General features: G+C 64.7%; 47 protein-coding genes, 3 tRNA genes and 1 riboswitch (2 of these 51 cut by a window edge). Of the genes, 17 read left to right on the top strand and 33 right to left on the bottom strand.

The annotated features are described in order from the left end of the window. Together HY57_RS11525 and HY57_RS11520 are read right to left on the bottom strand one after the other, a co-directional pair. Positions 1 to 14, bottom strand: partial view of a hypothetical protein gene (locus tag HY57_RS11525; RefSeq protein ID WP_019464912.1) — the beginning only. Its footprint begins 910 nt before the window's first position; only the first 14 of its 924 coding nucleotides appear in the window; its start codon is at positions 12 to 14; the stop codon falls past the left edge of the window. Between the two features lie 8 nt (positions 15 to 22). Next, positions 23 to 1,930, bottom strand: coding sequence for an ABC-F family ATP-binding cassette domain-containing protein (locus tag HY57_RS11520; protein WP_026033863.1), 1,908 nt, complete (start codon positions 1,928 to 1,930; stop codon positions 23 to 25). 250 nt (positions 1,931 to 2,180) lie between these two features. Here HY57_RS11520 and HY57_RS11515 point away from each other — a divergent pair, with 250 nt between their 5' ends. The 4 genes from HY57_RS11515 to HY57_RS11500 all read left to right on the top strand — a co-directional run bounded on the left by HY57_RS11515 (position 2,181) and on the right by HY57_RS11500 (position 6,003). Beyond that, positions 2,181 to 2,462, top strand: coding sequence for a hypothetical protein (locus tag HY57_RS11515; RefSeq protein WP_050997894.1), 282 nt, complete (start codon positions 2,181 to 2,183; stop codon positions 2,460 to 2,462). Positions 2,463 to 2,609: 147 nt separating this feature from the next. After that, positions 2,610 to 3,644 carry an agmatine deiminase family protein gene (locus tag HY57_RS11510; protein ID WP_019464909.1) on the top strand — a complete coding sequence of 345 codons (1,035 nt, stop codon included), beginning with the start codon at positions 2,610 to 2,612 and terminating at the stop codon, positions 3,642 to 3,644. Between the two features lie 151 nt (positions 3,645 to 3,795). Then, positions 3,796 to 4,686, top strand: coding sequence for a carbon-nitrogen hydrolase (locus HY57_RS11505; RefSeq protein ID WP_019464908.1), 891 nt, complete (start codon positions 3,796 to 3,798; stop codon positions 4,684 to 4,686). 78 nt (positions 4,687 to 4,764) lie between these two features. Beyond that, positions 4,765 to 6,003: a TraB/GumN family protein gene (locus HY57_RS11500; RefSeq protein WP_019464907.1), complete on the top strand. Its 1,239-nt coding sequence runs from the start codon at positions 4,765 to 4,767 to the stop codon at positions 6,001 to 6,003. A gap of 179 nt (positions 6,004 to 6,182) precedes the next feature. On the opposite strand, the gene HY57_RS11495 is transcribed toward HY57_RS11500, so the two are convergent. Beyond that, on the bottom strand, positions 6,183 to 7,343 hold the full coding sequence (locus HY57_RS11495; RefSeq protein WP_038579718.1) for a glycoside hydrolase family 18 protein: 1,161 nt from the start codon (positions 7,341 to 7,343) through the stop codon (positions 6,183 to 6,185). 180 nt (positions 7,344 to 7,523) lie between these two features. Between HY57_RS11495 and HY57_RS11490 the strand changes: the two genes are divergently transcribed. Continuing rightward, the gene (locus tag HY57_RS11490; protein ID WP_026033861.1) at positions 7,524 to 7,847 is read left to right on the top strand and encodes a c-type cytochrome; all 324 of its coding nucleotides are present in this window, start codon (positions 7,524 to 7,526) and stop codon (positions 7,845 to 7,847) included. Positions 7,848 to 7,865: 18 nt separating this feature from the next. Continuing rightward, positions 7,866 to 8,222, top strand: coding sequence for a c-type cytochrome (locus tag HY57_RS11485; RefSeq protein WP_019464904.1), 357 nt, complete (start codon positions 7,866 to 7,868; stop codon positions 8,220 to 8,222). 70 nt (positions 8,223 to 8,292) lie between these two features. Here the strand turns inward: HY57_RS11485 and HY57_RS11480 are convergent, their stop codons facing one another. Continuing rightward, positions 8,293 to 8,901, bottom strand: coding sequence for an NfuA family Fe-S biogenesis protein (locus HY57_RS11480; protein WP_019464903.1), 609 nt, complete (start codon positions 8,899 to 8,901; stop codon positions 8,293 to 8,295). Between the two features lie 139 nt (positions 8,902 to 9,040). On the opposite strand from HY57_RS11480, the gene HY57_RS11475 reads away from it, so the two are divergent. After that, a complete protein-coding gene (locus tag HY57_RS11475; RefSeq protein ID WP_019464902.1) occupies positions 9,041 to 9,382 on the top strand; it encodes a 4a-hydroxytetrahydrobiopterin dehydratase in 342 nt (113 codons plus the stop codon). Next, the gene (locus HY57_RS11470; RefSeq protein WP_019464901.1) at positions 9,379 to 10,914 is read left to right on the top strand and encodes a CPBP family intramembrane glutamic endopeptidase; all 1,536 of its coding nucleotides are present in this window, start codon (positions 9,379 to 9,381) and stop codon (positions 10,912 to 10,914) included. Before HY57_RS11475 ends, HY57_RS11470 begins: the two co-directional genes overlap by 4 nt. Here HY57_RS11470 and HY57_RS11465 read toward each other — a convergent pair. Beyond that, positions 10,882 to 11,895, bottom strand: a complete 1,014-nt coding sequence (locus HY57_RS11465; RefSeq protein ID WP_026033860.1) for an RluA family pseudouridine synthase — start codon at positions 11,893 to 11,895, stop codon at positions 10,882 to 10,884. The two genes, HY57_RS11470 and HY57_RS11465, sit on opposite strands and share 33 nt — an antisense overlap. 343 nt (positions 11,896 to 12,238) lie before the next feature. Here HY57_RS11465 and HY57_RS11460 point away from each other — a divergent pair, with 343 nt between their 5' ends. After that, positions 12,239 to 15,388: an Rne/Rng family ribonuclease gene (locus HY57_RS11460; RefSeq protein WP_038579715.1), complete on the top strand. Its 3,150-nt coding sequence runs from the start codon at positions 12,239 to 12,241 to the stop codon at positions 15,386 to 15,388. Between the two features lie 120 nt (positions 15,389 to 15,508). On the opposite strand, the gene HY57_RS11455 is transcribed toward HY57_RS11460, so the two are convergent. The 5 genes from HY57_RS11455 to HY57_RS11435 all read right to left on the bottom strand — a co-directional run bounded on the left by HY57_RS11455 (position 15,509) and on the right by HY57_RS11435 (position 17,033). Then, positions 15,509 to 16,174 (bottom strand): response regulator, encoded by a 666-nt coding sequence (locus tag HY57_RS11455; RefSeq protein WP_019467004.1) that lies wholly within the window; start codon positions 16,172 to 16,174, stop codon positions 15,509 to 15,511. A gap of 150 nt (positions 16,175 to 16,324) precedes the next feature. Then, on the bottom strand, positions 16,325 to 16,570 hold the full coding sequence (locus tag HY57_RS11450) for a hypothetical protein (RefSeq protein ID WP_019467003.1): 246 nt from the start codon (positions 16,568 to 16,570) through the stop codon (positions 16,325 to 16,327). A 43-nt stretch (positions 16,571 to 16,613) separates the two neighbouring features. Next, positions 16,614 to 16,700, bottom strand: a tRNA-Leu gene (locus HY57_RS11445). Between the two features lie 99 nt (positions 16,701 to 16,799). Continuing rightward, positions 16,800 to 16,873: transfer RNA gene (locus HY57_RS11440), tRNA-Cys, on the bottom strand. Positions 16,874 to 16,957: 84 nt separating this feature from the next. Continuing rightward, a tRNA-Gly gene (locus HY57_RS11435) sits at positions 16,958 to 17,033 on the bottom strand. Positions 17,034 to 17,293: 260 nt separating this feature from the next. On the opposite strand from HY57_RS11435, the gene HY57_RS11430 reads away from it, so the two are divergent. Continuing rightward, positions 17,294 to 17,995 (top strand): pirin family protein, encoded by a 702-nt coding sequence (locus HY57_RS11430; protein WP_019467002.1) that lies wholly within the window; start codon positions 17,294 to 17,296, stop codon positions 17,993 to 17,995. 106 nt (positions 17,996 to 18,101) lie between these two features. Beyond that, positions 18,102 to 19,049, top strand: coding sequence for an MBL fold metallo-hydrolase (locus tag HY57_RS11425; protein ID WP_019467001.1), 948 nt, complete (start codon positions 18,102 to 18,104; stop codon positions 19,047 to 19,049). 8 nt (positions 19,050 to 19,057) lie between these two features. Here HY57_RS11425 and HY57_RS11420 read toward each other — a convergent pair whose 3' ends face one another. Beyond that, the gene (locus tag HY57_RS11420; protein WP_019467000.1) at positions 19,058 to 19,672 is read right to left on the bottom strand and encodes a TetR/AcrR family transcriptional regulator; all 615 of its coding nucleotides are present in this window, start codon (positions 19,670 to 19,672) and stop codon (positions 19,058 to 19,060) included. Positions 19,673 to 19,742: 70 nt separating this feature from the next. On the opposite strand from HY57_RS11420, the gene HY57_RS11415 reads away from it, so the two are divergent. Then, entirely contained in the window at positions 19,743 to 21,017 is a 1,275-nt protein-coding gene (locus HY57_RS11415; protein WP_019466999.1) for an MFS transporter, read from the top strand. On the opposite strand, the gene HY57_RS11410 is transcribed toward HY57_RS11415, so the two are convergent. The 12 genes from HY57_RS11410 to cmk all read right to left on the bottom strand — a co-directional run bounded on the left by HY57_RS11410 (position 21,018) and on the right by cmk (position 39,994). Further along, a complete protein-coding gene (locus tag HY57_RS11410; RefSeq protein WP_019466998.1) occupies positions 21,018 to 21,374 on the bottom strand; it encodes a tRNA-binding protein in 357 nt (118 codons plus the stop codon). Then, complete coding sequence (locus HY57_RS11405) at positions 21,371 to 22,660, bottom strand: NAD(P)/FAD-dependent oxidoreductase (RefSeq protein WP_019466997.1); 1,290 nt, start codon at positions 22,658 to 22,660, stop codon at positions 21,371 to 21,373. The genes HY57_RS11410 and HY57_RS11405 overlap by 4 nt, the downstream gene beginning before the upstream one ends. 88 nt (positions 22,661 to 22,748) lie before the next feature. Continuing rightward, positions 22,749 to 25,142 (bottom strand): penicillin-binding protein 1C, encoded by a 2,394-nt coding sequence (gene pbpC / locus HY57_RS11400; protein ID WP_019466996.1) that lies wholly within the window; start codon positions 25,140 to 25,142, stop codon positions 22,749 to 22,751. 45 nt (positions 25,143 to 25,187) lie between these two features. Continuing rightward, positions 25,188 to 31,223, bottom strand: coding sequence for an alpha-2-macroglobulin family protein (locus HY57_RS11395; RefSeq protein ID WP_019466995.1), 6,036 nt, complete (start codon positions 31,221 to 31,223; stop codon positions 25,188 to 25,190). A 461-nt stretch (positions 31,224 to 31,684) separates the two neighbouring features. Beyond that, the gene (galU, locus tag HY57_RS11390) at positions 31,685 to 32,557 is read right to left on the bottom strand and encodes a UTP--glucose-1-phosphate uridylyltransferase GalU (RefSeq protein WP_019466994.1); all 873 of its coding nucleotides are present in this window, start codon (positions 32,555 to 32,557) and stop codon (positions 31,685 to 31,687) included. Continuing rightward, positions 32,558 to 34,453, bottom strand: a complete 1,896-nt coding sequence (locus HY57_RS11385) for a polysaccharide biosynthesis protein (protein WP_026034221.1) — start codon at positions 34,451 to 34,453, stop codon at positions 32,558 to 32,560. Next, positions 34,440 to 35,471 (bottom strand): MraY family glycosyltransferase, encoded by a 1,032-nt coding sequence (locus HY57_RS11380; protein ID WP_019466992.1) that lies wholly within the window; start codon positions 35,469 to 35,471, stop codon positions 34,440 to 34,442. The genes HY57_RS11385 and HY57_RS11380 overlap by 14 nt, the downstream gene beginning before the upstream one ends. 7 nt (positions 35,472 to 35,478) lie before the next feature. After that, entirely contained in the window at positions 35,479 to 36,654 is a 1,176-nt protein-coding gene (gene lapB / locus HY57_RS11375; protein WP_019466991.1) for a lipopolysaccharide assembly protein LapB, read from the bottom strand. Further along, positions 36,651 to 36,920: a lipopolysaccharide assembly protein LapA domain-containing protein gene (locus HY57_RS11370; RefSeq protein WP_019466990.1), complete on the bottom strand. Its 270-nt coding sequence runs from the start codon at positions 36,918 to 36,920 to the stop codon at positions 36,651 to 36,653. Before HY57_RS11370 ends, lapB begins: the two co-directional genes overlap by 4 nt. 196 nt (positions 36,921 to 37,116) lie before the next feature. Then, on the bottom strand, positions 37,117 to 37,404 hold the full coding sequence (locus HY57_RS11365) for an integration host factor subunit beta (protein WP_019466989.1): 288 nt from the start codon (positions 37,402 to 37,404) through the stop codon (positions 37,117 to 37,119). Between the two features lie 70 nt (positions 37,405 to 37,474). Then, a complete protein-coding gene (rpsA, locus tag HY57_RS11360) occupies positions 37,475 to 39,148 on the bottom strand; it encodes a 30S ribosomal protein S1 (protein WP_019466988.1) in 1,674 nt (557 codons plus the stop codon). A 165-nt stretch (positions 39,149 to 39,313) separates the two neighbouring features. After that, positions 39,314 to 39,994 (bottom strand): (d)CMP kinase, encoded by a 681-nt coding sequence (gene cmk, locus HY57_RS11355; protein WP_026034220.1) that lies wholly within the window; start codon positions 39,992 to 39,994, stop codon positions 39,314 to 39,316. A gap of 114 nt (positions 39,995 to 40,108) precedes the next feature. On the opposite strand from cmk, the gene HY57_RS11350 reads away from it, so the two are divergent. The 4 genes from HY57_RS11350 (at position 40,109) to ykgO (ending at position 44,143) form a co-directional block, all read left to right on the top strand. Next, the gene (locus HY57_RS11350) at positions 40,109 to 40,366 is read left to right on the top strand and encodes an acyl-CoA-binding protein (protein ID WP_019466986.1); all 258 of its coding nucleotides are present in this window, start codon (positions 40,109 to 40,111) and stop codon (positions 40,364 to 40,366) included. Positions 40,367 to 40,621: 255 nt separating this feature from the next. Further along, positions 40,622 to 42,640, top strand: coding sequence for an NADPH-dependent 2,4-dienoyl-CoA reductase (locus tag HY57_RS11345; protein ID WP_019466985.1), 2,019 nt, complete (start codon positions 40,622 to 40,624; stop codon positions 42,638 to 42,640). Positions 42,641 to 42,996: 356 nt separating this feature from the next. Beyond that, positions 42,997 to 43,893 (top strand): LysR family transcriptional regulator, encoded by an 897-nt coding sequence (locus HY57_RS11340; RefSeq protein ID WP_019466984.1) that lies wholly within the window; start codon positions 42,997 to 42,999, stop codon positions 43,891 to 43,893. A 124-nt stretch (positions 43,894 to 44,017) separates the two neighbouring features. Next, positions 44,018 to 44,143, top strand: a complete 126-nt coding sequence (gene ykgO, locus HY57_RS11335; protein WP_010342887.1) for a type B 50S ribosomal protein L36 — start codon at positions 44,018 to 44,020, stop codon at positions 44,141 to 44,143. A 336-nt stretch (positions 44,144 to 44,479) separates the two neighbouring features. Here the strand turns inward: ykgO and greA are convergent, their stop codons facing one another. The 3 genes from greA to carA are packed head-to-tail and all read right to left on the bottom strand — an operon-like array spanning position 44,480 to position 49,309. Continuing rightward, entirely contained in the window at positions 44,480 to 44,956 is a 477-nt protein-coding gene (greA, locus tag HY57_RS11330) for a transcription elongation factor GreA (protein ID WP_019466983.1), read from the bottom strand. Next, complete coding sequence (gene carB / locus HY57_RS11325; RefSeq protein ID WP_019466982.1) at positions 44,953 to 48,180, bottom strand: carbamoyl-phosphate synthase large subunit; 3,228 nt, start codon at positions 48,178 to 48,180, stop codon at positions 44,953 to 44,955. The genes greA and carB overlap by 4 nt, the downstream gene beginning before the upstream one ends. Next, a complete protein-coding gene (gene carA, locus HY57_RS11320) occupies positions 48,173 to 49,309 on the bottom strand; it encodes a glutamine-hydrolyzing carbamoyl-phosphate synthase small subunit (protein ID WP_019466981.1) in 1,137 nt (378 codons plus the stop codon). The genes carB and carA overlap by 8 nt, the downstream gene beginning before the upstream one ends. Before the next feature lie 216 nt (positions 49,310 to 49,525). On the opposite strand from carA, the gene HY57_RS11315 reads away from it, so the two are divergent. Further along, on the top strand, positions 49,526 to 50,221 hold the full coding sequence (locus tag HY57_RS11315) for a 2OG-Fe(II) oxygenase (protein WP_019466980.1): 696 nt from the start codon (positions 49,526 to 49,528) through the stop codon (positions 50,219 to 50,221). Positions 50,222 to 50,262: 41 nt separating this feature from the next. Here the strand turns inward: HY57_RS11315 and HY57_RS11310 are convergent, their stop codons facing one another. The 7 genes from HY57_RS11310 to hrcA form a co-directional block, all read right to left on the bottom strand. Beyond that, positions 50,263 to 51,270, bottom strand: a complete 1,008-nt coding sequence (locus HY57_RS11310) for a sodium:calcium antiporter (protein ID WP_019466979.1) — start codon at positions 51,268 to 51,270, stop codon at positions 50,263 to 50,265. 65 nt (positions 51,271 to 51,335) lie between these two features. Then, positions 51,336 to 51,516: riboswitch (yybP-ykoY riboswitch) on the bottom strand. A gap of 36 nt (positions 51,517 to 51,552) precedes the next feature. Then, on the bottom strand, positions 51,553 to 52,356 hold the full coding sequence (gene dapB / locus HY57_RS11305; protein WP_019466978.1) for a 4-hydroxy-tetrahydrodipicolinate reductase: 804 nt from the start codon (positions 52,354 to 52,356) through the stop codon (positions 51,553 to 51,555). Between the two features lie 87 nt (positions 52,357 to 52,443). Further along, complete coding sequence (locus tag HY57_RS21595) at positions 52,444 to 52,686, bottom strand: hypothetical protein (protein ID WP_144240814.1); 243 nt, start codon at positions 52,684 to 52,686, stop codon at positions 52,444 to 52,446. 18 nt (positions 52,687 to 52,704) lie between these two features. Continuing rightward, a complete protein-coding gene (gene dnaJ, locus HY57_RS11300) occupies positions 52,705 to 53,829 on the bottom strand; it encodes a molecular chaperone DnaJ (protein WP_026034219.1) in 1,125 nt (374 codons plus the stop codon). Between the two features lie 130 nt (positions 53,830 to 53,959). After that, entirely contained in the window at positions 53,960 to 55,888 is a 1,929-nt protein-coding gene (gene dnaK, locus HY57_RS11295; protein ID WP_019466976.1) for a molecular chaperone DnaK, read from the bottom strand. A 161-nt stretch (positions 55,889 to 56,049) separates the two neighbouring features. Further along, positions 56,050 to 56,568: a nucleotide exchange factor GrpE gene (grpE, locus tag HY57_RS11290; protein WP_019466975.1), complete on the bottom strand. Its 519-nt coding sequence runs from the start codon at positions 56,566 to 56,568 to the stop codon at positions 56,050 to 56,052. Between the two features lie 86 nt (positions 56,569 to 56,654). Further along, positions 56,655 to 57,671, bottom strand: partial view of a heat-inducible transcriptional repressor HrcA gene (gene hrcA / locus HY57_RS11285; protein WP_019466974.1) — the 3' portion only. Its footprint extends 36 nt past the window's final position; the window shows 1,017 of its 1,053 coding nt (coding positions 37-1,053); its start codon lies off the right edge, out of view — the gene reads right to left on this strand; it ends in the stop codon at positions 56,655 to 56,657.

Raw genomic sequence — 57,671 nt, 5'->3', positions numbered from 1 at the left:
GCGGGAACGTCCATGCGCGCGCTCAGGCCTCCAGCTGTTCGTAAAGTTCCAGCCACTCGCCTTCGAGTGTTTCCTTCTCGCGGCGTAGCTCCGCCTGCTTTTGTCCCAATCGCATCATCTCGGCGGTCGGGCCGTTGTAGGTCTCCGGGTCGGCAAGCTTGGCGTCGAGTGCCGTAAGCTCGCTCTCCAGCGTGGCGATGCGGGTCTCAAGCTTCTTCACGCGCTGGCGGGCGGCCTTTTCGTTCTCGCGCTCGGCGGCCATGCGCTGGCGACGCTCTTCCGGCGTTTCCACCCGTTCGACAGGCTTGGCAGCTTCCTTCTTCTTGGCTTTCTTGGCCTCCGAGCCGCGACTGCGCAACCAGCGCGCGTAGTCATCCAGGTCGCCATCGAACGGTTCCACGCTGCCATCGGCCACGCGCCAGAAGCTGTCGCTGACCATGCCAAGCAAGTGGCGATCATGCGAAACCAGCACCAGGGCGCCGTCGAACTCGGCCAGTGCATCGGCCAGCGCTTCGCGCATGTCCAGGTCGAGATGGTTGGTCGGCTCGTCGAGCAGCAACAGATTGGGCTTGTCCCAGGCGATCAGGGCCAGCGCGAGTCGTGCGCGCTCGCCACCGGAGAAGCCGTCGACCGATTCAAAGGCGCGGTCGCCGGCAAAATTCCACGACCCAAGGAAGTCGCGCAACACCTGTGCAGCCACGCCGGGCGCCTTGTCCTGCAGGTGGTCAAACGGCGACGCGCCCTCGCGCAGGCTTTCCACCGTGTGCTGGGCGAAGTAGCCGATCTTCAGGTCCTTGTGCGCCTTGCGCTCGCCGCCGAGTGGTGGGAGTTCGCCCACCAGGGTCTTGACCAGCGTCGACTTGCCCGCGCCATTGGGACCGAGCAGACCGATGCGCTCGCCCGCCTCCAGGCGGAAGCGCACGTTGTGCAGGATGGTGGCCGCCGGCTCGCCGTTCTCGCCGGGATAGCCGGCCTCGACCTCTTCCATCTGCAGCATGGAATCGGGGAGACGATCGGGCACGGCGAACTGGAAGCGGAAGGGGCGCTCCGCACGCACTGCTTCCGTGCCGGCCAGCTTCTCCAGCCGCTTGACGCGCGACTGGGCCTGCTTGGCCTTGCTGGCCTTCGCCTTGAAGCGATCAACGAAGGATTGCAGATGCGCGCGTTCAGCCTGCTCGCGCTCATGCGCGATCTGCTGCTGGCGCAGCTGCTCGGCACGCAGGCGCTCGAACGCGCTGTAGTTGCCGGTGTAGAGCTTGGCGCCGCCATCGTTCAGATGCAGGGTGTGCGTGATCACGCCATCCAGGAATTCACGGTCATGCGAGATCACCAGCAGGGTGCCCTGGTAACGGCGCAGCCATTCTTCCAGCCACAGCACGGCATCCAGGTCGAGATGGTTGGTGGGCTCGTCGAGCAACAACAGGTCCGATGGCGCCATCAGCGCGCGAGCCAGGTTCAGTCGTACGCGCCAGCCACCGGAGAACTCCCTGACCGGCGTCTCGTGCGTTTCGGGCGCAAAGCCGAGGCCGTGCAGCAGGCGCCCCGCGCGGGCCCGCGCGTCGTAGCCATGCAGTTCCTCGATGCGGTGATGGGCACGCGCCATCGCCTCGGTGTCACCGCGTGCCTGAGCGTCCAGTTCGTCGCGCAAGGCCTTGGCCAGCTCCTCGTCGCCACCCATCACGTATTCGATGGCCGGGTCCGGCAGGGCCGGGGTCTCCTGCGCCACCGAGGCCATGCGGATCTTCGCCGGCATGTCCAGGTCACCGGCATCGGCCTCCACCTGGCCCTGCAGCGCAGCAAACAGGCTGGACTTGCCGCAGCCGTTGCGCCCCACCACGCCAAGCCGCCAGCCGGTCTGGATCACCAGGTCGATATCGGAAAGCAGCAACCGGCTGCCTCGGCGGAGGGCAAAACGACGAAACGAAATCATGGGGAGCGGTTATCCGGACCGGGCGTCCAGCCGCCCTAAGCCCTCCATGATAACGGCCCGGACGCCCCAATCCTCACGATGAATGCCCACGGCGTCGCAATCGCCACAGATTCGCGTGGATTAGCCCGGACAGTTCTGCTACAACGACGCCGCAACGCCTTGCGCGGAGAGGGGAACCGTGAACACGTTCGGAATCAGCAAGTTCAGCATCAGCCTGTCCATCGCCGTGCTGGCCCTTGCCGGCCTCGGCATGCCTGCCGCCGCCAGCGCGGAGAGCCTGCTCGTCAACCGCGTGCAGCAGGAAAAAACGATGGACCTGCCCTCGCGCGGCATGAGCATGACCGAGGTGGAGAAGAAGTACGGCGCCCCTCAGCACAAGCTCACGCCCCGTGGCGGCGACAGCGCCAAGCACCCGGTGATCAACCGCTGGGACTACTCGAATTTCATCGTGTATTTCGAGAAGAGCCACGTGATCCACGCCGTGCTCAATACGCCGGCGGGCAACAACACCAATCCCGCCTCCGCCAACTGACCGGCGCTGACATCACCCCGGCGCGGCTCGTGGAAACACGGGCCGCGTTGTCTTTTTCTCCCTGTCACGTCCCATCGTTTACACTCTGCGCCCTTCGTTGCCCGCCCCGCGCCGGCAGCCGTCCCCGCCGCAAGAGACCCACCTACGATGACCGACCTTAGCCTTCGCCTTCCGGCGGAATGGGAGCCGCAATCGGCCGTGCTGATCGCCTGGCCGCATGCCGGTACCGACTGGGCCGACCGCCTCGCCGATGTGGAAACCACGTATGTGGCGCTGGCCGCCGCGGTTACGCGCTTCCAGTCGCTGATCATCGTGGTAGGGGACAACACGCTGCGCCTTCGCGTGCAGGCCCTGCTGACGGGCGAAGGCGTTGATCTGTCCAAGGTGCGTTTCGTCGAGCTGCCGTATGACGACACCTGGCTGCGCGATTCGGGTCCGATCACGCTGAAGGCCGGCGACGGCGCCTTCCAGCTCACCGATTTCCGCTTCACCGGCTGGGGCGGCAAGTTCGGTGCCGATCAGGATGACGCGCTCATCGCCGGTCTCGTGCAGCAGGGCGTGTTCGGCAAGGCCTCCCACAAGCGCATCGACTGGGCGCTGGAAGGCGGTGGCATCGAGAGCGATGGCGTGGGCACCGTGCTTACCACCTGGCGTTGCCTGGTCCAGCGCCATCCTGAGCAGTCGCGCGAGCAGATGACCGAAATCCTCAGCGACAGCCTGCACGCCCAGCGCGTGCTGTGGCTGGATTACGGTTATCTGGAAGGCGACGACACCGACGCACACATCGACACGCTGGCCCGTTTCGCGCCGGGCGACCGCATCGTCTACCAGGCCTGCGACGACACCAGCGACCCGCACTACGACGAGCTCAAGCGCATGGGCGAGGAGCTGGCCGCGCTGCGCACGCCGGAAGGCAAGCCGTACACGCTGTATCCCCTGCCCTGGGCCAAGCCGATCATCGATGAGGGGCGTCGCCTGGCGGCTTCTTACGCCAATTACCTGATCGTCAACGGCGCGGTACTGGTGCCTGCCTATGGCGATGCGGTGGACGACGAGGCGGCCCGCATCATCGGCGAGGCCCACCCCGGTCGCGAGATCGTGCAGGTGCCCTGCCGCCCGCTGATCTGGCAGAACGGCAGCCTGCACTGCATCACCATGCAGCTGCCGGCCGGCATCGTCTGACGGCAGGTCGGACTCGGCCCAGGAGCGCTGGAAACCAGCCTCCGGACGCGCCATATATGAACCATCGACCGGCCCCGAAAGGGGCCGGCTTCGTCTTATCCGCTAGACTTGGCGGCCTGCTCCCCGGCAGCCCCTACCCGAGAACCCGCCGATGACCCGCAAGACCCTCAAAGTCGCCCTGCTGCAGGAAACCGACCGCGGCAGCCGCGACGCCAATCTCGACGCCATTGAGGCGGGCCTGCGCGAAGCCGCAGCCAAGGGTGTGGAACTGGTGTTGCTGCAGGAGCTGCACAACGGGCCGTATTTCTGCCAGCGCGAGTCGGTGGACGAGTTCGATCTGGCCGAGACCATCCCGGGCCACAGCACGGCGCGCATCGGCAAGCTGGCCGAGGAGCTGAAGCTGGTCGTGGTCGCCTCGCTGTTCGAGAAGCGCGCCACGGGCCTGTATCACAACACCGCCGTGGTGTTCGACCGTTCCGCCGCCATCGCGGGCAAGTACCGCAAGATGCACATCCCGGACGATCCGGCCTTCTACGAAAAGTTCTACTTCACGCCGGGCGACCTGGGTTTCGACCCCATCGACACCTCAGTGGGCCGCCTTGGCGTGCTGGTGTGCTGGGACCAGTGGTATCCGGAAGCCGCCCGCCTGATGGCGCTGGCTGGCGCGGACCTGCTGCTCTATCCCACCGCCATCGGCTGGGATCCGCAGGACGACCAGGCCGAAAAGGACCGTCAGCGCGAGGCATGGGTCACCGTGCAGCGCGGCCACGCGGTCGCCAACGGCCTGCCGCTGCTGTCGTGCAACCGCACGGGCTTCGAGGCGGACAAGGCCGGCGTCACCAACGGCATTCAGTTCTGGGGTACCAGCTTCGTGGCAGGGCCGCAGGGTGAATTCCTGGCGCAGGCGGGTACGGACCAGCGCGAACTACTGATCGTGGATGTGGACATGGCGCGCAGCGAGCACGTCCGCCGCATCTGGCCATTCCTGCGCGACCGCCGCATCGACGCCTACAGCGACCTGCTCAAGCGCTTCCGCGACTGAACCTTTGACGCGGCACGACTTGGTTCGTGCCGTGGCCATCCCCATGCAGTTCTTGCCTACGCGACACCGACACCACGCATGAGCCAGACCGACATCGCCGACGCCCTGCCCCCCGTGCTGCGAGACCAGCCTATCGAGCGCGTCACGCGCGATGGCGTGGAATACGTGGTGCTTGGCACGGCACACGTCTCGCGCACCAGCGTCGATGCAGTGGAAGCGCTGCTCGCGCACGAAACCTTCGACGCCATCGCGGTGGAGCTTTGCGACAGCCGCGCGCAGGGCATGCGCGATCCCGATGCCTTCAAGCAGATGGACCTGTTCCAGGTGATCCGCCAGGGCAAGGCGGGCATGGTGGCGGCCAGCCTCGTGCTGTCCTCATTCCAGAAGCGGCTCGCCGAGCAATACGGCATACAGCCGGGTGCGGAAATGAAGGCCGGCATGGATGGCGCCGAGCAACGCGGGCTTCCGCTGTGGCTGGTGGACCGCGAAGTCGGCACCACGCTTCGCCGCGCCTGGCACAGCGTGGGCTTCTGGCAGCGCTTCGGCCTGATGGGCGGCCTGGTCGCCAGCGTGTTCGAGCGCCAGGACATCGAAGAGTCCGAGATCGAAAAACTGAAACAGGGCGACATGCTGGAGAGCGCCTTCAGCGAGTTCGCCACCAACTCGGCGCCGCTGTATCGCGCATTGATTGCCGAGCGCGACGCCTACATGGCGGCGCGCCTGCGCGAACAGGCGGCGCAAGCCGGATTTGGCGAAGGCCGTCGCGTGCTCGTCGTGATCGGCGCGGGTCATCTGAAGGGTCTGTGCGAACAGCTGCGCACCCAGCAGAGCGACCCCTCGGTGGAGGCCGCCACGCTCGCCGCCGCACCGCCGAAAGCACGCTGGCCCAAGTGGCTCGCCATTGGCCTGGTGCTGGCCGTGTTCGTCGCCATCGGCTTCGCCTTTCATCGCAACGCAGCCCTGGGTACCTCGGCATTGCGCGACTGGGTGCTCTACACCGGCGGCTTTTCGGCGATCGGCGCCATCATTGCCGGTGCACACCCCTTGAGCGTCATCGCCGCGTTCATCGCCGGCCCCATCAAGCCGTTCCGCCCTGGCATTCCGTCAGGCGGCATCAGCGCCATGGTGGAAGCCTGGGTGCGTCGCCCGCGCGTGGCGGACTTTGAAACGCTTCGCGACGACATCGGTCACTGGCGCGGCTGGTGGCGCAACCGCGTCGCCCGCACCCTGCTCAACTTCTTCCTGGTCTGCCTTGGCACCATCATCGGCGAGTACACCGCCGGGATTCATATCTTCAAGAGCTTGTTGGGCGGCTGAACGCCCTCGCGTCGGGCCTCCGCCCGGAAGCCGCGCCACCTACACGCTGGTCATTCCGGCGCAGGCCGGAATCCAGTTGCGTCGGTATTGGATTTTCGCAGAAGCGGGGCCAGGTCCCCGCGTCAGTCCGACCTCATCGAAACTGGATTCCGGCCTGCGCCGGAATGACGAGCAGTAACTCAGTGCGTCCGCAGCGACTGATCCAGCACGCCCAGCAACTCCTCGTTGCGATCCAGGCTGTGTTCCCAATACATCACGCCACCCAGCCCCTTCGTCTTGACGAAGGCCGCCTTGGCGCGCAGCGACTCGGGATCCTCATAGCTCACGAAGGTGTGCGTCTGCGCATTCCACAGGTACGGCGCGGCGGCTTTCGCATCCCAATGGCGCACGTAGCCGTTCTTGCCGATGTAGCTCGCCACCAGCTCGTCCCATGAGGGCGCGCCCGCGAACTTGGTGTACTTCTGCTGCAGGCCATCATGTGCGGGATCGGCGCCGGTGAACGCGCGCCCGTAGAACGCCACGCCCAGGTTGAGCTTCTTGGCCGGCACGCCTGCGGCGAGGAACTGCGCCACGGCCTTGTCTCCGGCGCGATCGTCGGCCGGGGCCAAGTCGGACAGATGCAGCCCGGCGTGATGCCCGGTGGTGGGCGTCAGGCTGTTGTGGAAGTCGTAGGTCATCAGGTTGAACCAGTCGAGCGAGTGCGATACGCGCTCCAGCTCGATGCCCGCGACGAACTCGCTGTCCGCCGCGGCGATGGTCAGCAGATAGTGCCGGCCGCCGTGCGCCGCGCCCATCTTGTCGAGGCGCGCGCGCAGTGTCTCCAGCAACAAGCTGAAGTTGCGCTTGTCCTCAGGACGATGGCTGATGCCGGGACCTGGCAACGTCGGATATTCCCAGTCGAGATCGACGCCATCCACATCGTACTTGTCGATGAAGGCGGCGACGCTGTCGGCCATGCGTTGGCGCGTGGCCTCCGTGAGCGCGACATCCGAAAAATAGTCAGCCGTCCAGCCACCGATGGAGACGATGATCTTGAGGTTCGGGTTGAGTTTGCGCAGCCCGGTGAGGGTGGCAAGCGTCTGGCCAGCGACCGGACTGGGGAACACGACGTCGCCCTTGGGCTCGAGCTTGGCGAAGGCGTAGTTGATCACGTCGAGCTTGTCGGCACTCACGTGTGGCAGCGGCTGGCTGTCGCCGACATAGCCAACGATGCGGTAATCTGCCGCAGGGGTCGCCGCCCTCGCCTCGCCCACCTGCCAGGCCACACCAAAGGCCAGCGCCACCGCCGCCGCGACCTTCAGAACACGTCGATGACCGGCCTTTTCAAGCATCTTTCGCATGCATTGCCCTTTGCGTTGGTTATGGCGCGCCAGCTGTCCGCACGCGCTCCCTCCGGGCCACTGTGACATTCCGTGCTGATGGAAATCAGTGGCTTGCGACATGTTGTCCGTTCGTGAACGCTACGACTATACTGCCGTGACATTCACCATGTACCAGCCGGAATCGTGGGGACGATCCTGATGACTCGAGTGCAACTGCTTGGCCTGACCGTGGCCGCAGCTCTCTTCGCCACTGCCAGCGTGCATGCCGAGGGTGACAAAGCTGCCGGACGCAAGTTGATCTACACGTGCAATGGTTGTCATGGCGTACCGGGGTACGCCAACGCTTACCCGAACTACCCCGTGCCGCGCATCGCTGGACAGAACGAGCAATACATCGTCAACGCCCTGCATGAGTACAAGGCTGGCGAGCGCAAGCATCCGACGATGATGGCCCAGGCGCAGAGTCTGTCCGACCAGGACATCCAGGACGTCGCCGCCTACCTCTCCAGCCTCGCCAAGTAAGCCAAGGACCCGAACCGCATGAAACGTGCACTGACCCTGCTTTCATTCGGCGCCGTCCTGGCGTTCGCCTCCACCCAGCTGCTGGCCGCCGGCAACATCGACAACGGCAAGCAGAAGGCCGCCGCCTGCTTCGCCTGCCACGGCACCGACGGCAACGCCGTCGATCCGCAGTACCCGCGCCTGGCCGGCCAGTACAACATGTACATCCAGCAGGCTCTCAACGAGTACAAGACCGGCCAGCGCGACAACGCCATCATGAAGGGCTTCGTGGCGCAGCTGTCCGACCAGGATATTCAGGACGTGGCGGCCTACTTCTCCAGCCTGCCGACCAAGCTGGACACCCTGCAGGGACATATCCAGGGCGACAAGAAGTAAGTCTTGCCGCAGGCATCAAAAAAAGCCCGCCATAGGCGGGCTTTTTTTTGGACGTTCATGCGGCGCTGGCTCAGCCAAGCGCGGACTGGCCTTCCTTCTTGCTGTAGTACGGATTGCTGCCGCCGCTGTGGTCGGTGGCGTCGCGCACTTCGGTAATTTCGGGCACGCGCTCGCGCAGCGTTTTCTCCACGCCGTGCTTGAGCGTGACATCGACCATGCCGCAACCATGGCAGCCGCCGCCAAACTGCAGGATGACCACGCCATTGGCATCCACCTCGAGCAGGCTCACCCGACCGCCGTGAGAGGCGATCTTGGGGTTAACCTCGGCCTCGAGCACGTAACGCACGCGCTCGATCAACCCGGCTCCTTCGCCCGGAATCTCACCCTTGATGCGAGGCGCCCGGATATTGAGCTGGCCGCCAGTAGCATTCGGCTCGAAATCGATGCTGGCACCTTCCAGCCACGATGCGCTGTCACCATCCACGTTGAAGTCGAAACCATCGCAGACGATGGTCCACTCTTTGCCGGTCAGTTCATCCGGCTCGGCGAACTCAAGTTCGCAATTCGCCGCGGGCGTGCCGGGCGAGGTCACGCGCAAGCGGATGCTCAGCCCTTCGATACCCTGCTGGGAGAGCAGTCGCAGGAAGTGCCTCTGTGCGCGTTCTGAAATATCGATCATGTCCACTCCAGCGGAAACTCCGGCATGGCCGGTAATACAGCACCATTTTAGTCCTATTTTGATCCGGCTGCCCGGCTTTGACTTTTCCGCGCCAAGCTTCGACGCTTCGCACCTTTCTCTCTTGCCACGGACTTTCGCCATGAGCCTCAGCCAACTCGCCAGCCAGCACTGCACGCCGCGCAAGGGGAAGGAACACGCGCTCGAGGGCGCCGCGCTGAAGGATCTGCTCGCCGCGCTACCGGGATGGAAAGTTACCGATGACGGCAAAGCCATCGTCAAGGACTTCAAGTTCCCTGACTTCCACCACACGCTCGGCTTCATCAATGCGGTGGGCTTCATGGCCAATCAAGAGGATCACCACCCGGATCTCGAGGCCGGCTACGGCCACTGCCAGGTGCTGTGGTCGACGCATGACGTGGGCGGCCTGTCGATGAACGACATCATCTGCGCGGCTCGCGTCGACGTCCTGCTCGAGCGTTGAGTACCCCGCGCCACGCCTCGCCGCTCCTTGCCGCCGCGGGCTTCCTCGCGGCGGTGGCGGTGTTGTTGTGGTGCATGGCGGGGCTGTCCCGCTGGATCACGGGTGGCCAGCTGATTCATGAGGCCGGCCAGCGGGCATCGACGCTCCGCGCGGGTGAGCCGCCCTGGCAGTGGACGCTGCGCCGCCCGTCCGACCTTGTCGCCAGCCGCGTGTTTGGCCACGCCAAACTTGGCATCACGCCCGACGGCCTGGAGATCACCAGCCTCGACGGCAGCTCGTTCGAACTCGGATTGCCATTGGCTGCCCCTGTCGACCTGGCCCACTGGCCCCTGCTGCACATCGACATGCAGGCGAGCCATGCCGGAACCATGGGGCTGCGCTACCAATCCCGGGAATCGAGCACGGCTTGCTTGGCCGACCCGGCGGCACCCATGTCGAGCGGCACAACGTCGCTGTCGATCGACCTGCAGGCCCTGGACTGGCATACGGCCCAAGGGGAGGCATGCCCGCCGCCCGGCGTGGTCGCCTACATGCTGCGACTCAGCATGACCCTGCCCCCGGGCGCCACGCTGTTGGCCCGGTCCGTCACAACCCATTCGCCGGCTGGCCGGACGGTACCGGGGGCCGTCGACCGGCAACTGGCGGACATCCGGTTATCCAGCTCCGACGGATCAGACAAATGGCTGCCCAATACGCAGCAGTTGTCGCGCTATCGGGCGCCCGTGGTGCGACTGCCGGACGGCGCCTCCGCCGAAACCATGCTGCTGCTGCGCGATCGCATCCGGCAATACTGGCCGGCGGCGATCATCGTGCCGTCCGGTCAGGCATTGCCTGACCACACGTCGACGCGCATGCCGCCCTGGCTCGACGGGGGTGTGTGCGGCCTCTATCTGGTCTGGCTGGGGTGGCTGGCCGTGCGCCAGCGGCCTGGCGTGGTGCGACCCTGGACCGAAGTTGCGGCGATTGCCACGGGTCCCTTGTGGCTGATCGCCGGACTGCGCTGGGGGCCGGAGCCCTCCCTGGCCGGGATCACCGCCTTTGTCGCCGCGTTGGTCTACGGCGGCCAGTGCGAGTGGCGGCGGCGCCCTGTGGAATGGAGCTGGTGGGGACGCGGCCGATCCGACTGGCTGTATCCACTGCTGCCGCTACCTGTCGCGGCGGCACTGACATGGGCGGACGGGCATCACCTGCTTCACCTGGACGGCCGGCATATCCTGACCTACCTCGGCTGGGCGCTCTTGCAGCAATGGGCCATGCTCGCCCTGGTGATGGGGCGGCTGGAGCGCACGGGCCTGCCCAAGGCAGCCGTCATCCTCGTGACGGCGACCCTGTTCGGCTTGCTCCACACACCGAACGGCTCGCTCATGCAACTGTGCCTGCTGGCCGAACTCTGGTGGGCATGGTGCTTCATGCGCTCACCGCGCCTGATACCCATTGCCTTCGCCCATGCGGCGAGTGCCTTGCTGGTGGAGGCCGGACTGACCGGCCACCTGCTGCGCTCACTCGAGGTCAGTGCGCGCTTCTTCCTGTAGCCTTTCCCACAAGTACCTGATTTTCTTTCCTTTAACCGCGAGAAGATCGAGGAAGTCCTTCAGGTCGTCCGGCAATGGCGCTGAGAAGCTATACGAGCGACCGTCCAGCTCGAAACTCATGTGCGAGGCATGCAGGAACAGGCGATTGAGGCCCAGGTCCTTGAACGCCTTGTTCATTTCCTTGTTGCCGTACTTCGGGTCACCCGCCAGCGGATGGCCGATATGGGCAGCATGGACGCGGATCTGGTGGGTACGGCCCGTTCCCAGCGTCGCCTGCATCAGGCGCGCGCCCGGGTAATGCTCCATCTCCTGGAAAAAAGTGAGCGATGGCTTGCCGTTATCGGACACTCTTACCATCCGCTCGCCGCCCTGGAGCACCGACTTGAGCAGCGGCGCATTGACGCTGAACTTGGCCTTCCCGGGGTGACCGTCCATCAGGCAGAGGTACTGCTTGGTCACCTGGTTGTCGCGGATCGCGGCCTGAAGGCCGGTCAGCCCGGCGCGGGTCTTGGCGAACACCAGCACGCCGCTGGTGTCCCGATCCAGGCGATGGACCAGTTCCACGTGCTCATTCGGGCGCGCCGCGCGCAGCAGCTCGATGGCACCGTGACTGACGCCGCTGCCGCCATGACTGGCGACGCCGGTCGGCTTGTCGATGGCGATGAAGTGCTTGTCTTCGAAGATGATCGACTCAACAAGCGATGAGACGGCACCGGCAGGCGGCCCCTTCTCGGCCACTTTTTCCGCCGTGCGGACGGGCGGAATACGCAGCATGTCACCGGCCGCGAGACGCGTCTCAGGCTTCGCGCGCTTGCCGTTCACACGCACCTGCCCGGTACGCAGGATGCGGTAGATCATGCTCTTCGGCACCCCCTTGAGCAGGGTCATGAGCGCATTATCGATGCGCTGACCGTCCCTTTCGGGTCCGATCTCTACTTGACGCACACCGTGAGGTGCGTCGGGGGAAGTTACCGTCTGCATTGAAAAAAACCTGACGAAATAGGATACTCGACCGGCGTTTGGTCCCGCCCTGCCGAAGTTCGGATGGAGTCGGGACGCCCATCCCGTGACGTCGGCGAGGATAGCGCCGGTCGCCTCTTGGCAGCCGGTTGCTGCTCCCTTACATCGTAACGGTTCGGGTTGTCGTTTGTCCGGTTTCCGAAGGATTCCGGAGGGCGATCGACGCGAGCCTAAGAATCATCCCGGCACCGAGAACGATGCCGTCATTTGCCGCTTAACCGCAGCGGCGCGATCCCCGGCAGGCCGCCGAAGCTACTGGCGCCACCGAGGCACGCGACGCGCGGCAAGCCGAGGAAAAATTACAATGAAACGTATGTTGATCAACGCAACTCAGCGTGAAGAGTTGCGCGTGGCCATCGTCGATGGCCAGACCCTTTACGATCTCGACATCGAAATCCCCTCCCGCGAACAGAAAAAGGCCAATATCTACAAGGGCCGGATCACCCGCGTGGAGCCTTCCCTGGAAGCCTGCTTCGTCGACTACGGCGCCGAGCGTCACGGCTTCCTCCCGCTGAAGGAAATCGCCCGCGAGTACTTCACGCCGGGCCTGGACCCCAACAAGGCCAATATCCGCGACCTCATCAAGGAAGGTCACGAGGTGGTCGTGCAGGTCGAGAAGGAAGAGCGTGGCAACAAGGGCGCCGCCCTGACCACCTTCATCAGCCTCGCCGGCCGCTACATGGTGCTGATGCCGAACAACCCGAAGGCGGGTGGCGTGTCGCGTCGCATCGAGGGCGAAGACCGCCAGGCGCTGAAGGAAGCGTTGGAGCACCTCAACGTCCCCGACGACGTCGGCCTCATCGTGCGCACCGCCGGCCTGGGCCGCGACGCCGAAGAGCTGCAGTGGGACCTGGACTACCTGCTGCAGCTGTGGAAGGCCATTTCTGGCGCCGCCCAGGCGCAGAAGGCCCCGTTCCTGATCTACCAGGAATCGAAGCTGTTCATCCGCGCCCTGCGCGACTACCTGCGCAACGACATCGGCGAGATCCTCATCGACGAGGAATCGCTCTATAACGACGCGCGCGAGTTCATGCAGCAGGTGATGCCCAACGCCCTGCGCAAGCTCAAGATGTACCGCGACGACACCCCGCTGTTCTCGCGCTACCAGATCGAGACCCAGATCGAGAGCGCGTTCGACCGCCAGGTCCGCCTGCCGTCGGGCGGCTCGATCGTGATCGACCAGACCGAAGCCCTCACCGCCATCGACATCAACTCGTCGAAGGCCACCAAGGGCAGCGACATCGAAGAAACGGCGTTCAACACCAACCTGGAAGCGGCGGTGGAAATCGCCCGCCAGCTGCGCATCCGCGATGCCGGCGGCCTGATCGTGATCGACTTCATCGACATGGACAGCCCCAAGCACCAGCGTGAGGTGGAAGAACGCCTCAAGGACGCACTGAAGCTGGACCGTGCCCGCGTGCAGATCGGCCGCATCAGCCGCTTCGGCCTGCTCGAAATGTCGCGCCAGCGCCTGCGCCCCAGCCTGGGCGAAGCCACCCAGATCGTCTGCCCGCGCTGCGAAGGCCACGGCCACGTCCGCGGCGTGGAGTCGCTGGCGCTGTCGACCCTGCGACTGATCGAAGAGCACGCCATGAAGGACAACACCGGCCAGGTGCTGGTGCAGGCCCCGCCGAGCGTGGCCAACTTCATGCTCAACGAAAAGCGCGCCAGCGTGGTCGAGATCGAACTGCGCAACAAGGTGCACGTGGTCATCGTGGCGGACGACAAGCTCGAGACGCCGCACATCGAGATCCAGCGCATCCGCGAAGCGGACATGGGCGAGCACAGCAAGCCCAGCTACGAGCGCCTGACGGCCGTCGAAGCGTCGCCGGTCCCGAAGATGGGCCAGACCCTCGGCAGCGGCGAACAGCCCGCCGTGAGCGGCATCGTGCCCTCCTCGCCGGCACCGGTCCGCGAGGAGGTCGTCGCAGCCCCCGCCCCGCAGGTCCAGGCTGCACGCCAGCCCGCGGCAGCCCCGGCGCCGAGCGGCGGCATCATCGCCCGCCTGTTCGGCTGGTTCCGCGGCACCGACGCCCCGGCCGCACCGACTCCGGCGGCACAGGCCCAGCCGGCACCGGCCGCGCGCGGCAACCAGCGCCGCGACGAGCGCGGCCGCTCTGCCCAGGGTCAGCAGCAGGGTAACCGCCAGCAGCAACAGCAGCGTCGCGAACAGCCGCAGCAGGGCCAGAAGGGCCAGCAGCAGGCCAAGGGCAACCGCCAGCAGCCGCCGCAGGGCCAGAAGGGCCCGCAGCAGGCTCAGCAGCAGCCGAAGCAGGAACAGCGTCAGCAGCAGGCCAAGGCCGAAGGCCAGCAGCCCCAGAACGAGCGCAGGCAGCAGCGTCAGGAACAACCGCAGCGCCAGCAGCGACAGGCACAGCAACAAGGCCAGCAGGCAACCGCCACCGCCGTCGCAACGCCGGTAGCCAGCACGATGCCCGCGGAACGCGCTGCCGCACCGGCCCCCGACGTCGTCATCAAGGATCTCGTCGCCGCTCCGGAAACCGCCTCCGAGGTGGCAGCGACCGGCGCCGCAGTGACTGCCACCGGCACGCCGGAAGGTACGCCTGAAGCCGAGGGCGGCCAGTCGCGCCGCCGCCGCGGCCGTCGTGGCGGCCGCCGTCGCCGTCGCCATGAGGACGCCACGCAGGCAGGTGCAGAGGCAGCGGAATCGTCGGGCCATCATGACCTGGACGACCTGGACGACGAAGACCGGGCCGAAACAGCCGCACCGTCGACGCCGGCCGCTGTCGCAGCGACGGCTGTCGTGAGCGCAGCCGCTGTCGCCACCGTCGTGGCGCACGTCGCCAGCGAGGAAGTCAGCAAGCCCGCCTCGTCGTCAGACAGCTACGCCACCCCGCACGAAAAGATCGCAGACGCCGCGCCGGCACCTGCCATCCACGTGCCCGAGCAGGTCATCAGCGCCGTGGCGCCCGCCTCGTTCAATCTGCCGACGCTTCCGCCGATTCCGCCGGCCGCCTCCGTTGAGGAGCGCATGCACGAGGAAGCCCATGCGGTTGCGGAAGCGATTCGCGAATCCGATCCGGTTGTCGAGCAACCCGTCGTGACGGTCACCCCCGTCGCTGACGCGGTGGTCCATTCCCAGACCACCGACGTTTCCGCCAGCGCGTCGCATGCCGCCGAAGTCGCCCACGTCGTGACGGAGGAAGCAGCTCACACCACCGTGCAGAGCGCGACCATCGATTTCCGCACGCACCTCGATGTCGCGCCCAGGATCGAACCGGCCGCCGAACTCCCGGTGGCACCGTCCGCCGAGAGCGAAGTCGCGCCGAAGGCTGAGCCCGTTCATGCCGCCACGGCAGAGCAGCCTGCACAGGGAGACCTGCTGGCCCATGCAGGCCTGCCGCAGACTGCTCCGGAGTCCAAGCCCGCTACCCCGGCGGACGAAGAAGCCGCCGACGAGGGCGTGAAGAAGGATGCGTCGTCACACGGTTGACGACGCGATTCGAAAGCATAAAAAAAAGCCGGACTTTGTCCGGCTTTTTTTATGCTTGATCCGCAACTCGGTCGATTACGCCTGCTGCGACTACCCCGGCTGCAATTACCCCTGCTGCAATTACCCCAGGAGGTTGTTTCCCACCTGGTTGTTGTGGGTGTCCAGCAAGCCATGGATGGTCATCAGGTGCGCCAGGCTGATCACATGGTCCACCTGCAGCTTTTCCATCAGTCGCTGCTTGTAGGTCGATACCGTCTTGGGGCTCAGGTTGAGCTGCTCGCCGATCGTCGTGAGCGCTTTTCCGCGCACCAGCATCATGGCCACTTCAAGCTCACGACTGGAAAGCGCGTCGAACGGTGACCCTTCGCCATCGAGCGTCGCCAGCGCCAACTGCTGCGCCACGGCGGGAGCCAGGTAGCGGCGACCCGATGCCACCTGGCGCACGGCATCCAGCAATTCTTCCGATGTGCATCCCTTGGTCAGGTAGCCAAGCGCACCGGCGTCGAGCAATCGCTTGGGAAAGCGGGCGTCATCGACCACCGTGACAATGATGATGTGCGTTGCCAGCTTGGAGCGCGACACTCGCTCGGTAAGCTCGATGCCGCTCATGCCTGGCATGTGGACGTCCACCAGGGCGATATCAGGCGTTTTCGCCCGAATCAGTCGCAACCCCTCTTCCGCGGTGCCCGCTTCACCACAAATCTGAATATCCGGCTGCTGCTGCAGGATCATCCTGAAGCCGGTACGTACCAGCTCGTGATCGTCAATCAGCACTACCTTGATCACCAGTCGCCCTCCTTGGGTGTGTTACGGGAACATAGGCTGCCGTATGACTCAATGCAAGCACCTGACCTGCATAAAAAACTGGCGACAAGGCCCACCTACTGAGGTGCACGGCATTGCCTTACAGGGCCGACTATCCCGCTACCGACAGCTTTACTCGACACCCGTCGACCAGTTGCGTAGGCCATCGGTATCGAGGTCGAATTCCTCGACGATAACCGTCATCACCTCGCCCCGACCATCAGACCACTCTTGTTCGCCGACGCGTCGAGCAACACCGTGAATGAAGGCACCTTGCTGGAGCCGACATTCGCCTTTGCAGTAGCCCACGACGAAGCCCTCCGGCAGTTCCGCCGCGACGCGATCGTCATAGGGCCCGAGAAACCTGATACCGCTCATGACACCCCTCGAATGTGCCGAATGGGAGGCGAATATCCCGCGATGGTGCCCGGACCGGGAATCGAACCCGGATAGCCTTGCGGCTGAGGGATTTTAAGTCCCTTGCGTCTACCAGTTTCGCCATCCGGGCCGATACGGAAGGGATGCGCATCCTAGCATGCGCAGAACAGGCCCCCATGGCAGCAGACCCAATAAAAAACCCGCCGTATGGCGGGTTTTCAACGAGCAATGGAGGCCTGGGTCGGAATCGAACCGGCGTACACGGCTTTGCAGGCCGCTGCATGACCACTCTGCCACCAGGCCATTGCTCACGGATCGTAACCTGAAACCTGGCTACCATCCGCTTAAAAAACAAAACCCCGGGATTTCCGAGGTTTTGCTGAAAACTGGAGCGGGAAACGAGACTCGAACTCGCGACCCCGACCTTGGCAAGGTCGTGCTCTACCAACTGAGCTATTCCCGCATCAGAGTTAGAAATAGTAACAGAACAATGGCATTTGTGAAGAGCCTGAGAGGATTTTTTTTGATATCCCACGCCATCGGCTCTGGGTTCGCCACCCTCACATCGCGTCCGGGCGAAGTCGCAGGTTCGCCGCGCTGGCGGTGGTCCTGGCGTCTCCTACAAGCAACAGTCCGTCCTGTTTGTGCCGACTGGCGTCTGCACCTGGCGGGCTTATCTTAGTTGCAGGCGCCAAGAGCGCTTCCCACTATCAGGAGTGCAGCATGATCGACCGTCGACCGTTCAACAGCCTTGGCGGTGCCAACCACGGGTGGCTCAACGCCAAGCATCACTTCTCGTTTGCCAACTACCACGACCAGTCCCGCATGGGCTGGGGTGCACTGCGTGTGTGGAACGACGACACCATTGCGCCTCAGACGGGCTTCCCGCCCCACCCTCACGCGGACATGGAAATCATCACCTATGTCCGCGAAGGCGCGATCACGCATCAGGACAGCCTGGGCAACAAGGGGCGCACCATCGCCGGTGACGTGCAGGTCATGAGCGCGGGCACGGGCATCACCCATGCCGAGTACAACCTTGAATCGGGCAACACGCAGATCTTCCAGATCTGGATCATGCCCGACGAGCATGGCAAGCCGCCGTCCTGGGGTACCAAGCCGTTTCCGATCGGTGAGCGTTCTGGCCGATTCATTACGCTGGCCAGCGGTTTCAAGGAGGACACGGACGCCCTGCCGCTGCGCACCGATGCGCGTGTGCTTGGCGCCACCTTGAAAGCCGGCGAAACCGCGGTGTACGAACTGGATGGCCAGCGCTATGCGTATCTGGTGCCTGCGAAAGGCAAGATCGACGTCAACGGCGTCGCACTCGATGCACGCGATGGCGCGGCGATCCGCAACGAGACCAAGCTCACAGTGACGGCGCTTGAAGATGCCGAGCTGGTACTGGTCGACAGCGCCCCGTGAAGAACGTTGGCAGGCGTAAACGCCTGCCAACCTTCCGACCAAGGCGGGGGTGAACCAACGGCACGACCTTGCTAACCTCGTCAGGTCCCCCTGTGCGAGGTTGGCGATGAACCACGGCATCCACACCATCGACACCGGCTTCGTCCGCCCGCGCTTTGATGCGGCCTACCTGCTTGTCGAACATCGCCGCGCCGCCTTCATCGATTGCGGCACGAACCACTCCGTGCCGCGCATGCTCAAGGCGCTCGACGATGCGGGCCTTGGGCCGGCCGACGTCGACTGGCTGATCCTCACGCACGTCCATCTCGACCACGCCGGCGGTGCTAGCGAACTGATGGCAAGGCTGCCGAACGCGCGCCTTGCGGTGCATCCGCGCGGCGCGCGACACATGATCGATCCGAGCCAGTTGTGGGCAGGTGCCTCGGCCGTCTATGGCGAAGAAGTCATGGAGGCCACGTATGGCCGCCTGCGCCCCATACCGGCTGAACGAGTGGTCGAAGCACCCGATGGCCATATCGTGTCGCTCGCCGGGCGCGCACTCCGCTGCCTCGAAACCCCCGGGCACGCGCGCCATCATATGAGCATCTATGACGAACGCGCCAACGTCTGCTTTACCGGAGATACGTTTGGTTTGTCGTATCGCGAATTCGATACGGCCAAGGGACCGTACATCCTTCCGACGACCACGCCCGTGCAGTTCGATCCGGATGCGTTGCACGCATCGATCCGGAGGCTGGTCGCCCTGAAGCCCTCGGCGATGTATCTGACCCATTTCGACCATGTTGACGAGGTCGAGAAACTCGCCGGAGATCTGCACGCGCAGATCGATGCCATGGTGTCCATCGCGTTGTCCGCGCAGGAGCAATCACCCGATGCGGCGCAACGGCACGAAGCGATGAAGGCGGCATTGGCTGATCTCTATCTGTCGCGCGCCCATGCCCATGGCTGGCACGGAAACCGTGCGCAGCTGCTCGAACTCCTCGGGATGGACGTCGAACTCAACGCACAGGGCCTCGGCGTGTGGCTGGACAGTCTGCAGAAACGCGCCAGTTGATGACAGCGTCAACGCAATGAGGCGTCGATCAACTGGTTGGCAATCCTGACAAGCGACGCCGCGGGGCCGCCCGGTCCAAACATCTGGCCTGACGCATACGTGCCTTCAAGCAGTAGCAGCAAACCATCGGCAAGCAAGGCTGGTTCTTTCGCGCCCATCGCCGTGGACAGTTCAATCAGTCGCGCGCGGAATGTGCGCTTGTGTTCTTCGGCCACCTTGCGCGCGGGATGATCATCACCGGGATATTCCACCACGGCATTGGTCAGGCCGCAGCCGCGATAGCCCGCCTGCGTGGCGCGCTGGGCAAGCCCTTCGATGTAAGCCATGAGTTGCCCGCGCGCGTCGCCGGGATGCGACGGAATGCCGGCTTCGAACACTTTCCAGAATGCCACTTCGTAGTCGCGCAAGTATTCGGCGGCCAGTTCGTCCTTGGACGCGTAGCTGCGATACAGGCTCGGCTTGGTGACCCCGGCCCGCGTGACGATTTCCTCCACGCCGATGGCGCGGATGCCTTCGCGGTAGAACAGTTCGCGCGCCGTGCGGCGGATGCGTTCAGCCGCCTTGGGCTTGCCTTCGGCAGGCGGTTCCTGGGGGGGCGCGGAGGGAGGACGTTTGGTCGACATGGCACATCAGTATTGACAATGTTACCGATCGGTACGTAGGATTCATCCACCCAACGTACCGGTCGGTAACATGACTATAGCGCGCCCCCGTCCCTTCGGCCAGAAGTACGCCTTTGTCGTTGCCGGCGTGATCTTCCTCGCCCTGCTTGCCGCCGCCGGTGTCCGCGCCGCGCCGGGCGTGCTCATCATTCCCCTGGGCAAGGCGTTCGGCTGGAGCCGGGACACCATTTCCCTGTCCGCGGCGCTGGGCATCTTCCTTTACGGCATGGTCGGCCCGTTCGCCGCAGCCCTCATGCAGGCCGTGGGCGTGCGACGCACGCTGATCGGCGCACTGGCATTGATGGCCGTCTCCATTTCCGCCAGCGCCTGGATGACGCAGCCCTGGCACCTCATGGTCAGCTGGGGCGTGTTCTCCGGCATCGGCTCGGGCTGTGTCGCCATCGTGCTCGGGGCGACGGTAGTAAACCGCTGGTTCGTCACGCACCGTGGACTGATGATGGGCCTGCTCACCGCCAGCACGGCCACCGGTACGCTGGCCTTCCTGCCGGCGCTGGCCGCCATCGCCGAACACGGTGGCTGGCGCCCGGTGGTGTGGACCGTGGCAGCCGGTTGCGCCCTGCTGATTCCGCTGGCGTGGTGGCTACTGCCGGAGCGCCCGTCCGACATCGGCCTGCGTCCCTATGGCGCGACCGAAGACGAGGCCGATACGGCACCTCGCCGCAACCTGCTGGCCATCGCGCTGGGCACGCTGGCGTCAGCGACGAAGCAACGCACGTTCTGGTTCCTGTTCGCCACCTTCTTCATCTGCGGCTTCACCACCAATGGGCTGATCGGCACGCACTTCATCGCCATGTGCGGCGACCACGGCATTCCCGAAGTCCGTGCGGCGGGCCTGCTCGCCATGATGGGCGCATTCGACTTGATCGGCACCACGCTGTCGGGCTGGCTCACCGACCGCTACGATCCGCGCAAGCTGCTGTTCGTGTATTACGGCCTGCGCGGGCTCTCGCTGATCTGGCTGCCCTATTCCGACTTCTCGCTCACCAGCCTTTCCTTGTTCGGTATGTTCTACGGCCTGGACTGGATTGCCACGGTGCCGCCCACCCTGCGCCTTGCCAGCGAGGCCTTCGGTGATCGCGATGCGCCGGTGGTGTTCGGATGGGTCGCCGCAGGTCATCAGATCGGTGCGGCCAGCGCCGCGTTCTTTGCCGGTGCCTTGCGCACGCAGAATGGCGACTACCTGCAACCGTTCGTGATCGCCGGTGTTACCGGCCTGATCGCTTCCGGCCTGGCGCTGATGATCCGCCGTCGCGCGTACCTGCAACCCGCGTTGCAGGCCGGCTGATCAGGCCAGCCGGGTACCGTTGGGAACGGGGCGCTCGACAGCGGTAAGCACCACGCCGTCGTCCGTGGGAAAACCCGTCAACAGGAACTGCGAGCGGAACGGCCCCACCTGCTTTTCCGGGAAGTTGATGACGCCGACGACCTGGCGACCGACCAGATCCTCAGCGCGGTAGAGCTGCACGATCTGCGCGCTGGTCTTCCTCTCGCCGTAGGGGCCGAAATCCGCCCACACTTTCCAGGCGGGCTTGCGCGCTTCGGGAAAGGCCTCCACGCGCGTCACCGTACCGGCGACGATCAACACCTTTTCGAAATCGGCCCAGCTGATCTCGTCCGGCGCGTTTGCTGCTGTTCCGCTCATCCTTCCAACCTCGTCTTGAACCAGTCCCTGCTCTGCTGCCACCAGTAGCTGGCCTGGGCACCCAGGTAACCGAACGGCCGATAGGTGGGCTCGAGCCCATAGGGTGCGAACTGCTTCCAGCGGTCATCGCCTTCCGCCAGCGCGGACGCCAGCAGCTCGCCCGCCGCGCACGTGGGCGCAAGGCCATGGCCACCAAATGCCTGCGCCCACCACAAGCCGTCGCCACTGCTGCCGATCTGCGGCATCTGGTGGCGCGCGTAGCTCATCAGGCCCGACCAGGCGTAGTCGATGCCCACGCCCTTCAGTTGCGGAAATACGCGCAGCAGGTCGTCCATCAACAGGCGTTGCACCGCTCGCGGCGAACGATCGCGCACCGAGATGCGCCCACCCCAGAGCAGCCGGCCATCGTTCAACGGCCGGTAGTAGTCGAAGGCAAAACGCGAGTCGTACACCGCGGATCGCGTTTCCATGGCATCGCTCATGCGCTCGCCCAGTGGCTCGGTCACCATGACGTACGTGGCAATGGGCAGGATCGCCCGATCGACCTGCCGCTTCAGCCCCGCCAGGTAACCACCGCAGGCAAGCACCACCTGGTCGGCATGCACCGAACCCTGCGCGGTGTCGATGCGCCAGCGGGTGCCCTCGCGACGCAGCCGCCACACGTCGGTGTTCTCGTGGATGCCTACGCCAAGGGACGCGGCGGCACCCGCCAGGCCAATCGCAAAGTTCAAGGGATGCAGGTGCAGCGCATCGCGCTCATACAGGCCGTCGTAGTAACGCGTGGTATGCACACGTGCACGAAGCTCGTTGTGCGGCAGCCATTCCCAGGCCACGCCGTACTGTCGCGCCAGCAGCTCCTGCCGCTCCCGCAGCACGGCCGGGTCACGAAACCAGTTGGCCCAGATGACGCCTTCGTCGACCAGGTCGCAGGGGATGCTGTAGTGCGATACGTGCCGGCGAATGCGTCCCACCGCCTCGGTGGTCAGGTGAAACAAGGCACGGGCTGCGTCCTGGCCCCGCTGATCAAGCAGCGACTGCTCGCCGAGCGAATAGCCCCCGAAGACGAAGCCACCGTTGCGTCCGGAAGCCCCGAAACCGACCTGTTCGCGCTCCAGCAACACCACGTCACGCACGCCGCGTTCCGCCAGGCCCAGCGCGGTATGCAGGCCCGCGAAACCGCCGCCGATGATGGCAACGCGTGCATCGACCTTGCCCTGCAACGGGGCGTAAGGGGCGTACGGAATGGCCGTGGCGCGGTAGTAGGAGGCAGCCGGTGACGAACTCATGCGATGGGCGCGTGCTTGTCTCGGGTAAGTCGAGCAAGCATAACGCAGCCGCCATGTCTCGCCGCGGCATGACCCTTGGCAGGGTGCGTCAGTCGACGATGTTCACGCCAAGCGGGCGCGCATCGCTGCGGCCGCGATCGTCGACCACACGCACCTCATAATTGCCGGCTGTCGCGGGCTGCCAGAACAACGACTCTCCCGGTGCACTGGTGCCCACGTAGGCGTCGTTGACGAACCAGTACATCGCCCGCACCGATGCGTCGGCGTTGGCCGTGAACGCGATGCGATCCTGCCCCGCCGACTTCAGCCGCAGGGCATAGATGCTGCCGCGCAGCGGCGAGGTGATGGCCGGGGCTTCGCCGTCGACACCGCTGAGGACGCAGGCATCGTTGCGCGGCGGGCTACGCCGGGGAATACCGGCCTGCACGAAGACGCGCTGCAATTCCGACGGCCAGAATTCATACACCTCCACATGCGTGTGCTTGCCCTCGTAAGGCGGGCACGCGGGCTTGCCGGTATCGTCGTCCATGATGACGGGGCGATGCACCTGGCTAACGCGGATGGGTGATTTGCCCGGGATGAACCAGGTCATGCCACGTTGCGGGCACCATTGGTTCGGCAGGTCGCCGCTGGCGAGGCAAATCTCCACGCGCTTGAGGTGGGCCGGCATGTGCCGAACGGGTTCGGTCATTCGCGGTTGTGCGGCCCGCAAGGCATCGACCATCTGGAAGAACAAGGGCGCCGCCGCCTCCACGCCGACGAAGGCCGGGTTGCTGCTGCCGTCGAAGTTGCCGACCCACACCACCAGCACGTACGGCCCGAAACTGCCCGTCGTCCATGCATCACGGAAGCCCCACGAGGTACCTGTCTTCCAATAGACCGGCAGGCGATCCGGCTGTGCACCCGTGGTTTCGTCGGGCCGCGGGTTCTGGCGCAGCATGTCCATGGCCATGAAGCTCGCTTCTTCGCTCAGCACACGCGTGCCATCGCTGCGTGGGTCGCCGGCAAGCAGGCGCAGCGGCCGCAGTTCACCCCGGTTCGCGAGCATGGCATAAAGGCCCGCCAGCTCCTGCATGGTGACTTCACCGCCGCCCAGCACCAGCGCCAGCCCGTAGTGCTTTTCGCTCGCCATGCGGCTGATGCCAGCGTCGCGCAGGAACTGGTAGAAACTCGGCTGTTGCAGCTGCGAGGCCACCCACACAGCGGGAATATTGCGGCTGCGTATCAACGCCTCCGTGGCCGTGATGGGCCCAAGGAAGTGGCCGTCGAAGTTCTCCGGCGCGTAAGGGCCGAAAGCCGTCGGCACATCGCGCAATACCGTCTGCGGGTGCAAGACGCCCTGGTCGAAACCCAGCGCATAGATGAACGGCTTCAGCGTTGATCCCGGCGAGCGCTTGGCGAGCGTACCGTTCACCTGCCCCTGGATGTCCGCGTTGGCATAGTCGGCGGACCCCACCAGCGCCTTCACGCCCATGTCGCGGGTATCCACGAGCAGGGCAGCCACGTTGCGGATACCCCGCCCGCTGTTGCGCTCGACGTAGCGGCCTACCTGCCGCTCCAGCAAATGCTGCAGGTCGAGGTCGAGCGTGGTGGTGACCCGACTGTCGCCATCTCCAGACATCAACCGGCGCGCGGTAAGCACCTGGTCGACCGCGTGTGGCGCCTCGTATGGCAATTGCGACAGGGGCCTCAGGCGAAGCGGCAAGGCGAACAAAGGCTGCAAACCCGCGTCTTTCGGATGCAGTGCCTTCCATCGGGCGTAGAGGCGATTGCGCGATTGGCTCAGCCGGCCACTGATGAGGTCGGGTGCATCCGCACCGGCCTGCAGGCGCCGGCTGGGGTCCTGGGGAATCACGGCCAGCGTCAGCGCTTCGGGAAGGCTGAGCTTGTCGGCGGGTTTGTCGAAATACACCAGGCTCGCCGCGCCCACGCCTTCCACGTTGCGCCCGTACGGCGCGTAGTTGAGATAGGCCTCGAGGATCTGGTCTTTCGAGTAGAACAACTCCAGCTGCATCGCCCGCGCCACCTGCTGCAACTTGCCCAGGGGTCTGCGGGTGTTGAGGCGCCACAGCAATCGCGCCAGCTGCATGGTGATGGTCGAGCCACCCTGCCGGTTGCCGCGGCTTACATAGGTCACCCATGCACCACGCGCCAGGCCATAGGGGTTGAAGCCCGGGTGCCAGCGATACCAGCGATCCTCGTGCAACAGCACACCATCGACCAGTGCAGGAGCGACGTCCTTGAGCGGCACCCATAGCCGATAGCGCTCGTCGCTTGCCAGGGTGAGGCGCAACAGCCGCCCGCGTTGGTCATACACCGCCGTGGACGACGGCAGCCACGCATTCAACGGCCGATGCGGCCACAGCCGGCAGCCCACCAGCAGCGCCCCGAGCAGCGCTACGCCGACCAGCCAGTTCTGCCAGCGCACGATCCAGCGGAAGGTGGCATGCCAGCAGCGGTGGATGAGCGATGGCGTGATCATGTGCGTGCCCACGGAAGCGCCCGGCCTCTGGGCGCCTCCCATCCATCAAGGCTGACGGACAACCTCCAGCGTCTTGCCACCGGCCGTGCGCGCCTGGACGCGGCGGTCATACAAGGCTTCGCCATAGGCGGGCGGCACAATGAACTTGCCTGCATTGGTGGCCTTGATGCGGTAGACGAACTCACCAACGCTGGGCGTCGCCGAGCCATAGAGCACCACACGGTCTTCCCGAATGTCGGCATATTCCAGCGCCCAGCTTGACTGGCCCACGCCAATCGGCGAACGCCATGCACTGGCCTTCACCTCGCTGTCGCCACCGCCATCTTGGTGATCAACGCCATCCTGCTGCTGGTCCGTGACCGCCGGCGGCGGCTGGATCACCGGTTCGAAGCCGCCTGGCAGCAGGTCGACGATGGCGACATTGTCCAGACCGCGATCATCCGTGGCGCGGATCTTCAGGTGCACATCGATTTCCTGGCCGATGGTGACCTTGTCGATGGCCTTGCCGCTGGTGTCGGTGTAGTCGCGGGTGATCTCCAGCCCTTCCTTGATGGCCTTGGCCGGCTGGTCACGGTCATAGCCGCCCTGGCTCACCACGCGCCACGCCGGCAGCGTACTGTCGTTGGTGAAGCGCAGACGCCGGGCATCCGCGTTCCAACTGCCGGCCTGCAGCAGGTTGCCTTGCGGCGCGGCGATGGCCTTGACCGAACCGTCGGCCATCACCTGGTCGATGCGCAGCTTGTCGAGCTGCCCGTTGTTTTCCTGCGCGTAAGTATCAAGCGCCAGCAGCACCATCGACGAGGACAAGGTGTTGTACCAGCCGTACTGCAGCGGCTCGGTGATATTCTCCATCACGCGCGGCGGCAGTGCCTTCGCGCGATCGGGGAAATGCTTGCTCAGCAGGTACAGCGTGCTGGCGTCGCGGATCAGCGAGTCGTAGTAGTAACCATAGGTGTAGTCCTTGTCGGCCTTGCTGCGTTCGAGCAGCTTCTGCGGACCCGCGATGAGCTGCGCGGCCTGCTTGTCCTGCTTGAGCAACTGGTACGACGCCGCCAGCCAGGCCGCGGCCAGGTCGTTCTTCCACTGGTCGGGATAGGCATCCTGCAGGCGCTTTTGCACGGCAGCCAGGTCATTGGTGGTGACGTTGCCCTGGCGGGTCAGCAGGTACACCGCGTAAGCGCGCTGGCGCACCAGAGCCAGCCCGTCGAGGGTGTCGTCGCTGGCCAGCTGCTTGAGGTACTTGTTGCCGGCGTCGAACATGTCGCGCGGAATGTTCACGCCACGGTCGTGTGCCTCCAGCATGAAGTGCATGGCATAGGTGGACACGAACGGATTCGCATCCGGCGTGGCCGACCACAGGCCGAAGCCGCCCTGCCCGTTCTGGCGCGAATGCAGCACGTCGAGGAACTGCGACAGCGCCTCCTCGTTGGTGAGCTTCTTGCCGCCACTGACCGCCGGCTGCAGTGCATCGGCAAACACCTTGACCTGCGGCCACTTGGGCAGCACCAACCGCGGCATGGCCGCGCTGACGATCTGCTCGCTGCAGTAGTGCTGGAAGTTCACGAGGTAAGTGGTAAGGCCGCTCGACAGCGCCACCGGGATATTGGAGATGGCCGAATCACGCGAGGCGTACTCGCTGTACATGCGGCGCAGGTCCGGCTGGTCCTGCTTGCTGCCGGCATCCACACGGCCCACATCCACCTGCGTGCGATAGGCCGACGCCGGGCGCACCGACACGTCCACGCTCTGGTGCGCCGACTTGTCGCCGTAGCCGGCCGTGAAGCTGAGGTTGCCCGATCCCAATTTGTCGGTCGCCTTGACCCGGAAGGTCACCACGCCCTCGCGCATCTCGCCGAGGTTCAGGCTCTGCGTCGGCGTGCCGACGATCTGCAACTGAGGGCCGGTCTTCAGCACCACCGCTACCGGCACCTGCTTGCCGCCCAGCCCGGCAAGGTTATTGGCCACGCCTACGCTGACGTCAACCTCGTCGCCGGGTGCCAGCGTTGTCGGCACGTTCGGCGAGAGCACGAAATCACCGCGTACCGTCGTGCTGCCTTCGTAGGTGCCGATGCGTTCCTGCGACACGGCCACTGCCATCACACGAAGCTTGCCGTTGAAATAATCCGGCACCTGATAGGTGAAATCTTTCTCGCCGTTCACCTCGACAATGCCGGACCAGTAGGCTACCGGCTTGTCGCGCTTACGCTTGAACGGATTGAGCTGGCGACCGATGGCGGCATCCGCGTCACCACCAGGCGCGGCCATGGCCATCAGCTTCTCGAAGTCCGGCAGGATCAGGTCGAGGATCTGCGAGGTGCCCACTTCCAGCATGCGCTTGCGGAAGAAGAACTTCAGCGGATCGCCCAGCTTGTAGCGCGCGACCTGCAGGATGCCTTCGTCCACCGCGAACACCACAGCGTGCGTCGGCTGCGGGGCACTCAGCTTGAAGGTCACCGTCTCCCCCGGCTTCACCAGCGCCGGCGAATCCACCTTGATGCCGTTGCGGCGCGCATCCAGGTTCACCGAAAACGGAACCACGCCGTAGCTCAGCGGGCTCATGAAGATCTCGTCCGACGACGGATCGCGGATGTACTGCACGTTGATGTAGCCGTTGCCTTCGAAGTCCGCCGGCACGGTGATGTGCTGCACGGAGCTGCTGGTATCGGCATGGAACCAGGCGTGTGCGTAGACCTTGTCGCGCTCGATGGTGATCAGGCCGCTGCCGGCGTATGGCGCGCGGATGGCGATATCCACCGATTCGCCGGGTGCGTAGTCCTGCTTGCTCAGGTTGAGCTGCAGCTCCGCGTTGCGGTCCAGCGAACGGGACACATTGGCGGCGCCGGCCACCGAGTACTCCACGCGGTTCACTTCCACACCATCGCTGGCGCGCACAATGACCAGCGCGTAGTTACCCGGTTTGTCGGTCGGCAAGGCGTAGTCCATGCCGTTGGCAGGAAGTGTCAGCGCCTGCTCGTTGATCGGTACTTCCTTGAGCTTGGACTGGTACTTGTAGACACCCGAATCCTGCTTGGTCAGCACCGACAGGTAACGACGTTCGATCAGTCGCGCCTTCAGGTCATTCAGGGCAATCGAATGGGCGGTGTGATCAATGGCAACCAGATGCACGCTGCGCGTGGCATCGCGGTTGACGTAGTCGAGGTTGTCGACGGACTTGTAGCCCACCAGCCAGTCGTTGCTGGACACCAGCGTCTGCGCCGCGGCAGCGACGCTGCGACCGCCATCCGGCTCATAGGCCTTCGCCAGGAAGTACAGCTGGTAGGTCGCGTCCGCGTACTTCTTCAGATCGAAATTGAATTCGGCATGGCCCTTGTCGTCGGTCTTGCCGTCCTGCAGCTTGTCTTCGTAACCCTCCTTGGCGCGCTTCACATCATAGAAGTGATAGTCGGGCCAGCTGCGGAACGCCGGCCATGCCGGACGCAACGTGAGCGACGCCTCGACGCGGCGATCCGCCGCCGGCGTGCCGAACAGGTTCATCACGTCAACGATGCCCTTCACCTGGTCGGGCTTCACCCAGCCCTCGGGCACCTGCCCGGCCAGCTTGGCCTCGACCTTCATGCGATCGGGCAGGAACTCCTTCACCTGCACGGTGGTGCTGCCGATCTGCGCGCTGGCCTTGCCGTCCTTCACGATGTAAAGGTTCACCGTCCATGTGCCGGTAGGCGCCGTTTCAGCAGGCGCGTACTCGAGCTCGCCAAAACCGGAGGCATCCATCGACATCGGCAACTGTTTCACCGTCATACCGCGTGGATCGACGATCTCCGCCTGCAATGGCACGCCGACCACGCTGCGCGTCCAGCTGGCCGCGCGGACGATAAGCCCCACATGGAAGGTGTCGCCCGGCCGATAGATACCGCGATCCGAGAATAGATAGGCCGACAGCTGGCCCTCGTTCTGGGCGTTGCGCTCGCCGCCCACGTCGAAGCGCGAAAAGTCGAGCTTGCGTTCGTAGCTGGTGGAGCCGCCGATGGGCAGGAAGGACAGATCATCGCCCTTCTTCACCATGTAGAGCGTCGGTTGCTTCTCCCGCTCCAGGCCCTTCAGGGTAGGGAAATGCACCACGCCGTCGGCTGACGTCGTGTCGGTGAAGAGCGTTTGCCCGTTCACCGCCAGCACCGACACGGCGGCGCCAGCCACAGGCTGGCCGGTGTGGATGGACTGCACGAACACGTCCTGGCTACCGTCCAGCGAGCGCTTCACCAGCATGCCCAGGTCGGTGACCACGATGAGACGCGTGTCGGTGGGAACGGACGTGTCGCCATCGTCACCGTTGTCCGACATCTCGCCCTGCTCGTCGCCGCCCTCGTCGGACTCATCGCCGGACGTGTCGTGGGTAGGCGCGGCCTGCGGCTGGTTCTCCGCCGCCTTCTTCGCATCTTCCTTTTTCTTTTCCGCAGCGGCGTCGTAGCTGGACAGGTGCAGCAGAAAGACGCCGCGCTTGCCTTCCTTCAGGTACTGACCCAGGTCGACGCCCTCGTAGTGCGCCTTGGCCGGGTCGCCCTTGGGGAAGCTGCGCTTCTGTTCGAAGCGTTCGACGATGTGATCTTCGCTGAAGTCGTAACTCAATTCCGGGCGCGCATAAGTGCCCTGGTTGAAGCTGACCAGGTGCTGCAGCTGGTCCGGCAGGACGCGGCCCACTTCGATGCGCATGCCAGGCAGGTTGCGCGACACCACGGAGATACGCTTGCTGCCGGACATGGACAACAGCGAACCGTCGGCCATAAAGCGCAGCAGCCTGGGATAGTTGGGCACCGTGACCACGGTGGCATAGGCCTTGCCCAGCACGTAGCCGCCAAAGGACTTCAGCCCCTTGTCCACGCGCACATAGATACGTTGCCCGGGCGCCGCATGGAACCTGAAGCTCTGCACGGCTTCGTAGTCGTTCTCGGTCGGCACCATCTCCAGCTTCAACGACTGGCTTTGGCGCAACTCCGCTTCACCGACTTCGCCGGCGGACCAGTCGTAGGGCGGCGCATCTTCGCCCTGCTCCTCCCCGGCCTTGCGCGCGGGCAACACCCAGGCCTTGATCAGGCCACCGAGGTCGCTGTCGCGCACCGTGCCGCCGACGTTGACCAGCAGCACCTGCTCGGGCTCGTATTTTTCATTGTCGACCAGCGTCGGCTCGACGCTGTCGATGGTGAGGCTGTAGAGGCCCGGCACACGGATCTGCGTCTTGATCGCCTCGCCGGTACCGTCGCCACCACGCGCGCTGCGCACGCCCTTGGCGATCACGTAGGACACCGCGCCCTCGTCGCGCGGCAGCGAAAGCGGCTGCGAATGGATCCATGCATGCAGCTTGTACTGGTCGTAGGTGACCGTGTACTTCAATGCCGCATCGCTGTTGTCAGGCTGCTTCAGGCCCACGGCGATACGCTTTTCGAAATCAGCCGCATCGACTGGGTAATTGAACGTCACCGGCAGGATGGTTTTCTTGGCCGTGGCATCCTGCGGATCCTGGTAGAACTCGCCCTTCTCTGCCTTGGCTTCGAACGCCGGGATGTCGAACGCGAAGTGATCGTCGGCCATCAGCACGTGGCGCGCGAAGGCCGTGGCGACGTCAAAGCGCACCTGGAAGTGCTTGCCGACCGGCCAATCCTCGGCAGGTGCAAAGCGGAGCGTGTGGTCGTCGACCCAGCTCCACTGCCCCTTCATCGCCGGTTGCATGACGATTCCTGTCGTCACGGGCTTGCCGACCAGCTCGATCGGCGCGGCGGAACCGGAAAATGTCACCGTGAGCGGATGGATGACGAGGGGCTGCCGGGTGTAATCAGTGATCGGCGGCGCCTCCACGCTCAGCGTAACGCGGGACGGTTCGACCGGTTGGGGACGGTTCTTGTACCACTGCCATCCAAACCAGCCACCCGCCGCTAGCACGAGCAGGCCAACCAGCAGAGCGGCCGTCTGCGCGGGACGGCGCCTGATCCATCCACCGGTTGCGGGCAACCATGCCGGCGCGGCCCAGCTGACCTGGCCGATCAGCGGACGCAGGAGCAGCCCGATGACCGCCATAAGGCCGCGCAGCAGGCGCACGGGGAGCAGGAGCAGAAATCGCAGCAGATCCATGATGCTTTCCCGGTTTTCATCCAATGAACGCGGCGCCAGGCCGGCCCGGGGTGAAGCCAGGTGCAGCAAAGCGCCCGCCTCTTGCGAAGCGGACCCGACAACACTGGCTTACCCTGCAGACAGCTTGCTCGCCAAACATGGCGATGTGCTGCAGGGATTCTGACACGCTCGCGTCAAGGACGCATGCAGGCGCGTGGCAAACAAGAAAAACCTGACACCGAGGCGACGGATTCGAAAGGCTCCCGCAGCAGAGCAGGCCCCGAGTGTGCCAACGCAGGCTGGTCGCTTAGAGCCTGGTCACGATCTCCATCAAACCTCCTGCTTCCCACGTCATCCCCGCGAAAGCGGGGATCCAGCGCCTTTTGGCCTTGAGTACAACGGGAAAAGACGCTGGATTCCCGCTTTCGCGGGAATGATGGTGAGGAAAACCAGGTGCTAGAGCAAGATCTTGAACGGGTTGCTTAGAGCGTCGCCATGATCTCGCGCACGACGGGCGCGAGCTTCGGGTCCTGCATGGCCATGTGCATGGTGGCACGCACGAGGCCGGCCTTGTTGCCGCAATCGAAGCGGGTGCCTTCGAACCGGTAGGCAAGCACCTTGCCCTGCTCCTTGAGCAAGGCGTCGATGGCGTCGGTCAGCTGGATCTCGCCACCCGCACCCGGCGTGGTCTGCTCGAGCAGCTGGAAGATACGGCCGGGCAGCACATAGCGACCGACCACGGCGAGGTTCGACGGGGCGTCGGCCGGCTTGGGCTTCTCCACCATGTGGCGGATCTGCGCGCTGCGCTCATCCACCGGGGTGGCGTCGACGATGCCGTACTTGTCGGTATCGCTGTGCGGCACTTCTTCGACGGCGATGACGCCGGCATCCGTGGACTGGGCCAGTGCGGCCATCTGACCGAGCGCCCCCTTGCCCTTGTTCCAGATCAGGTCATCGGGAAGCACCACGCCAAACGGTTCGTCGCCCACCACGGGCTTGGCGCACAACACGGCGTGCCCCAGGCCCAAGGCTTCCGGCTGGGTCACGAAGACGGCGCGCACGTGCTTGGGCAGCGTACCCTGCACCAGTGCGAGCAATTCATCCTTGCCCTTTTCCTGAAGCTTGGCCTCCAGCTCATACGCCTTGTCGAAATAGTCGGCAATGGCGTGCTTGTAGCGATTGGTGACGAAGATCAGCGTATCAGCGCCCGCGTCTACAGCTTCGTCAACGGCATACTGGATCAGCGGGCGGTCCAACACCGGCAGCATCTCCTTGGCCACCACCTTGGTCGCGGGAAGGAAACGCGTGCCAAGACCAGCCACAGGGAACACCACCTTGCGCAACGGCTTGCTCACTTACTTTTCTCCTGATTCATTACGACGTAGTGCCACTACGTTATCGATCTGCACCGAATCGCTCCAGCGGAACGACGGCAGCAGGCTGGAAACGCACTGGCGCAGTGCTTCCTCGTCATAGGCGACGACGGCATCGGCCGCCTTCGCCATCTGGGCGTTGAGCAGATCCCACTTCACCGGACGATACTGCGCGAGGAAAATCTTCGCGTGCGTGGTTTCGATGTAGTTCTCGAGGGGGTGGAACAGCTCCTCGAACAACTTCTCGCCCGAACGCAGGCCGGTATAGACGATGGGGATTTCCGTACCCGGCTTGCGACCGGCCAGCCGGATCATCTGCTCGGCAAGATCGCGGATCTTGATCGGCTCACCCATGTCCAGCGCGAAAATCTCGCCGCCCTTGCCGATGCTGGCGGCCTGCAGGATCAGCTGGCAGGCCTCCGGAATGGTCATGAAATAGCGGGAGATTTCCGGGTGCGTAATGGTGACCGGGCCGCCATTGCGGATCTGCTCACGGAACAGCGGCACCACGGAACCGGCCGAATCGAGCACGTTGCCGAAACGCACCGTGATGAAGTGAGTGTTGGAATGCTCGTTGAGATTCTGGCACCAGATTTCCGCGAGGCGCTTGCAGGCGCCCATGACGCTGGTGGGGTTCACGGCCTTGTCGGTGGAAATCAGCACGAAGCACTCGACGTGATGCCTATCCGCCAGGTCGGCCACGTTGCGCGTAGCCAGCACGTTGTTGCGGACCGCCGCACGCACCTGGCCCTGCAGCATCGGCACGTGCTTGTAGGCCGCCGCATGGAACACGACCTGCGGCTTGTACTCGGTAAACAGCTTGCGCATGGCCGCCGCGTCGCCGCAATCGGCCAGCACGCCTTCAAAGATCAGCTCAGGATACTCGGCACGCAATTCCTGCGAGATCCGGTAAAGATTGAACTCGGTGTTGTCGACCACGCACAACGACTGTGCACCGAGGCGCGCCACCTGGCGGCACAGTTCCGAACCGATCGAACCGCCACCACCCGTCACCAGCACGCGGCGCCCGGTCAGCGTGACGCGGATGGCCGTCCAGTCGAGCTCGACCGTGTCACGGCCGAGCAGGTCCTCGATGGCGACTTCCTTGATCTCGTTGAAGTGCGCACGCCCGGAAACCACGTCTTCCAGCTTGGGCACGGTGCGATACGGCAACCCGCTCTGGTCGCACAGCTCGACCACGCGGCGCATCTCCTGGGTGGACGCACCGGGCATGGCGATGAGCAGCATCTGCACGGCGACTTCGCGCACGAGCTCGGGGATCTGGTCGATGCGGCCAAGCACCGGGCGGCCATTGATGCTGGCGCCGCGCAGGCTCTCCTTGTCATCGACGAAGCCCACCACCGTGAAGCCATTGTCCCGATGGAGGTCACGCGACAGGGCTTCGCCCGCGCGATCGGCACCGACGATGAGGACGCGCTGGGCGGGCTTGGCCTGGAACAGGTCGACCCGGCTGTCCTTCCAGAAACGGTAGGCCAGGCGCGGAGTACCCAGCAGCACCGACAGCACCACCGGATACAGCAGCAACACCGAGCGCGGCACGTCGGCCAGGCGGTTGTAGAGGATCAGCACGGCCGCAATGGCCAGGGTGCCGATGATGGCCGCGCGCAGGATGTTCCACAGGTCAGGCAGGCTGGCGAAGCGCCAGACGCCCTTGTAGAGGCCGGTCCAGCTAAGCACGGCGCCCTGCACCAGCAGGACAAGGGGAAATTCCAGCGCGTGGAAGTTGATCGCTGCGTTGTCGATCATCGCGTAGCGCAGGGCCTTGGCCACCCACCACGCCAGCGCAGCCATCAGCAGGTCGTGGAGCACCACGGCCGTTCGCGGATGAATGACACCGACCCATTTACGTAGCGACATGTCGACCTTTGTCCCATACGCGCCGCACACACCGGCGCTTCATGACGATCCAAACCGTGGTCGCTATCAGGTAAGTGCCGAAAAACAACGACACTGACCACATCGGCCTGGCCCATGCGAGGAAAGCGAGCGGCGCCGCCACCAACATGTTCCAGCCCAGATAGCACGCCCCCCCGGTGGCATGCGTGAATCCACTGCGTACCATCCATTGATACAGATGTTCGCGATGGGCAGTGTACCAACGCCGGCCACCGACCATACGGCGCAACAGGGTAAGACTAGCGTCCGCTACGAAAGATGAACTGAGAATCAGGGCCGGCCACAGGAGATGCCAGTCCGCCCGCCAAAGCAGCGCGGTCAGGGCAAAGACCAGCAAGCCCATAGTGCCGCTCCCCACATCTCCCATGAAAATGCGGGCCCGCGGCCGGTTGAACCACCAAAATCCCAGTGCGGCGGCCGCCAGGCAGGCCGCCGCCACAGCCAGGGCCGGCTGAACGGCTGCCCAAGCCAGCAACGCGAGCCCCAGGCCGACGAAGATCACCTGCTGGGCCAGCAGGCCATCGATGCCGTCCATGAAGTTGTGCAGGTTGATGCTCCACCCACCGGCAAGCATGAGCACCGGCACCCACCACCACGACATGCCCGTCAGGGCCAGCGACACGGCAAGCAAGCCTGCCGACAGCAACTGGATGCCAAACCGCGGCAGCACCGGCAGCGACGCATGGTCGTCCCACCACCCCACGGCTGCCACCAGGACAGTGCCGACGGCAAGAGCGCCGACCACGACAGGCGGCAACGGCCCCGGGAGCGCGGCGAGGCAAATGGGCATCGTCAGCAACACCGCCACGACGATGCCGATGCCGCCGCCGCGCGGCGTGGGAATGGTGTGCGAGCGGCGCTGCCCTGGCAGGTCCATCATGCCGCGGCGGTGCGCATAGGCAATCGCAGCCCGAACGACCACCAGCGCAATCAGCAACGTGGCCAGCACCATCCCTGTCGCCAGCGAAACGAAGCTCATCCGCGCCTCATTCGTTGGCCACGCCGTGGATGGGGCGGATCGTGCTCCAGCTCTTGCAGCTGGGGCACTGCCAGTGATGCGCTTTGGCGCCAAAACCGCAGCGGCTGCAGCGGTACATGGCCTGGCCTTCCAGCAGCTTCTTGGTCAGGTCGCGCAGGATCAGGAAGTTTTCGCGCGCCTCGCCTTCCATCTTGTCCATGGTGGCGTCGATCAGGGCCATGAGGCCTCGAACGGACGGACGCTGGCGAAGCTGGGACGTAAGGAACTCCACCGCGGTGCGTTCGCCATCGCGCTGCTGGTACAGGCGGGTCAGTGCAAGCACCGGCGATATGCCGTGATAGCGCTCGAGGATGTCCCGCAGGAAATGCTCGGCATGCTCCATCTGTTGCGAACGCGCGTAGCTGTTGAGCAACGGCGGCAGGATTTCGGGAACGAATGCGATATCCGCCTCGACGGCATGCTCATAGGCCTTCGCAGCATCCGCATGCTGGCCTTCTTCGGCATAGAGGCGTCCGGTCAGCATGAAGGCGCGCACGCAATCGGGCTGGCACGCGAACGCCTGGCGCAGGTATTCACGCGCGTCCTGGCGGGCACCATGCTGACGGGATTGCTCGGCCAGCTCGCAATAGAACTGCGCGATCATCCCGGCTTCGTCTTCGCCGGTCATGGCCTCTAAGCGGCGTGCATGTTCAATCGCCTTGTGCCAGTCGCGCTCGTGTTGATAGATGGCGATGAGGTGGCGCAGTGCGGATGGCGCATGCGCGTCCATCGCCACCAGATCGGAGAACAGCGTTTCGGCGCGATCAAGCAGGCCGGCGCGCATGTAGTCCTCGCCCAGCTCGAGCAGGGCCACGGTCTTCATAGCGTCCGAAAGACCGGGGCGCGAAACCAGATGCTGGTGCAGGCGGATGGCACGGTCCACCTCACCCCGGCGACGGAACAGGTTGCCTAACGCTAAGTGCGTTTCCACCGTGTCGCGGTTGTATTCGGCCAGCTTGAGGAACACCTCGATGGCCTTGTCCTGCTCTTCATTGAGCAGGTAGTTCAGGCCACGGAAGTAGTCCGAGGAAAGCTCGCTGACCTGGGCACCCGACCGCCGCACGCCAGCCCGCCGGGCCGTCCACCAGCCGCTGGCAAATGCTGCAGGTACCAACAGGATGAGTACGTAGAGAAGCGCGCTCATGCACCAGCCGGAGACGTTTTGGCCTTGCCGCCGGCCTTTCCGGCGGCTTTGCGACGCAGGCGCTGCTGCCTGGCGCTGACACCCAGCCATGCGGTGAGCCCGCCGAGCAACCAGCCGATCACCAGCGCCACCAGGAGAGCCGCCCCCTTGGGCAGCGAAAAATGCACAAAGCCCAGGTCATAGGCGACCAGGTCGGCATTCAGCGCACCGAGGACAATGCCCACGGCGACAAAGAGCAGGAGAACCAGCGTAACGATCAGGCGCATAGGTGCGACTTTAACCGATTGCCCGAGACCGTCACAGGCGGGGCGTATGGTGCCCTTCAGAAACCGGGCGACAAGTCCTGGTCTGCCGCGCCCTGTCCGCCGCAAGAACCTGCTGCAGGCAAAAAAGAAGGCAGGATCGACTCATCGCCGCCTGCCTTCCGAAAGTACTCCGAGGTGCCACCCGCGTAAGCAGGTCTCACTCCAGATTCAAGTTGACGCGCTCACGCAGTTCCTTGCCTGGCTTGAAGTGCGGGACATGCTTGCCCGGCAGTGCCACTGCGTCGCCCGTCTTGGGATTACGGCCCATGCGCGGCGGACGGTAATGCAGCGCAAAGCTGCCGAAACCGCGAACCTCGATGCGCTCGCCATTGGACAGGGCATGGCTCATCTGCTCGATCACGCTCTTGACCGCCAGCTCCACGTCGGCGAACGCGAGGTGGGTCTGACGCCGTGCCAGCGCCTCAATCAATTCGGATTTGGTCATGGGTCCCCAATGTCCGTGACGTGAAACCGCGGGGCGGCCGAGCGCCGCCCCGCATTCCTGCTGCTACTGCTTAGTCAGCCTTGTTGAGCTGCTCCTTGAGCAGCGCACCGAGCTTCGTCGTGCCGCCGGAGGCGTTCGAGTACTCGGCCATGGCATCGTGCAGTTCTTCTTCGTCCTTCGCGCGGATCGACAGCTGCAGCTGGCGGCCCTTACGGTCCATGCCGGTGAACTTGGCTTCGACCTTGTCGCCCACCTTCAGATGCTGCGTGGCATCGTCGATGCGCTCCTTGGCGATGTCGTTGGCGCGCAGGTAACCCTCGACGCCCTCGCCCAGATCGATCACGGCGCCCTTGGCGTCCACTTCCTTCACGACACCGTTGACGATGGTGCCGCGCGGGTTGGTGGCCATGAACTGACCGAACGGATCCTGCTCCATCTGCTTGATGCCGAGGGAGATGCGCTCGCGCTCCGGATCCACGGCCAGCACCACGGCTTCGATCTCGTCGCCCTTCTTGAAGTTGCGAACGAGGTCTTCGCCGGAAGCCTGCCAGGAGATGTCGGACAGGTGGACCAGACCGTCGATGCCGCCGTCCAGGCCGATGAAGATGCCAAAGTCGGTGATCGACTTGATCTGACCGGACACCTTGTCGCCCTTCTTGTGCATGGCGGCGAAAGCTTCCCACGGGTTCGAGCGGGTCTGCTTGATACCCAGCGAGATGCGGCGACGCTCTTCATCCACGTCCAGCACCATCACTTCGGTCTCGTCGCCGACCTGCACGACCTTGGCCGGGTTGACGTTCTTGTTGGTCCAGTCCATTTCGGACACGTGGACCAGGCCTTCCACGCCCGGCTCGATCTCAACGAAGCAGCCGTAATCGGTGACGTTGGAGACCTTGCCGAACAGGCGGCTGCCGACCGGGTAGCGGCGGGCGATGGCGACCCACGGATCGTCACCCAGCTGCTTGAGGCCCAGCGACACGCGGTTGCGCTCGCGGTCGTACTTCAGCACGCGGACGTCCAGCTCGTCGCCGACGTTGACGACTTCGGACGGATGACGCACGCGCTTCCATGCCATGTCGGTGATGTGCAGCAGGCCGTCGATGCCGCCCAGATCCACGAACGCGCCGTAGTCGGTGAGGTTCTTGACCGTGCCCTTGACCACTGCGCCTTCGGTCAGGCGCTCCAGCAGCTTCTCGCGCTCCTCGGAGAACTCGGTCTCGACGACGGCGCGGCGGCTGACCACAACGTTGTTGCGCTTGCGGTCGAGCTTGATGATCTTGAACTCGAGGTCCTTGCCTTCCAGGTAGACCGGATCGCGGACCGGACGCACGTCGACCAGCGAGCCCGGCAGGAATGCGCGGACGTCCTTGATGTCGACGGTGAAGCCGCCCTTGACCTTGCCGGAGATCTTGCCGGTGATGGTCTCTTCCTTGTCGAAGGCCTGCTCGAGGTCGTCCCACACCATGGAACGCTTGGCCTTCTCACGGGAGAGCTTGGTCTCGCCGAAGCCGTCTTCCAGGGCGTCGAGGGCAACCTTCACCTCGTCGCCGACCTGCACTTCCAGCTCTCCGCTCTCGTCCTTGAACTGCTCGATCGGGACGATGCCTTCGCTCTTCAGGCCAGCGTTGATCACGACGACATCGTTGCGGATTTCCACAACGATACCGGTGACGATCGCGCCCGGCTTCAGCTTGGAGATAGCCTGTTGGCTCTGTTCAAACAGCTCGGCAAAACTTTCAGTCATGTTGATTCCAGAAATGAGAAAAGGCCTTAGGTCCTTGTGCGCACCTGTGTGAACGGCGCACGGACGGTCGGCCCACCGGTTATGGGTGTCGCGGGAAACATCCCTTGGCACCGTTGACCAATATCCCCCGCCAAGGCGGGGGCGCCAAAAGCCATCAGCAGCCCATCAGGACTGCACGACAGCCAATACTTTCGCGACGACATCGCCGATGCCCATGCCGGTGGTATCGATGAAAACCGCATCCGCGGCCGGCTTGAGCGGCGCAACAGTCCGTGAGGCATCACGGGCGTCGCGCGCTTCGATCTCGTGCTGAAGGGTAGCAAGTGTAACGCTCAGCCCCTTTTCCTTCAACTGCTTATAGCGCCTTTTCGCCCTTTCGGCAGCGCTGGCCGTAAGGAATACCTTGAACGGGGCATCGGGGAAGATCACCGTGCCCATATCCCGACCGTCGGCGACCAGGCCGGGCGCCTTGCGGAAAGCCAGCTGCATATCCACAAGTGCTTGACGTACCGAGGGAATCGAGGCAATCGCGGAGGCCGCGGCACCGGCCGTTTCCGTACGCAGTTCGTCCGTGGCGTCATGGCCGTTCACCAGCACATGGGTGTCGTTGCCGTCGGTGGCCGCCTGGAAGCGGATCTTGGTGGTCTGGGCGCAGCGGGTCATGGCGTCCACATCGGACAGATCCAGCCCTTCCATGCCGGCCGCATAGCCCACCGCGCGGTAAAGGGCACCCGAATCCAGCAGTCGCCAGCCCAGCTTCTCAGCCACCATGCGACTGATGGTGCCCTTGCCCGACCCCGAGGGTCCGTCGATGGTTAGTACAGGGACGGATGGGGACGAGGTCATAGGGACTCCTGACGGGGGCGAAAGAAAACGCATATGCTATCGCGTTGGTCCTCGCACGGAACGCGGTGTGTCCACCCACCTTTTACAGTCCGTCAGACCATGCACGTCCACACCATGACCGATCTGCGTCGCGAATTCGAACAGGCCGCCGAAGACATCCAGCAGCTTGGCCAGCGACCGGACAACGACACCCTGCTCAAGCTCTACGCCCTTTACAAACAGGGCTCCGAGGGCGACGTCCACGGCGAACAGCCGGGCTTTTTCGACTTCGTCGGCACGGCCAAGTACGAGGCGTGGGCGCATCTGCGCGGCGTGTCCGAGGACGAGGCCATGCATCGCTATATCGAACTCGTGCAGGATTTGCTGGGCTGAAGCGCCCAGTCCGCTCGACGCATTTTCGTCGCCTAGCCCACCAAGGCAGGCACCATCCAAGTCACCTCACCGTCATCCCCGCGAAGGCGGGGATCCAGCGACTTTCGCCTTGTACCTGACGTAAAGGCACTGGATCCCGGCCTTCGCCGGGATGACGGTGAGGGAATCCAGCCTCCACGCAACGCGCGGCTCTTGCATTCAAACGCCCTCCGCAGGCACATTCATACGATCGTTTGAACCTCGTCGGCGGTCCGCATGAACTTCCCGCATCTGTTCTCCCCGCTCGACCTGGGGCACACCACCCTGCCCAACCGCATCCTGATGGGCTCGATGCACACGGGCCTGGAGGACAAGTCCAGCGACTACGACAAGCTCGCGGCCTACTTTGCGGAGCGCGCACGCGGCGGCGTCGGCCTGATGGTCACGGGCGGTATCGCGCCCAGCGTCCAGGGCTGGCTGAAGCCCTTCGGCGGGCGGCTCTCCATGCCCTGGCACGTGGCGCGCCACCGCAAGCTCACGCGCGCCGTGCATGCCGAGGGCGGCAAGCTGTGTATGCAGATCCTGCACGCAGGACGCTACGGCTATCACCCCCTGTCGGTGGCACCGTCGAAGATCAAGTCACCGATCACCCCATTCACGCCGCGCGCGCTTTCCTCGGGCGGCGTCGAGCGCACCATCCGTGACTTCGTGCGCTGCGCGAAACTGGCGCAGGACGCCGGTTACGACGGCGTCGAAGTGATGGGTTCGGAAGGCTATCTGATCAACCAGTTCCTTACCGCGCGCACCAACCAGCGCAACGACGTGTGGGGTGGCGATGCCGCGAAGCGCATGCGCTTTCCCGTGGAAATCGTGCGGCGCACGCGCGAAGCGGTGGGCCGCGACTTCATCATCATCTATCGCCTGTCGATGCTCGATCTGGTGGAAAACGGCCAGGACTGGAGCGAGATCGTCGCGCTGGGCAAGGCCATCGAGGCCGCCGGCGCCAGCATCATCAACACCGGCATCGGCTGGCATGAGGCACGCATTCCCACCATCGTGACCAGCGTGCCGCGGGCGGGCTTCGCTTGGGTCACCAAGAAGCTCAAGGGCGAGGTGTCGATCCCGCTGATCACCACCAACCGCATCAACATGCCGGATGTGGCCGAACAGCTGCTTGCCGCAGGCGAAGCCGACATGGTGTCGATTGCGCGCCCCTTGTTGGCCGATCCGGAATGGGCCAACAAGGCCAGGGCGGGACGCAGCGAGCGCATCAACACCTGCATTGCCTGCAACCAGGCCTGCCTGGACCACGTATTCAAGAACCAGCGCGCGAGTTGCCTGCTCAATCCACGCGCCTGCCACGAAACCGAACTGCGCATCGAACCCACCAAGGCTCGCAAGAAGATCGCCGTGGTCGGTGCCGGCCCCGCCGGCCTCGCGTGCGCCAGCACGCTGGCCGAACGCGGCCACGCCGTGACGCTGATCGACCAGGCTAGCGAGATCGGCGGCCAGTTCAACTACGCCAAGCGCATCCCGGGCAAGGAAGAATTCCACGAGACACTGCGCTATTTCCGCCACCGCCTGGACGACGCCGGCGTGACGGTGAAGCTGGGTCAGGCAGCCCATGTCTCCACCCTCGCCAGCGATGGCCACGACGAAGTCGTCGTCGCCACCGGCATCACGCCCCGCCGCGTGCACTTCCCCGGCAGCGATGACCCGCGCGTACTGAGCTACCTCGACGTGTTGGCGCACGGCAAGCCGGTAGGCCAGCGCGTGGCCATCATCGGTGCCGGTGGCATCGGCTTCGACGTGGCGGAATTCCTGGTCGAGCACCAGCCTTCGGCCACGCTGGATGTATCCCGCTGGACGCGCGAATGGGGCGTGGACATGCAGCTGGCATCGCGTGGCGGCCTGGCCCCGGCTGCGCCGGAGGCCCCTTCGCGGCAGGTGTGGTTGCTGCAGCGTTCCGAAGGCCGCCCCGGTGCCCGCCTGAACAAGACCACGGGCTGGGTGCATCGCGCCACGCTCAAGGCCAAGCGCGTCAGCATGCTCGGCGGGGTGAGCTATGAACGCTTCGACGATGAAGGGCTGCACATCACGGTCGATGGCCAGTCGCAGGTGCTGCCGGTGGACAACGTGATCATCTGCGCCGGCCAGGAGCCGAACCGTGGACTGGCCGATGCGCTCACCGCCGCCGGCATCAAGACCCACATCATCGGTGGCGCGGACGTGGCCGCCGAGCTGGACGCCAAGCGAGCCATCGACCAGGGGACCCGGCTGGCCGCTACCCTCTGACCGCAATGCTCTTGTGGGAGCGCACCCTGTGCGCGACTGCCGCACCGTCAATGTATCCGGCCGTCGCGCACAGGGTGCGCCCCACCACTTAATTCCTTGATCCCAAACGACAACGCCCGGCGCTAGGCCGGGCGTTGTGCTGAAAAAGGAAGCGCCCCGCTGGGCGACGCGTCGATATGGGTCAGGGGGGAGGAAGACCAGATATCGCGGGGATAGCGTCGCAGCGGGGCGAGGGTCGCCGGCACCTGGGGGGAGGGGACGGTGCCGGGACGGAAGAAATAATATGATCGACGAGTTATAGAAACAAATATATATTTGGAGTCCTACTTATTCGAAAAACGTCTTAAAGCTCCAAAATGTTCGACTTCCGTCAGCTTCGTTACTTTGTAACGGTCGCCGAGGAGCTCAGCTTCACGCGGGCGGCCCAGCGCCTGTACATCTCCCAGCCTCCACTTTCCCAGCAGATTCAAGCCCTTGAGAATGACCTCGGGGTCCGTTTGCTGGAGCGGAACAAGCGCAACGTCTCGCTGACCGAACCCGGCAAGCTGTTCCTTGAGCAAGCGCGCCAGATTCTGGACAAGGCCGAGGAGGCCCGGGCCCAGATGGCTGATGCAGCCACCGGCTTCAGCGGCAAGCTGCGCCTGGCCTACACGGTGTCGGTCACCTTCCACCCCGCCCTGCCCCAGACCCTGCTGCGCTACCGCAGCTTCGCGCCGCAGGTGCGCCTGATGCTCTGCGAGATGTACACCGAGCAGCAGTACGCCGCCCTGGTCGCTGGCGAACTCGACGTCGGTTTCGTCCGTGACGAGCCGGAGCATCCCGGTATGGCGAGGCAACTGCGGTTGGACGTGATCGATCGCGAACCCCTGCTGCTCGCCCTGCCCGCCAATCACCCCCTGGCTGGCCGAGACAGCATCTGGTTGCGCGAGGTGGCCATGGAGGCCTTCATCGTGCAGCCGCGCGAACTGGCAGCCACCCTGTACGACCGCCTGGCGCAGATCGCGGCCAAGGCCAACTTTCACCCCCTGATCCGCCAGCACGCCCAGCAGATCAACGGCCTGCTGGTGCTCGTGGCCGCGGGCATGGGGTTGGCGCTGGTGCCGGCGTCCATGCGCTCCGTGAACCTGCCCGGCGTGAAGTATCTTGAGCTGGAAGATCCGGACGCCTATATGCTGCTGGCGCTGGCCAGCCGTATCGACGACCCCAATCCGGTGGTCCGCCGCTTCCTGAGCGCCATGACCGAGCCTGAATGAGTGGCGGTCTCATCCTGTGTGAACGGCCAATTGCGCAATCGATCCAAGGACTTGTATGGCGTCTACAAACTGTTTATGATTGCCGTCTTGTCTTTTTTCTTTCGCATAGTTTCAGGAGCTGGCCGTGAAGGTGCTTTCCTCTTTGAAGTCCGCCAAGGCGCGGCACCGTGACTGCAAGGTTGTGCGTCGTCGCGGCAAGGTGTTCGTGATCTGCAAGAGCAACCCGCGTTTCAAGGCTCGTCAGCGCTAATTTCAGCTGCTTTCGGGTTTTGCGAAAAGCCGCCCTTGGGCGGCTTTTTTGTTGCCTGCACATCGCCTCAAAACTGACTCGCTCTTTTGTAGGAGCGCACTTGTGCGCGACAGCCTGCCGGAACACTGATCGGATGTGCCGCGGTCGCGCACAAGTGCGCTCCAACAACGCCCCCCCCTAGCCGCCAAAAAAATGGGCCGCGAAAGCGGCCCTCTTCTGTTGCCTCGATCAACCCGAGACTTTCTGTGGGAGCGCACCCTGTGCGCGACAGCACCTCACGTCGAGGCAAGGTTGCCGTCGCGCACAGGGTGCGCTCCCACATGTTTCCTACCGAAATCAGGCGTAGCGCACGCCCGTGATCTCGTAACGCTTCACGCCATTGGGCGCGCTGAACTCGAAGCTGTCACCCTCGCTCTTGCCGATCAACGCACGCGCGATCGGCGAAGACACGGCGATAAGGCGCATCTTGATGTCCGCTTCCAGGTCGCCAACGATCTGGTAGGTCACGGCTTCGCCACTGTCCTCGTCTTCCAGATCCACCGTGGCACCGAACACCACGCGGGAGCCGGCAGCCAGGCGGCTGACGTCGATCACTTCGGCCGTGGACAGCAAGGCTTCCAGGGCCGCGATGCGGCCCTCGATGAAGCTCTGCTGCTCACGCGCGGCGTGGTACTCCGCGTTCTCCTTGAGATCACCGTGGGCACGTGCTTCGGCAATGGCCGCGATAATGTGCGGCCGATCCGAGGACTTCAGCTTTTCCAGCTCACCGCGAAGACGCTCCGAGCCCGACTTGGTAATGGGAGCACGACTCATGCCTTCAGCTCCTTGTGCAGTTCCTGCAGGCTGTGCACCGCACCGTCACCGTGGTAGTCCAGCGAATGCACCAGCGCGCGGGCGCCGGCCACCGTGGTGGAGTACGTGACGCGCTGCTGCAGCGCCTCGCGCCGGATCGAGAACGAGTCGGCGATGGCCGCCTTGCCTTCCGTCGTGTTGACGATATAGACGATCTCGCCGTTCTTGATCAGGTCGACGATGTGCGGACGGCCCTCGATCACCTTGTTGATGCGCTCGCAGGCCACGCCATGCTCGGCCAGGTACTTCGCCGTGCCATCGGTGGCGACCAGGCTGAAGCCCTTCTCCAGCACTTCGCGGGCGACGGGCAGCAGGCGATCCTTGTCGGCATCACGCACCGACACGAACACCTTGCCCTTCGGCGGCGTCTTGATGCCGGCAGCGTCGTGGCCACGCGCAAAGGCGGCGCCGAAGCTGCGGCCCACGCCCATCACCTCGCCAGTGGAGCGCATTTCGGGGCCGAGGATCGGGTCCACGTTCTGGAACTTCAGGAACGGGAAGATCGCTTCCTTCACCGAGTAGTAGCCCGGGATCACTTCCTTGGTCGTGCCCTGGTCGATCAGCGAACGGCCGGCCATCGCGCGCGCGGCGATCTTGGCGAGCGGCACACCGGTGGCCTTGGAAACGAACGGCACCGTGCGCGAGGCGCGCGGATTCACTTCGAGGATGTACACCGTGTCGCCCTGGATGGCGAACTGGGTGTTCATCAGGCCGACGACCTTCAGCTCCTTCGCCATCGCGGTGACTTGGCGGCGCATTTCATCCTGCACCTCCTGCGTCAGCGAGTACGGCGGCAGCGAGCAGGAGGAGTCGCCCGAGTGGACACCAGCCTCTTCGATGTGCTCCATGATGCCGCCAACCAGCACGTTGCCGTCGGCGTCAGCGATGATGTCCACGTCCACTTCGACCGCATGGTCAAGGAAGCGATCCAGCAGCACCGGCGAATCGTTCGACACCTGCACGGCTTCGCGGATGTAGCGCGAGAGATCGGCATCGCCGTAGACGATTTCCATCGCACGGCCGCCCAGCACGTAACTCGGGCGGACCACCAGCGGATAACCGATCTCGCGGGCCGAGGCCAGCGCCTCATCCGGCGTACGCGCGGTCCGGTTCGGCGGCTGCTTCAGGCCGATCTTCTCGATCATCTGCTGGAAGCGCTCGCGGTCTTCGGCGAGGTCAATGCTGTCCGGCGAGGTGCCGATCACCGGCGCACCCGCGGCTTCAAGCGCACGCGCAAGCTTGAGCGGCGTCTGGCCGCCGTACTGCACGATCACGCCCTTGGGCTTTTCCAGATCCACGATTTCCAGCACGTCTTCCAGCGTCAGCGGCTCGAAGTACAGGCGATCGGAGGTGTCGTAGTCGGTGGAAACGGTTTCCGGGTTGCAGTTGACCATGATGGTTTCGAAGCCATCCTCGCGCAACGCGAGTGCTGCATGCACGCAGCAGTAGTCGAACTCGATGCCCTGGCCGATGCGGTTCGGACCACCGCCGAGCACGATGATCTTCTCGCGGTCGGTCGGGTTGGCTTCGCACTCTTCCTCGTAGGTCGAGTACATGTAGGCCGTGGTGGTGGCGAACTCGGCCGCGCAGGAATCCACGCGCTTGTACACCGGGCGCACACCCAGCGTGCGACGCAGGTGACGCATGGCCGCTTCGTTGGTGTCGAGCAGTTCGGCCAGGCGCGCGTCGGAGAAGCCCATGCGCTTCAGCTCGCGCATGCGCAGCGCGTCGATGGCGGTGATGCCCTGCGCCTGGACTTCCTTCTCGGTGAGGACGATGTCTTCAAACGCGGCGAGGAACCAGGGATCGACGCGGCTCAGGCCGTACACGTCTTCCAGCGACAGGCCGGCGCGGAACGCATCGGCCAGGTGGAACACGCGATCCGGACGCGGCTCGCGCAGTTCGCGCTTGAGCGCGTTGATGCCTTCGTCGGAGGTCAGGTCCAGGCCCGTCGGGTTCAAACCGTTCTTGCCGATCTCCAGACCACGCAGCGCCTTCTGCAGCGATTCGTGGAAGGTGCGGCCCATGGCCATCACTTCACCCACGGACTTCATCTGCGTGGTGAGGCGGGCGTCGGCGGACGGGAACTTCTCGAACGCGAAGCGCGGGATCTTGGTAACGACGTAGTCGATGGTCGGCTCGAACGACGCCGGGGTCAGACCACCGGTGATGTCGTTCTTCAGTTCGTCCAGCGTGTAGCCCACGGCCAGCTTCGCGGCGATCTTGGCGATCGGGAAACCGGTGGCCTTGGAGGCGAGCGCGGACGAGCGCGACACGCGCGGGTTCATCTCGATGACCACCACGCGGCCGTTCTCGGCATTGATGCCGAACTGCACGTTGGAGCCGCCGGTGTCCACGCCGATCTTGCGCAGCACGGCGATGGAGGCATCGCGCAGGCGCTGGTATTCCTTGTCGGTGAGCGTCTGCGCCGGCGCGACAGTGATCGAGTCGCCGGTGTGCACGCCCATCGGGTCGAGGTTTTCGATGGAGCACACGATGATGCAGTTGTCCGCCTTGTCGCGGACCACTTCCATCTCGAACTCCTTCCAGCCGAGCACGGATTCCTCGACCAGCACTTCGCCCACCGGCGAAAGCTCGAGGCCACGCTTGACGATCTCTTCGAACTCTTCCTTGTTGTAGGCGATGCCGCCACCCGAGCCACCCAGCGTGAAGCTCGGGCGGATGATGGTGGGGAAGCCCACCTTCGCCTGCGCCAGCAGCGCCTGCTCGAAGGTGCGGACCACTTCGGCCTTCGGGCATTCCAGCCCGATATCGGCCATGGCGACGCGGAACAACTCGCGGTCTTCGGCCATGCGGATGGCTTCGCGCGAGGCGCCGATCAGCTCGACGTTGTACTTCTCGAGCACGCCGTTGTCGGCAAGGTCGAGCGCGCAGTTGAGGCCGGTCTGGCCACCCATGGTGGGCAGCACGGCGTCCGGACGCTCCTTGGCGATGATGCGCTCCACCGTCTGCCAGTTGATCGGCTCGATGTAGACGGCGTCGGCCGTCTCCGGATCGGTCATGATCGTGGCGGGGTTGGAGTTCACCAGGATGACGCGGTAACCCTCTTCCTTCAGCGCCTTGCAGGCCTGCGCGCCGGAGTAGTCGAACTCACAGGCCTGGCCGATGACGATCGGGCCAGCGCCAATGATGAGGATGCTCTTGATATCGGTGCGCTTAGCCATTCGTGCGGGCCTCCTGCATCAGTGCGGCAAAACGGTCGAACAGATAACCAATGTCGTGCGGACCGGGGCTGGCTTCCGGGTGACCCTGGAAGCAGAACGCCGGGCGATCGGTGAGCGCGAAGCCCTGCAGCGAACCATCGAACAGCGAGGCGTGGGTGACGCGCACGTTCGCCGGCAGCGTCGCCGGATCCACTGCGAAGCCGTGGTTCTGCGAGGTGATCAGCACGCGGCCGTCGTCGAGATCCTTCACCGGATGGTTCGCGCCGTGGTGGCCGAACTTCATCTTCAGCGTCTTGGCACCCAGCGCCAGGCCCATGATCTGGTGACCCAGGCAGATGCCGAACATCGGGATCTTCGCGTCGAGGAATTCACGCGCGGCGACGATGGCGTAATCGCAGGCCGCCGGATCGCCGGGGCCGTTGGAGAGGAACACGCCGTCAGGCTTCATCGCGAGCACGTCGGCAGCCGCCGTCTTCGCGGGCACGACGGTAATGTCGCAACCCTGCTCGGCCAGCAGGCGCAGGATGTTGTACTTCACGCCGAAGTCGTAGGCCACGACCTTGAAGCGCTTCGCCGGCTGGTTGAACCGGGTGTTGTCGAGGTCGTACACGCCCTCGTTCCACTGATACGACTCGCCGACGCTGACCACCTTGGCCAGGTCCATGCCATTGAGGCCCGGGAACGCACGCGCCTTGGCCAGCGCCGCTTCCGCGTCGATCTGCTCGCCCGCGGCGATGCAGCCGTTGAGGGCACCCTTGTCGCGCAGGATGCGGGTCAGGCGACGGGTATCGATGCCGGCAATGGCAACGATGCCGTGGCGCTTGAGGTAGTCGGGCAGGCTCTCGGTACTGCGCCAGTTACTGGCTCGGCGCGGTACGTCACGCACGATCAAGCCGGCGGCATGCACGGTGTCGGACTCTTCGTCCTCGACATTCACGCCGGTGTTGCCGATGTGCGGATAAGTAAGGGTAACGATCTGTTTGGCGTACGAGGGATCGGTGAGGATCTCCTGGTAGCCCGTCATGGCGGTGTTGAAAACCACCTCGCCGACGGTTTCACCAGTCGCGCCAACGGCGTAGCCGTGGAACACGCTGCCGTCTTCGAGGGCAAGCAGAGCAGGAATAGGCATGGGAGGACCGCCTTTAGGTGCAGCAAGGCCCGCAAGCCGCAGCAAAGCAGGCTTGTGGACCTTAGTCGAGGAATGTTTCAGGGCGGGTAACAATGATAGGTGCAAGCCCCCCTGGTGTCCACCCGGAACTGCTGAACATGCGGAGAAATCCAGGCCAACCGGCGCATGTCCGCAGCGTTACACTTAACCAGCTGCCTTGCCCATGACCGGATGTCCATGAACTCAGCCGTGTTGCTCGATCCCGCCCGCCTCGACCGACCGGATACGGACGTGCGGATGGAACCCTTCCCCTTCCTGATCGCCCACGGGCAGTTGCCCGACGAGGCGCGGGGGGATCTGGAGCGGGACTTCCCCCGCTATGCCAGCGCCGGCTTCTTCCCTTATGACGCCAGCGACTGCGGTCCGTCGGTGAACGCCCTGGTGGAACGCCTGAGCTCGGCCGAGTTTGCCAGCGCCATCGGCGAGCGGCTGGGCATCGAGGGCCTGGGCCGATACCCCACCCTGATCACCCTGTGTCGCTCGCTCAACAAGCGCCACGGCACGATCCACACCGACAGCAAATCCAAGGTGGCCACGGCACTGCTGTACCTCAACAACCTGTGGCCGGACAGCAGCGACGGCTGCCTGCGCTTCCTTGGCAGCATCGACAACATCGACAGCATGGTGGCCCCGGAACTGAAGCCCCTGTATGGCGAATTCGCGGTGTTCAAGCGCTGCGACAACTCCTTCCACGGTCACCTGCCCTACGAGGGCGAGCGCCGCGTGATCCAGGTCGCCTGGCTCACCAGCGAGGAAGAAAAACTGCGCAAGACCAAGCGCGGCAAGTTTTCACGGGCCTTCAAGCGGATCTTCGGCTCGCTCGATCGCAAGCTTGGTGCCGACCGCGACCGCAACGCCGCCCACAAGGACTGACGTGCGCGGCGCCCAAGGGGCGCCGACGCCTCAGCCGTCGATCAGAGATGGCTGCCGTAATGCCACGCGATGTACGCGGCGAACACGCCATACAGCAGCCCCACCGGCACCAGCCAGCGCGCATCCACGCGCCCACGGCGGAACAGCCACCACAGATAGACCACGGCAACGCCGGTAAGCACACCAGCCACCATCAGCGGCGCGTCGAACAGCCACGGCGTGCCGAACAGCGCCAGCGAGCTGGGGATGGTGGCCTGGATCATCATGGCGCCAGAGATATTGGCCAGCGCCAGGCGCTCCTTGCCCTGCCGCACCCAGATCAGCGCATTCATGGTCTCAGGTAGTTCGGTGGCCACGGGGCTGAGTACCAGCGCCACAAGATGCGGCGACAGCTGCCATGCCACGCCGATGGCTTCGATCTGCTTGACGAAGGTGTGCGAAGCGAGCGCAATCACCAGCAACGCCAGCGTCGTCTGCGCGGCCACCCACCAGAACGAGGGATTGGCCTCGTTGGGCCGGAGCTTCAACGGTTCGAGTTCTTCTTCCTCGGGCGCCGTATCCGACGCCTTCAGCTCGCGCCACACGTAAAGGCCATACGCGGCAAGAAAGAGCACGCCCAGCCATGGCTTCAGCGCGAACGCGACCAGGCCAAGCCCGCACTTCACCACGAAAATGGCGAGGAACCACGACTGGTCGCGAGCCAGCCGCCCATGCTCCACGCGCACCCTGTGGTCCGCGCGCATGAGCCGGTGACGATTCATCCATAACGCCACGCCCACCACGGCATAGGCGATGGTGGCGAGCACCAGCGGGCCACCCAGTGCGGCGCCGACGCCAATGTCCCTCTGCTCCGGGGTCTTGCCCAGGATGACGGCCACGAAGGTCACGGCACTCTCGGGCAGCGCCGTGCCGAACGCGGCCAGGATCGTGCCCGTCGCCGTGGCGCCCAGATTGAGCTTCTGGCCGAACCACTCCACGCCGTTGACGAAGTACTCGCACGCGAGATAGATCGCGCCAGCCGAAAGCAGGAACAGGAGAGCGGTGAGCATGCTTTTTCCAGGGCCGGGCGAGCGGAAAACCATTGGCTCAGCGACGCGGGCTCGCCCGGCCGGGTGAGCGCGTCGTGGCCAAAGGTCTCGCCGGGCTGCCGATGCCGCAAGGCATCGGTGCCATCCACGCCATGAAGCGAAGCGCTTCAAGTCTGTTGACGCGGATTCCTCTGGAGCCGCCACCGGGGACCGGTCGCGAAGGGGTGAGGATGGCTACTCCCCAATGACAATCCCCAAGATTTTAGGGGCTGGAACGCACCCGGGCAAGCGGCCGGGCGACGGTCAGTGACCGGCGCGATCGGCCAGCATGGCATCCAGATCGTAGTCACCTGCCACCCGGCCGCTGAGCCAATGGGCGGCCTCCAGTGCGCCGCGGGCGAAAATCGAGCGATCCGTAGCCCGATGGGTGAGCTCGATACGCTCGCCCTGCCCCATCAGGAACACCTCGTGCTCGCCCACCACGTCGCCCCCACGCACCACGGCGAAACCGATGGTGCCAAGCTCGCGCGGGCCGACGCGCCCCTCGCGCGCGTACACCGCGCTTTCGCGCAGCGAGGTGCCGCGCGCCGCCGCTGCCGCCTCGCCTAAGGCCAGGGCGGTGCCCGACGGTGCGTCTTCCTTGCGGTTGTGGTGCGCCTCGATGATGTCCAGGTCCCAGTCCGGCAGCGCCGCCGCCGCCTGGCGAAGCAGGCGCGTAAGCACGGCCACGCCCAGGCTGAAATTGGCAGAGCGCAGCAACGCGATACGCGCGGCCGATGCGTTGAGCCGTTGCGCAAACGTCGCATCAAGACCCGTCGTGCCGGTGACCAGTCCCACGCTGTTGGATTCGCAGTACGTCAGCGCCTCGGCCAAACCCGCCGGGCCGCTGAAATCCACCACTACGTCCAGCGTTCCCGGGGCCGGCCATTCGTGCGAATAGGTCAGCGCGCCGGCACAGGCGTCAATCGGCTGCCCGAGCTTCGACGAAGTCGGCGAAGCAATGGCGGCGACCAGGATGAAGCGGGCATCGTCCTTGACCAGCGCAAGCAAAGCCTGCCCCATGCGACCGGTGGCGCCATTGATGGCGAGGCGAACGGGCTTGGGCATGGGGGCTTCCTGGATGGCGGACAACGAAGTGGCGATGCTACTGCGTGCAGGCATGGTTGTGCACGACGGTATCCCGTCCCTCGAAAGTCATTCCCCGCGGGAATAAAGAGCGTAGAGGCATCCCTCGCCCTCTTTCTCGTCATTCCGGCGCAGGCCGGAATCCAGTGGCGAGTAGGGCACGATCTTCGCAGGGGCTACCAGCCATTGTTCAAGCGCGTCGCAATAACCGACCGTTGTCGCTACTGGATTCCGGCCTGCGCCGGAATGACGAGCAAGGGGACTGAGGCAACACAAAAACAAAGCCCCGGCATTCGCCAGGGCTTCGGACATGCGACACGTACCGCCGATTTATGAGGTAACGCGCGACCAGAACTGCTTGACACCATCCACCCAGGTCTTGGCGCGCGGCGTGTGCTTCTCCGCTTCGCCATGGGCGAACGTCGTTTCAAGCTGTTCCAGCAAGTCGCGCTGCTGCTTGGTCAGGCGCACCGGGGTTTCCACCACCACGCGGCAGATCAGGTCGCCGGTACGGGCGCTGCGCACGGACTTCACGCCACGTCCGCGCAGGCGGAACATCTGGCCGGTTTGCGTTTCCGGCGGGATATTGATCGGCACTTCGCCTTCCAGCGTCGGCACGAGCAACTCCGCGCCCAGGGCAGCCTGCGCGAAGCGGATCGGCAGTTCGCAGTGCAGATCGTTGCCTTCGCGCTGGAAGATGTCGTGCTCGCGCACGCGCACTTCCACGTACAGATCGCCGGCTTCGCCACCGGCCGGGCCAGCTTCGCCCTGCCCGGTCAGGCGGATACGGTCGCCGTTGTCCACGCCCGCGGGAATGTTCACGGACAGCGCACGCGTCTCTTCCAGACGGCCCTCGCCATCGCACTCCTTGCAAGGCTTCTCGATCATGTGGCCGCTGCCGCCGCAATGCGGGCAGGCCTGCTGGATGGAGAAAATGCCGTTCTGCATGCGCACGCGGCCGTGGCCTGCGCAGGTCTTGCAGGTCACCGTCTTGCCGTCGGCGGAGCCGCTGCCGTTGCAGTGGTGGCAGTTGACCTGGGTGGGAATCTCGATCTTCTTTTCGACGCCGAACACGGCCTCTTCCAGATCGAGCTCCATGATGTAGCGCAGATCGGAGCCGCGACGCGAACGTCCGCGCCCGCCGCCGCCCATGCCGAAAATATCGCCGAAGATGTCGCCGAAGATGTCGCCCATGTCGCCAAAGCCGCCGCGACCGCCGCCCATGCCGTGCTCGAAGGCAGCATGGCCGTGCTGGTCGTACATGGCGCGCTTCTGGTCATCCGACAGAACTTCGTAGGCCTCCTTGGCCTCCTTGAATTTCTCCTGTGCGTGCGGATCGTCCGGGCAACGGTCCGGGTGGTACTTCATCGCCAGTCGACGGAACGACTTCTTCAGTTCGACCTCGGTGACGGTGCGCTCCACCCCAAGGATTTCATAGTAATCACGCTTGCTCATCGTTGCATCCGGCATGGATCGCTCACTTCCACATGAATCGAGCGATCCATGTCTCCTCAACAAACAGCCCGCGGCCAGACTCGAGTCCGGACGCGGGCTGCGTCAGATCGGCAGCGCCGACCGGCCAATATTACTTCTTGTCGTCCTTGACTTCAGTGAACTCGGCATCGACCACGTCGTCCTGACCGGCCGAGGAGCCGCCCGCCTGATGGCCGGCATGGGCACCGGCATCGGCCTGGGCGCCGCCCTGGGCCGCGGCGTAGAGGGCCTGGGCCACCTGCTCGAGCTTCTCGATCTTCGACTCGATGGCGCCCTTGTCGTCGCCGTCCTTCACCTTCTCAAGGTCGGACAGCGCACCCTCGATGCTGCTCAGCTGTTCGCCCGGCACCTTGCCGCCGTGCTCCTTGAGCGCGCTGCGGGTGGCGTGCACCAGCTGGTCGGCCTTGTTGCGGGTGGCGACGAGCTCGTGGAACTTCTTGTCTTCTTCCTTGTTGGCCTCGGCGTCGGCCACCATGCGGGCGATCTCTTCCTCGGACAGGCCCGAACCGGCCTTGATTTCGATCTTCTGTTCCTTGCCGCTCTTCTTGTCCTTGGCCGACACGTGCAGGATGCCGTTGGCGTCGATGTCGAAGGTCACTTCGATCTGCGGCATGCCGCGCGGCGCCGGCTCGATGCCCTGCAGGTCGAACTTGCCCAGCGACTTGTTGGCGCTGGCACGCTCGCGCTCACCCTGCAGCACATGCACGGTCACAGCGCTCTGGTTGTCGTCGGCGGTGGAGAACACCTGCGAGGCCTTGGTCGGCACGGTGGTGTTCTTCTCGATCAGCTTGGTCATCACGCCGCCCATCGTCTCGATACCGAGCGACAGCGGGGTGACGTCGAGCAGCAGCACGTCCTTCACGGTACCGCCCAGCACGCCGCCCTGGATCGCGGCGCCGACAGCGACGGCCTCGTCCGGGTTGACGTCCTTGCGCGGTTCCTTGCCGAAGAAGTCCTTCACCGACTCCTGCACCTTGGGCATGCGGGTCTGGCCACCGACGAGGATCACCTCACTGATGTCGGACACGCGCAGGCCGGCGTCATTCAACGCGGTGCGGCACGGCTCGATGGTGCGCTTGATCAGGTCTTCCACCAGCGACTCGAGCTTGGCACGGGTCAGCTTGATGTTGAGGTGCTTCGGGCCGGAAGCGTCGGCCGTGATGTACGGCAGGTTCACTTCGGTCTGGTGGCTGGACGACAGCTCGATCTTCGCGCGCTCGGCGGCGTCCTTCAGGCGCTGCAGCGCGAGCGGATCCTTGCGCAGGTCCATGCCCGTGTCTTTCTTGAATTCTTCGACGAGGTAGTCGATGACGCGCATGTCGAAGTCTTCGCCACCCAGGAAGGTGTCGCCGTTGGTGGCCAGCACTTCGAACTGCTTCTCGCCGTCGACTTCGGCGATCTCGATGATGGACACGTCGAACGTGCCGCCGCCGAGGTCATACACCGCCACCTTGCGGTCGGCGCCCTTCTTGTCCAGGCCGTAGGCCAGCGCGGCCGCGGTCGGCTCGTTGATGATGCGCTTGACGTCCAGGCCGGCGATGCGGCCGGCGTCCTTGGTGGCCTGGCGCTGGCTGTCGTTGAAGTAGGCCGGCACCGTGATCACGGCTTCGGTGATGGTCTCGCCGAGATAGTCTTCGGCGGTCTTCTTCATCTTCATGAGGACCTTGGCCGAGATCTCCTGCGGAGCCATCTTCTTGCCGTCGGAGGTCTCCACCCAGGCGTCGCCGTTGTCATGCGCGATGATGCCGTAGGGCACGATGTGCAGGTCTTTCTGCACTTCCGCGTCGGTGAACTTGCGGCCGATCAGGCGCTTCACCGCGTAGAAGGTGTTCTTGGGGTTGGTCACGCTCTGGCGCTTGGCCGGCGCGCCCACCAGGACTTCGCCGTCCTTGGTGAATGCAACGATGGACGGCGTGGTGCGGTCGCCTTCCGAGTTTTCGATGACCTTGGCGGTGGTGCCGTCCATCACGGCGACGCACGAGTTGGTCGTGCCCAGGTCGATACCGATGATTTTACCCATGTTGTCTACTCCCGAATGCTTTAAGCGACCCCTCGGCCGCGATCTGATTTGTCAGATGGGGCCCGGCACGTACCATCTCAATGCCGGCAAGACCCCGTATGCCTTTCCGCCGAAGCCCGCAGGGGACGCCGTTCAGGCGCCCTCGACCGCGAGCCGGGGCGTTACTCCTTGGCGACCGCCACCAACGCGGGGCGCAGAAGCCGGTCGTTCAGCACGTAGCCCTTCTGGAGCACGCTGACGACCGTGTTGGGGGCCGCGCCCGGGGCCTCCACCATGCTAACGGCGTGATGCTTGTCCGGATCCAGCGGTTGCCCCACTGGGTCGACCTGCACCAGGCCATTGTTCTCGGCAATCTTCAACAGCGACTTCAGCGTCAGCGCGATGCCCTCGCGCATGCTGGCCACGTCACCGCCTTCCACCTGCAGGCCGCGCTCCAGGCCGTCGTAGACGGGCAGCAGCTCGTTCAGCAGCTTCTCGTTGGCGAAGCGGCGGGCCTGCTCCACGTCGCGGTGCAGGCGGCGGCGCTGGTTCTCGATCTCCGCCTTTTCGCGCAACACGGTGTCGCGCAGCTCCACGTTGTTCGCCTCCAGCTCCGCGATGCGCGCCTTCAGCGCCTCCAGCTCTGCGCTGGCCGCGTCGCCCTGCGCCCCGGTGGGCGTCGTTGGATCGTTGCTTTGCATGAATCACTCCAAGCCTTATCCGTGGCCGGCACCAAGCGGCACCAACCGTCAATCACTTGCGGGTAAAACCCCGCCTCCCGAGCGCGTTATAAGGTCGTCGCGACGCGATTCAAGGCGTCGCTGAGCAAACCGGCCGTTGCCTGCACCACGGGAATCACCCGCTCATAGGCCATGCGGGTGGGGCCGATCACCCCGACCGCACCCAGCACGCGCCCCTGGGCTCCGTAGCTGGCCGTGACCACGCTGCAACCATCCAGCGCCGCAAACCCTGATTCTTCGCCGATGAACAGGCGCACGCCAGGGGCTTTGGCGCACACTTCCATGAGCTGCAGCAGCTCGCTTTTCTTCTGGAATGCCTCGAACAGCTCGCGCAGGCGCTCCAGGTTGGCCAGCTCCGAATAACCCATCAGATTGGTCTGGCCGCTGACCAGTACGTCGTCGCTCTCGCTCTGCGGGGCGAACGAGGCCGCCGCCAGTTCCACCGCGCTGGACATCAGGCGGTTGAGCTCGCCACTGGCCTCGCGCAGTTCACGCAGCAGGTGGCCCCGGATGTCGTCCAGGCGCAGGCCGGCAAACTGGGCATTGAGATAGTTGGCCGCCTGCTCCAGCTCGCGGCCGTCCAGCGGCCTGGCCAGTTGGACAATGCGGTTCTGCACCTGGTTGTCCGAAAACACCAGGATCACCAGCACCCGGGCATCGGGCAGCGCCACGAAATCGATGTGTCGCAGGGGGAAGTCAGCCTGCCGCGGCACCGTGACCACGCCGGCGAACTGCGTCATCGCCGACAGCAAGGTCGAGGCGTTGCCCAGCAGGTCGCGGGTGGTGGTCGGGCCCGGGGGCAGCTCGCGGCGCAGGCGCGCCATCTCGTCCTGCGGCAGGGGCTGCAGTTCGATCAGGCTGTCCACAAACAAACGCAGGCCGCGCGGCGTCGGCACGCGCCCCGCCGAGGTATGCGGCGACGCCACCAGGCCGGCGTCTTCCAGGTCGGACATGATGTTGCGGATGGTCGCCGGGCTCACGTCCAGCCCGGAGGAGCGCGACAGCGTGCGCGACCCTACGGGCTCGCCATCGGCGAGGTACTGGGCAATCAATGTGCGCAGGAG

This window comes from Dyella japonica A8 (assembly GCF_000725385.1).
GTDB classification, from domain to species: domain Bacteria; phylum Pseudomonadota; class Gammaproteobacteria; order Xanthomonadales; family Rhodanobacteraceae; genus Dyella; species Dyella japonica_C.
Note: the sequence above shows the minus strand (reverse complement) of the source record. Positions and strands in the feature narration are given on the sequence as shown.

Bases quoted from the DNA above. Each gene is read 5' to 3' on its own strand.
- HY57_RS11520 (WP_026033863.1), bottom strand. From the start codon at position 1,930: ATGATTTCGTTTCGTCGTTTTGCCCTCCGCCGAGGCAGCCGGTTGCTG.
- HY57_RS11515 (WP_050997894.1), top strand. From the start codon at position 2,181: ATGCCTGCCGCCGCCAGCGCGGAGAGCCTGCTCGTCAACCGCGTGCAG.
- HY57_RS11510 (WP_019464909.1), top strand. From the start codon at position 2,610: ATGACCGACCTTAGCCTTCGCCTTCCGGCGGAATGGGAGCCGCAATCG.
- HY57_RS11505 (WP_019464908.1), top strand. From the start codon at position 3,796: ATGACCCGCAAGACCCTCAAAGTCGCCCTGCTGCAGGAAACCGACCGC.
- HY57_RS11500 (WP_019464907.1), top strand. From the start codon at position 4,765: ATGAGCCAGACCGACATCGCCGACGCCCTGCCCCCCGTGCTGCGAGAC.
- HY57_RS11495 (WP_038579718.1), bottom strand. From the start codon at position 7,343: ATGCGAAAGATGCTTGAAAAGGCCGGTCATCGACGTGTTCTGAAGGTC.
- HY57_RS11490 (WP_026033861.1), top strand. From the start codon at position 7,524: ATGACTCGAGTGCAACTGCTTGGCCTGACCGTGGCCGCAGCTCTCTTC.
- HY57_RS11485 (WP_019464904.1), top strand. From the start codon at position 7,866: ATGAAACGTGCACTGACCCTGCTTTCATTCGGCGCCGTCCTGGCGTTC.
- HY57_RS11480 (WP_019464903.1), bottom strand. From the start codon at position 8,901: ATGATCGATATTTCAGAACGCGCACAGAGGCACTTCCTGCGACTGCTC.
- HY57_RS11475 (WP_019464902.1), top strand. From the start codon at position 9,041: ATGAGCCTCAGCCAACTCGCCAGCCAGCACTGCACGCCGCGCAAGGGG.
- HY57_RS11465 (WP_026033860.1), bottom strand. From the start codon at position 11,895: ATGCAGACGGTAACTTCCCCCGACGCACCTCACGGTGTGCGTCAAGTA.
- HY57_RS11460 (WP_038579715.1), top strand. From the start codon at position 12,239: ATGAAACGTATGTTGATCAACGCAACTCAGCGTGAAGAGTTGCGCGTG.
- HY57_RS11450 (WP_019467003.1), bottom strand. From the start codon at position 16,570: ATGAGCGGTATCAGGTTTCTCGGGCCCTATGACGATCGCGTCGCGGCG.
- HY57_RS11430 (WP_019467002.1), top strand. From the start codon at position 17,294: ATGATCGACCGTCGACCGTTCAACAGCCTTGGCGGTGCCAACCACGGG.
- HY57_RS11425 (WP_019467001.1), top strand. From the start codon at position 18,102: ATGAACCACGGCATCCACACCATCGACACCGGCTTCGTCCGCCCGCGC.
- HY57_RS11420 (WP_019467000.1), bottom strand. From the start codon at position 19,672: ATGTCGACCAAACGTCCTCCCTCCGCGCCCCCCCAGGAACCGCCTGCC.
- HY57_RS11415 (WP_019466999.1), top strand. From the start codon at position 19,743: ATGACTATAGCGCGCCCCCGTCCCTTCGGCCAGAAGTACGCCTTTGTC.
- HY57_RS11410 (WP_019466998.1), bottom strand. From the start codon at position 21,374: ATGAGCGGAACAGCAGCAAACGCGCCGGACGAGATCAGCTGGGCCGAT.
- HY57_RS11405 (WP_019466997.1), bottom strand. From the start codon at position 22,660: ATGAGTTCGTCACCGGCTGCCTCCTACTACCGCGCCACGGCCATTCCG.
- pbpC (WP_019466996.1), bottom strand. From the start codon at position 25,142: ATGATCACGCCATCGCTCATCCACCGCTGCTGGCATGCCACCTTCCGC.
- HY57_RS11395 (WP_019466995.1), bottom strand. From the start codon at position 31,223: ATGGATCTGCTGCGATTTCTGCTCCTGCTCCCCGTGCGCCTGCTGCGC.
- HY57_RS11385 (WP_026034221.1), bottom strand. From the start codon at position 34,453: ATGTCGCTACGTAAATGGGTCGGTGTCATTCATCCGCGAACGGCCGTG.
- HY57_RS11380 (WP_019466992.1), bottom strand. From the start codon at position 35,471: ATGAGCTTCGTTTCGCTGGCGACAGGGATGGTGCTGGCCACGTTGCTG.
- lapB (WP_019466991.1), bottom strand. From the start codon at position 36,654: ATGAGCGCGCTTCTCTACGTACTCATCCTGTTGGTACCTGCAGCATTT.
- HY57_RS11370 (WP_019466990.1), bottom strand. From the start codon at position 36,920: ATGCGCCTGATCGTTACGCTGGTTCTCCTGCTCTTTGTCGCCGTGGGC.
- HY57_RS11365 (WP_019466989.1), bottom strand. From the start codon at position 37,404: ATGACCAAATCCGAATTGATTGAGGCGCTGGCACGGCGTCAGACCCAC.
- rpsA (WP_019466988.1), bottom strand. From the start codon at position 39,148: ATGACTGAAAGTTTTGCCGAGCTGTTTGAACAGAGCCAACAGGCTATC.
- cmk (WP_026034220.1), bottom strand. From the start codon at position 39,994: ATGACCTCGTCCCCATCCGTCCCTGTACTAACCATCGACGGACCCTCG.
- HY57_RS11350 (WP_019466986.1), top strand. From the start codon at position 40,109: ATGACCGATCTGCGTCGCGAATTCGAACAGGCCGCCGAAGACATCCAG.
- HY57_RS11345 (WP_019466985.1), top strand. From the start codon at position 40,622: ATGAACTTCCCGCATCTGTTCTCCCCGCTCGACCTGGGGCACACCACC.
- HY57_RS11340 (WP_019466984.1), top strand. From the start codon at position 42,997: ATGTTCGACTTCCGTCAGCTTCGTTACTTTGTAACGGTCGCCGAGGAG.
- greA (WP_019466983.1), bottom strand. From the start codon at position 44,956: ATGAGTCGTGCTCCCATTACCAAGTCGGGCTCGGAGCGTCTTCGCGGT.
- carB (WP_019466982.1), bottom strand. From the start codon at position 48,180: ATGGCTAAGCGCACCGATATCAAGAGCATCCTCATCATTGGCGCTGGC.
- carA (WP_019466981.1), bottom strand. From the start codon at position 49,309: ATGCCTATTCCTGCTCTGCTTGCCCTCGAAGACGGCAGCGTGTTCCAC.
- HY57_RS11315 (WP_019466980.1), top strand. From the start codon at position 49,526: ATGAACTCAGCCGTGTTGCTCGATCCCGCCCGCCTCGACCGACCGGAT.
- HY57_RS11310 (WP_019466979.1), bottom strand. From the start codon at position 51,270: ATGCTCACCGCTCTCCTGTTCCTGCTTTCGGCTGGCGCGATCTATCTC.
- dapB (WP_019466978.1), bottom strand. From the start codon at position 52,356: ATGCCCAAGCCCGTTCGCCTCGCCATCAATGGCGCCACCGGTCGCATG.
- HY57_RS21595 (WP_144240814.1), bottom strand. From the start codon at position 52,686: ATGTCCGAAGCCCTGGCGAATGCCGGGGCTTTGTTTTTGTGTTGCCTC.
- dnaJ (WP_026034219.1), bottom strand. From the start codon at position 53,829: ATGAGCAAGCGTGATTACTATGAAATCCTTGGGGTGGAGCGCACCGTC.
- dnaK (WP_019466976.1), bottom strand. From the start codon at position 55,888: ATGGGTAAAATCATCGGTATCGACCTGGGCACGACCAACTCGTGCGTC.
- grpE (WP_019466975.1), bottom strand. From the start codon at position 56,568: ATGCAAAGCAACGATCCAACGACGCCCACCGGGGCGCAGGGCGACGCG.